General features: G+C 71.6%; 47 protein-coding genes and 2 pseudogenes (2 of these 49 only partly in view). 18 read left to right on the top strand and 31 right to left on the bottom strand.

Features of this window, described 5'->3' with window-relative positions:
- The 5 genes from ACH4XV_RS34575 to ACH4XV_RS34555 form a co-directional block, all read right to left on the bottom strand.
- Positions 1–775, bottom strand: partial view of a hydroxyacid dehydrogenase gene (locus tag ACH4XV_RS34575; protein WP_395796294.1) — the 5' portion only. The gene continues 206 nt to the left of window position 1, outside the view; the window shows 775 of its 981 coding nt (coding positions 1–775); its start codon is at positions 773–775; its stop codon lies beyond the left edge, outside the window.
- Positions 776–846: 71 nt separating this feature from the next.
- Entirely contained in the window at positions 847–1797 is a 951-nt protein-coding gene (locus ACH4XV_RS34570; protein ID WP_395796276.1) for a carbohydrate ABC transporter permease, read from the bottom strand.
- Complete coding sequence (locus ACH4XV_RS34565) at positions 1794–2699, bottom strand: carbohydrate ABC transporter permease (RefSeq protein ID WP_380042913.1); 906 nt, start codon at positions 2697–2699, stop codon at positions 1794–1796. Before ACH4XV_RS34565 ends, ACH4XV_RS34570 begins: the two co-directional genes overlap by 4 nt.
- Positions 2700–2830: 131 nt before the next feature.
- Positions 2831–4165 (bottom strand): ABC transporter substrate-binding protein, encoded by a 1335-nt coding sequence (locus ACH4XV_RS34560; RefSeq protein WP_395796275.1) that lies wholly within the window; start codon positions 4163–4165, stop codon positions 2831–2833.
- A gap of 119 nt (positions 4166–4284) precedes the next feature.
- Entirely contained in the window at positions 4285–5472 is a 1188-nt protein-coding gene (locus tag ACH4XV_RS34555) for a substrate-binding domain-containing protein (RefSeq protein WP_395796274.1), read from the bottom strand.
- Between the two features lie 249 nt (positions 5473–5721).
- On the opposite strand from ACH4XV_RS34555, the gene ACH4XV_RS34550 reads away from it, so the two are divergent.
- Entirely contained in the window at positions 5722–7656 is a 1935-nt protein-coding gene (locus ACH4XV_RS34550) for a DUF2264 domain-containing protein (protein ID WP_395796273.1), read from the top strand.
- A 13-nt stretch (positions 7657–7669) separates the two neighbouring features.
- Here the strand turns inward: ACH4XV_RS34550 and ACH4XV_RS34545 are convergent, their stop codons facing one another.
- From ACH4XV_RS34545 to ACH4XV_RS34535, 3 genes are all read right to left on the bottom strand, one after another.
- Complete coding sequence (locus ACH4XV_RS34545) at positions 7670–8338, bottom strand: class I SAM-dependent methyltransferase (RefSeq protein WP_395796272.1); 669 nt, start codon at positions 8336–8338, stop codon at positions 7670–7672.
- A 267-nt stretch (positions 8339–8605) separates the two neighbouring features.
- Positions 8606–9196, bottom strand: a complete 591-nt coding sequence (locus ACH4XV_RS34540; protein ID WP_395796271.1) for a lytic polysaccharide monooxygenase — start codon at positions 9194–9196, stop codon at positions 8606–8608.
- Positions 9197–9423: 227 nt separating this feature from the next.
- Complete coding sequence (locus tag ACH4XV_RS34535) at positions 9424–10152, bottom strand: FadR/GntR family transcriptional regulator (RefSeq protein WP_395796270.1); 729 nt, start codon at positions 10150–10152, stop codon at positions 9424–9426.
- Between the two features lie 152 nt (positions 10153–10304).
- Here ACH4XV_RS34535 and ACH4XV_RS34530 point away from each other — a divergent pair, with 152 nt between their 5' ends.
- The 4 genes from ACH4XV_RS34530 (at position 10305) to argS (ending at position 14792) form a co-directional block, all read left to right on the top strand.
- Positions 10305–10859 (top strand): gluconokinase, encoded by a 555-nt coding sequence (locus ACH4XV_RS34530; RefSeq protein WP_395796269.1) that lies wholly within the window; start codon positions 10305–10307, stop codon positions 10857–10859.
- Complete coding sequence (locus ACH4XV_RS34525; protein WP_380034895.1) at positions 10856–12253, top strand: gluconate:H+ symporter; 1398 nt, start codon at positions 10856–10858, stop codon at positions 12251–12253. The genes ACH4XV_RS34530 and ACH4XV_RS34525 overlap by 4 nt, the downstream gene beginning before the upstream one ends.
- Before the next feature lie 142 nt (positions 12254–12395).
- Positions 12396–13004 carry a TetR family transcriptional regulator C-terminal domain-containing protein gene (locus tag ACH4XV_RS34520; protein ID WP_395796268.1) on the top strand — a complete coding sequence of 203 codons (609 nt, stop codon included), beginning with the start codon at positions 12396–12398 and terminating at the stop codon, positions 13002–13004.
- Between the two features lie 63 nt (positions 13005–13067).
- Positions 13068–14792, top strand: a complete 1725-nt coding sequence (gene argS / locus ACH4XV_RS34515) for an arginine--tRNA ligase (protein ID WP_395796267.1) — start codon at positions 13068–13070, stop codon at positions 14790–14792.
- A gap of 119 nt (positions 14793–14911) precedes the next feature.
- On the opposite strand, the gene ACH4XV_RS34510 is transcribed toward argS, so the two are convergent.
- Both ACH4XV_RS34510 and ACH4XV_RS34505 read right to left on the bottom strand, forming a co-directional pair.
- On the bottom strand, positions 14912–15730 hold the full coding sequence (locus tag ACH4XV_RS34510; RefSeq protein WP_395796266.1) for a hypothetical protein: 819 nt from the start codon (positions 15728–15730) through the stop codon (positions 14912–14914).
- A 4-nt stretch (positions 15731–15734) separates the two neighbouring features.
- Positions 15735–16397, bottom strand: a complete 663-nt coding sequence (locus tag ACH4XV_RS34505; protein WP_395796265.1) for a papain-like cysteine protease family protein — start codon at positions 16395–16397, stop codon at positions 15735–15737.
- Positions 16398–16635: 238 nt separating this feature from the next.
- Here ACH4XV_RS34505 and ACH4XV_RS34500 point away from each other — a divergent pair, with 238 nt between their 5' ends.
- The gene (locus tag ACH4XV_RS34500; RefSeq protein ID WP_395796264.1) at positions 16636–17571 is read left to right on the top strand and encodes a hypothetical protein; all 936 of its coding nucleotides are present in this window, start codon (positions 16636–16638) and stop codon (positions 17569–17571) included.
- 102 nt (positions 17572–17673) lie between these two features.
- A complete protein-coding gene (locus tag ACH4XV_RS34495) occupies positions 17674–18615 on the top strand; it encodes a ribose-phosphate diphosphokinase (protein ID WP_395796263.1) in 942 nt (313 codons plus the stop codon).
- An 18-nt stretch (positions 18616–18633) separates the two neighbouring features.
- Here the strand turns inward: ACH4XV_RS34495 and ACH4XV_RS34490 are convergent, their stop codons facing one another.
- The 3 genes from ACH4XV_RS34490 to ACH4XV_RS34480 form a co-directional block, all read right to left on the bottom strand.
- Positions 18634–19578 (bottom strand): DUF6114 domain-containing protein, encoded by a 945-nt coding sequence (locus tag ACH4XV_RS34490; protein ID WP_395796262.1) that lies wholly within the window; start codon positions 19576–19578, stop codon positions 18634–18636.
- A gap of 60 nt (positions 19579–19638) precedes the next feature.
- Positions 19639–20295, bottom strand: a complete 657-nt coding sequence (locus ACH4XV_RS34485; protein ID WP_395796261.1) for a DUF6230 family protein — start codon at positions 20293–20295, stop codon at positions 19639–19641.
- Between the two features lie 223 nt (positions 20296–20518).
- Positions 20519–22009: an MFS transporter gene (locus ACH4XV_RS34480; protein WP_395796260.1), complete on the bottom strand. Its 1491-nt coding sequence runs from the start codon at positions 22007–22009 to the stop codon at positions 20519–20521.
- Between the two features lie 232 nt (positions 22010–22241).
- On the opposite strand from ACH4XV_RS34480, the gene ACH4XV_RS34475 reads away from it, so the two are divergent.
- Entirely contained in the window at positions 22242–22565 is a 324-nt protein-coding gene (locus ACH4XV_RS34475) for an ArsR/SmtB family transcription factor (RefSeq protein WP_380007287.1), read from the top strand.
- Positions 22566–22676: 111 nt separating this feature from the next.
- Positions 22677–22877, top strand: coding sequence for a hypothetical protein (locus ACH4XV_RS34470; protein WP_380007291.1), 201 nt, complete (start codon positions 22677–22679; stop codon positions 22875–22877).
- Between the two features lie 99 nt (positions 22878–22976).
- On the opposite strand, the pseudogene ACH4XV_RS34465 reads toward ACH4XV_RS34470, so the two are convergent.
- Positions 22977–23144, bottom strand: a pseudogene (locus ACH4XV_RS34465) (F420-dependent oxidoreductase); the annotation flags it as partial.
- 31 nt (positions 23145–23175) lie between these two features.
- The gene (locus ACH4XV_RS34460; protein ID WP_395796259.1) at positions 23176–24891 is read right to left on the bottom strand and encodes an amidohydrolase; all 1716 of its coding nucleotides are present in this window, start codon (positions 24889–24891) and stop codon (positions 23176–23178) included.
- A gap of 97 nt (positions 24892–24988) precedes the next feature.
- Here ACH4XV_RS34460 and ACH4XV_RS34455 point away from each other — a divergent pair, with 97 nt between their 5' ends.
- Complete coding sequence (locus tag ACH4XV_RS34455; protein ID WP_395796258.1) at positions 24989–25681, top strand: type 1 glutamine amidotransferase; 693 nt, start codon at positions 24989–24991, stop codon at positions 25679–25681.
- A gap of 115 nt (positions 25682–25796) precedes the next feature.
- Here ACH4XV_RS34455 and ACH4XV_RS34450 read toward each other — a convergent pair whose 3' ends face one another.
- The 11 genes and pseudogenes from ACH4XV_RS34450 to ACH4XV_RS34400 all read right to left on the bottom strand — a co-directional run.
- Complete coding sequence (locus ACH4XV_RS34450; protein WP_395796257.1) at positions 25797–32234, bottom strand: DUF5979 domain-containing protein; 6438 nt, start codon at positions 32232–32234, stop codon at positions 25797–25799.
- Positions 32235–32463: 229 nt separating this feature from the next.
- A complete protein-coding gene (locus ACH4XV_RS34445) occupies positions 32464–33765 on the bottom strand; it encodes an MFS transporter (protein ID WP_395796256.1) in 1302 nt (433 codons plus the stop codon).
- 9 nt (positions 33766–33774) lie between these two features.
- A complete protein-coding gene (locus tag ACH4XV_RS34440; protein ID WP_395796255.1) occupies positions 33775–34341 on the bottom strand; it encodes a GNAT family N-acetyltransferase in 567 nt (188 codons plus the stop codon).
- Positions 34342–35526 (bottom strand): type III PLP-dependent enzyme, encoded by a 1185-nt coding sequence (locus tag ACH4XV_RS34435; RefSeq protein ID WP_395796254.1) that lies wholly within the window; start codon positions 35524–35526, stop codon positions 34342–34344.
- 19 nt (positions 35527–35545) lie between these two features.
- Positions 35546–36859, bottom strand: a complete 1314-nt coding sequence (locus ACH4XV_RS34430; RefSeq protein ID WP_395796253.1) for a DUF6271 family protein — start codon at positions 36857–36859, stop codon at positions 35546–35548.
- On the bottom strand, positions 36841–37914 hold the full coding sequence (locus tag ACH4XV_RS34425) for a phytanoyl-CoA dioxygenase family protein (protein ID WP_395796252.1): 1074 nt from the start codon (positions 37912–37914) through the stop codon (positions 36841–36843). The genes ACH4XV_RS34430 and ACH4XV_RS34425 overlap by 19 nt, the downstream gene beginning before the upstream one ends.
- A gap of 904 nt (positions 37915–38818) precedes the next feature.
- On the bottom strand, positions 38819–40000 hold the full coding sequence (locus ACH4XV_RS34420) for an NAD(P)/FAD-dependent oxidoreductase (RefSeq protein WP_395796251.1): 1182 nt from the start codon (positions 39998–40000) through the stop codon (positions 38819–38821).
- Positions 40001–40003: 3 nt separating this feature from the next.
- The gene (locus ACH4XV_RS34415; protein WP_395796250.1) at positions 40004–40192 is read right to left on the bottom strand and encodes a ferredoxin; all 189 of its coding nucleotides are present in this window, start codon (positions 40190–40192) and stop codon (positions 40004–40006) included.
- A gap of 58 nt (positions 40193–40250) precedes the next feature.
- Positions 40251–41102 carry a fumarylacetoacetate hydrolase family protein gene (locus ACH4XV_RS34410; RefSeq protein WP_395796249.1) on the bottom strand — a complete coding sequence of 284 codons (852 nt, stop codon included), beginning with the start codon at positions 41100–41102 and terminating at the stop codon, positions 40251–40253.
- Positions 41099–42055, bottom strand: coding sequence for a catechol 1,2-dioxygenase (locus ACH4XV_RS34405; RefSeq protein WP_395796248.1), 957 nt, complete (start codon positions 42053–42055; stop codon positions 41099–41101). The genes ACH4XV_RS34410 and ACH4XV_RS34405 overlap by 4 nt, the downstream gene beginning before the upstream one ends.
- Positions 42051–43518: pseudogene (locus ACH4XV_RS34400) on the bottom strand (aldehyde dehydrogenase); the annotation flags it as partial. The pseudogene ACH4XV_RS34400 and the gene ACH4XV_RS34405, both read right to left, overlap by 5 nt.
- Positions 43519–43692: 174 nt before the next feature.
- Here ACH4XV_RS34400 and ACH4XV_RS34395 point away from each other — a divergent pair.
- Both ACH4XV_RS34395 and ACH4XV_RS34390 read left to right on the top strand, forming a co-directional pair.
- Positions 43693–45210, top strand: coding sequence for an aldehyde dehydrogenase (locus tag ACH4XV_RS34395; RefSeq protein WP_395796293.1), 1518 nt, complete (start codon positions 43693–43695; stop codon positions 45208–45210).
- Positions 45211–45322: 112 nt separating this feature from the next.
- The gene (locus tag ACH4XV_RS34390) at positions 45323–46012 is read left to right on the top strand and encodes a gamma-glutamyl-gamma-aminobutyrate hydrolase family protein (protein ID WP_395796247.1); all 690 of its coding nucleotides are present in this window, start codon (positions 45323–45325) and stop codon (positions 46010–46012) included.
- A 31-nt stretch (positions 46013–46043) separates the two neighbouring features.
- Here the strand turns inward: ACH4XV_RS34390 and ACH4XV_RS34385 are convergent, their stop codons facing one another.
- A complete protein-coding gene (locus ACH4XV_RS34385) occupies positions 46044–46424 on the bottom strand; it encodes a DUF4259 domain-containing protein (RefSeq protein WP_395796246.1) in 381 nt (126 codons plus the stop codon).
- Positions 46425–46495: 71 nt separating this feature from the next.
- On the bottom strand, positions 46496–47068 hold the full coding sequence (locus ACH4XV_RS34380; protein WP_395796245.1) for a MarR family winged helix-turn-helix transcriptional regulator: 573 nt from the start codon (positions 47066–47068) through the stop codon (positions 46496–46498).
- Between the two features lie 197 nt (positions 47069–47265).
- On the opposite strand from ACH4XV_RS34380, the gene ACH4XV_RS34375 reads away from it, so the two are divergent.
- The gene (locus ACH4XV_RS34375; RefSeq protein ID WP_395796244.1) at positions 47266–48729 is read left to right on the top strand and encodes an APC family permease; all 1464 of its coding nucleotides are present in this window, start codon (positions 47266–47268) and stop codon (positions 48727–48729) included.
- Positions 48730–48792: 63 nt separating this feature from the next.
- Here the strand turns inward: ACH4XV_RS34375 and ACH4XV_RS34370 are convergent, their stop codons facing one another.
- Positions 48793–49617, bottom strand: coding sequence for an acetoacetate decarboxylase family protein (locus ACH4XV_RS34370; RefSeq protein WP_395796243.1), 825 nt, complete (start codon positions 49615–49617; stop codon positions 48793–48795).
- Between the two features lie 192 nt (positions 49618–49809).
- Between ACH4XV_RS34370 and ACH4XV_RS34365 the strand changes: the two genes are divergently transcribed.
- The 3 genes from ACH4XV_RS34365 (at position 49810) to ACH4XV_RS34355 (ending at position 53630) form a co-directional block, all read left to right on the top strand.
- Positions 49810–51168, top strand: a complete 1359-nt coding sequence (locus ACH4XV_RS34365) for a glutamine synthetase family protein (protein WP_395796242.1) — start codon at positions 49810–49812, stop codon at positions 51166–51168.
- 48 nt (positions 51169–51216) lie between these two features.
- Positions 51217–52464 (top strand): cytochrome P450, encoded by a 1248-nt coding sequence (locus ACH4XV_RS34360; RefSeq protein ID WP_395796292.1) that lies wholly within the window; start codon positions 51217–51219, stop codon positions 52462–52464.
- A gap of 98 nt (positions 52465–52562) precedes the next feature.
- A complete protein-coding gene (locus ACH4XV_RS34355) occupies positions 52563–53630 on the top strand; it encodes a PI-PLC domain-containing protein (RefSeq protein ID WP_395796241.1) in 1068 nt (355 codons plus the stop codon).
- A gap of 267 nt (positions 53631–53897) precedes the next feature.
- Here the strand turns inward: ACH4XV_RS34355 and ACH4XV_RS34350 are convergent, their stop codons facing one another.
- Together ACH4XV_RS34350 and ACH4XV_RS34345 are read right to left on the bottom strand one after the other, a co-directional pair.
- On the bottom strand, positions 53898–54590 hold the full coding sequence (locus ACH4XV_RS34350; protein ID WP_395796240.1) for an HU family DNA-binding protein: 693 nt from the start codon (positions 54588–54590) through the stop codon (positions 53898–53900).
- 1372 nt (positions 54591–55962) lie between these two features.
- Positions 55963–56358, bottom strand: a complete 396-nt coding sequence (locus ACH4XV_RS34345) for an MmcQ/YjbR family DNA-binding protein (RefSeq protein ID WP_395796291.1) — start codon at positions 56356–56358, stop codon at positions 55963–55965.
- 209 nt (positions 56359–56567) lie between these two features.
- Between ACH4XV_RS34345 and ACH4XV_RS34340 the strand changes: the two genes are divergently transcribed.
- Both ACH4XV_RS34340 and ACH4XV_RS34335 read left to right on the top strand, forming a co-directional pair.
- Entirely contained in the window at positions 56568–57095 is a 528-nt protein-coding gene (locus ACH4XV_RS34340) for a gamma carbonic anhydrase family protein (RefSeq protein ID WP_395796239.1), read from the top strand.
- A 540-nt stretch (positions 57096–57635) separates the two neighbouring features.
- Positions 57636–57671: the 5' end (the start) of a globin domain-containing protein gene (locus ACH4XV_RS34335; protein WP_395796238.1), read on the top strand. The gene runs 1161 nt beyond the window's last position; the window shows 36 of its 1197 coding nt (coding positions 1–36); its start codon is at positions 57636–57638; the stop codon falls past the right edge of the window.

The following is a 57671-nucleotide window of genomic DNA, read 5'->3' as shown; positions in this document are numbered from 1 at the left end:
TGACCGCGTCCAGGCGGCCCGCCACCAGCTCTTCCGTAAGGGCTTCCTGGTCCACCAGCGAGCCTCGCGCGGTGTTGATCAACGTGGCGCCGTCCCGCATCAGGGCCAGCCGGCGGCGGTCCAACAGGTGGTGGGTGGACTCCAGTTCGGGGGCGTGCACGCTGACCACGTCGGAGCGGCACATCAGTTCGTCCAGGTCCACCCGTCGGGCGCCCAGTGCCTCGGCCTGATCGGTGGTCACGTACGGGTCGTGCAGCAGCAGTTCGAAGTCGAACGGGCGCAGCAGTTCGAGCACACGCCGGCCGATCCGGGACGCGCCGACGATCCCGATGGTGCGCCGGTAGTTGCCGAATCCCGGGAACCGGGCGTCCCAGTCGACCAGGCGCCGCTCCGCGCGGTAGGCGTCCCGGATCCGCAGCACCCGCTTGTTGGCGAACAGCACGGCGGCGACGGTGTATTCGGCCACCGGCAGCGCGTTGGCCGCCGCGCCGGAGGAGACGATCAGGCCGCGCGCCCAGGCCGCGTCGGTGAGGTGGTGCTTGACCGATCCGGCCGCGTGCACCACGGCGCGCAACCTCGGCGCACGGGCCAACGCCGCCTCGTCCAGGGGCGCGCTGCCCCAACAGGTGAACAGCACCTCGGCCTCGGCCAGCGCCGCGACCGCGTCGGGGGCGGCGAAGTCGGCCGCGATCAGGTCCAGGTCGACCTCGGCGAGCGCGGCCAGCCGGGTCCGGGCCTCGTCGTCCAGGATGCGGGCGGCCACGGCCGGGTCCATCGCGAGCAATACCCTCGGTCGCCGCCGCTCCGGGCCGCCGAGTCGGGTGGTGGTGTCAGTCGTACCGTCGGTCACTTGACGCTCCCCGCGGACAGCCCCGAACGCCAGTGGCGCTGGAGCGAGACGAAGGCGACGACCAGCGGGACGACGGCCATCAACGATCCGGTGATCACCAGCGGGTAGAACTCGGGCGACGCGTGCGCGTTGGTGTTCCACGAGTACAGGCCCAGGCTCACCGGGTAGAGCTTCTGGTCGGAGAGCATCACCAGGGGCAGGAAGAAGTTGTTCCAGATCGCGGTGAACTGGAACAGGAAGATGGTCACAAAGCCCGGCATCATCATCGGCAGGGCCACCGCGCGGAAGGTGCGGATCTCGCCGGCGCCGTCCATCCTGGCCGCTTCCAATACCTCTCCGGGGATGTATCCGGCGCTGAACACCCGCGCCAGGTAGACCCCGAAGGGGTTGACGATCACGGGGATGAACACCGCCCAGAAGGTGTTGACCAGGCCCACCTTGGAGGCGAGCAGGTACAGCGGCAGGGCCACCGCCGTGGTGGGCACGAGTACGCCCAGGAGCACGCCGCCGAACAGCTTCTCCTTCCCGGGGAAGTCGAACTTGTCGAACGCGTAGCCGGCCAGCACGCTCACGAACGAGCCCAGGGCGGCGCCGACGCCCGCGTACAGCAGGCTGTTGAGGTACCAGCGCCAGTAGATCCCGTCGCTCTCGTTGTTCACCGCCTTGACGTTCTCGGTGAAGTGGAATCCGTCGAAGGCGAAGCCGTCGCCGCCGAACAGGCCGCCCATGTCCTTGGTCGCGGCGATCAGCAACCAGGCCAGCGGCAGCAGCATGTAGAGGGTGGCCAGGACCAGCGCGCCGTTGACCGCGATCCTGGACATCAGCGCCTCGGTGGCGCGGCCCTTGGCGCGGGGGCGGCGGGCGGGTCGGCCGGTACCGGCGGGGGTCGGCGCGGGCGCGTCGGCCGCGGCGCCGCCCGAGCCCGGGTGCTGCACGGTGGTGCTCATGCGGTCCTCCGTCCGGACGACAGGCGGGTGACGCCGAACGACAGCGCCGCGGCGAACACGGCCAGCAGCACCGAGGCGGCGGCGGCCAGGCCGAAGTCGTTGGCACGGAAAGCGGCCGAGTAGGCGTACATGTTGGGCGTCCAGGAGCTGCCGACGGCCGGATTGGCGTCGCTGAGGATGGACGGCTCGGTGAACAGTTGCAGCGAGCCGATGATGGTGAACAACATCGTCATGGCGACGGCGGCGCGGATCATCGGGATCTTCACCGACACCGCGATGCGCACCGGTCCGGCCCCGTCGACGGTGGCCGCCTCGACCACCTCGCGCGGGATCGCCTGGAGCGCGGCGTAGAAGATGATCATGTTGTAGCCGATCCACTCCCACGTGGCGATGTTGACGATCGAGAACAGCGCGGTGTCCGAGGCCAGGAAGTCCCAGTGCAGACCGCCGGATTCGAGCAGGTCGATGATCGGGCTCAGGCCGGGGGTGTACAGGTAGACCCAGATCAGCGCGGCGATGATGCCGGGCACCGCGTGCGGCAGGAACAGCGCGAGTTGGAAGAACCTGCGGGCCCGGGCCAGCGCCGAGTCGAGCAGCAGCGCCAGCGCGAGTGCGGCGCCGACCATGATCGGGATGTACAGCAGGCAGTACAGGCCGATCGCGATGAAACCGTCGCGGAACTTGTCGTCGCCGAGCGCGTCGGCGTAGTTGCCGAGGCCGGTGAACACCCGTCTGGTGCCGCCGAAGCCCAGGCCCGAGGTCTTCTCGGTGAACAGGCTGAGCCAGATCGCGTACCCGATCGGCACGATCATGGTGGCGATGAACAGCACGTAGAAGGGGGTCAAGAACAGGGCGGCGGTGGTCTTCCGGCGCCGGCGGCCGGCGCGCAGGGATGTGTTCATGGAGTGGAGCTGCTTCCTGGTGGCGGTCCCCCGACGCGCGACGGCGCGGCGCGCGTCGGGGGCCTGCGGATCTCGGATCCGGAATCGTCGTCGCCGGGCGGGCCCGGCGCGAGGCGTCGACGGTCGGTCGGCTACTTGACCGAGATGCCGCGCTTCTTCAGCTCCTCGACGGTGGTCTTCTGGGCCTCCTCCAGGGCGCCCACGATGGTGCCGCCGCTGGAGAGCTTGCCGAACTGGTCCTTGAGGATGGTGTTCGTCTGCGTCATCGACGGACCCCACGTCCAGCCGGCGCCGACCTTGCCGGCCGCGTCGGTGAACAGCGGGTAGATGTCCTGCTTGCCGAAGTAGCCGGTGTCGAAGAACTGCGAGGCGGTGGGCACCAGTTCGGTGGCGGCCGGGTAGGCGCTGGAGGTGCCGGAGGCGATCCGCGCGGAGATGCCCTCCTTGGTGGTGGTCATCCACTCGATGAAGGTGAGCGCGGCCTTGCTCTTCTTGCTGTCCTTGCTCACCGCGAAGGTCGAGCCGCCGAGCATGGCGTTGGCCGGGGTGCCCCAGTCGGGCAGCGGCGCGACGGCCCACTTGCCGGCCAGGTCGGGCTGGCTGCTCTTGAGCACGCCCGCGCTCCACGAGGCGCCGACGATGCCGACGGTGCCGCCGCTCTTGAGGTCGGCGTTCCACTGCTGGCTGAACGAGGGCTGCACGCGCACCAGGTCGTCGGAGACCAGCTTGTTCCAGTACTCGCCGACCTTGCGCGACTTGGGGTCGGTGAGCGAGACCTTCCAGGACTCGCCCTCGGTGCCGAACCACGCGCCGCCGGCCTGCCAGGTCAGGCCCGCCATGGTGCTGGGGTCGTCGGGGTAGAAGGTGCCGATCCGGGCGTTCGGGTCGGCCTTCTTGACCTGCTCGGCGGCGGCCCGGTACTCGTCCCAGGTCTTGGGCACCGCGATGTTGTGGTCGGTGAAGAAGTCCTTGCGGTAATACAGCGCCATCGGCGCGGCGTCCAGCGGCACCGCCCAGGTCTTGCCGCCCAGTTCGGTCAGTTTGTTGACCGACGCGGGGAACTTCGACTTCAGCCCCGACACCTTCGAGGTGATGTCCTGCACCGCGCCCTGGCTGACGAAGTCGGGCAGTTGCGGGTACTCGATGGTCAGCACGTCGGGGGCGTTGCCCGCCTTGACCGCGTTGGACATCTTCGCGTAGCCGCCCGCGTTGCCGGACGGGATCTGCTCGTACTTGACCTGGATGTCGGGGTGCGACTTGTTGAACGCGTCCACCACTTCCTGGGTGCCCTTGGTCCAGGACCAGAAGCTCAGCTCCTGCTTCTGCCCCGGGGCGCCGCCCGCGGCTGGGCCGGCGCCCGTGTCCTTCTTCTTGTCGTCGTCGCCACCGCCGCAGGCCGTGACGAGGCTCAGGGCGGTGACTATGCCGACGAGAGCCGTGCCGAGTCGGATGGATGTGCGCTGCATGGATGCTCCTGGGTCGAACCTGCATCGAAGGCGATAGCGAGCATCATTCGTTCAGGAGCGAACAGCGTCAAGAGCAAATGAACAATCGATGAAAAACGAAACTCGCTATGATCGTTCGATCACGCAGGGGTTCGGTCGGTTTCGCTCGTTCGCGAGGGGGTGGTGGTCGGTGTCGGTTCGGCGGACGGGATCGCTCCGCTCTCCTCGGTCGGCGCGTCCGGGTCGGCCGGCTCGGTGGTCGCCCGCAGCCGCAGCCTCGGTACCAGCGAGATGTGTCGGGGCGCGCGCCCCTCGTCGCCGTCGGCGAGCCGCGCGGCCAGCAGTTCGACGGCGACCCGGCCGACCTCGTGCTTGGCCGGCGCGATCGCGCTCAGCGGCGGGTCGGCCAGCGCGGCCACCTCGTCGTCGTAGGCGATCAGCGCCAAGTCGCCGGGCACGTCGAGTCCCGCCGCGCGCAGTCGGGACACCAGGAGCAGTGCGTCCTGGTCGTTGTGCACCAGCGCGGCGGTGGCGGCGCCGGTACGGGCCGCCTCGATCACCCGCGTCACCGCCCGGTCGAAGCCGTCCGCGTCCTCGCCCGGATGCGGCGTCTCCACCCCGGCCGGATCCGGCGGGGTCAGCCCGAGCGCGGCCATCGCGGCGGTGTACCCGGCATGCACGGCGGGCGTGGTCGGGCTGCCCAACCGGGCCACGAGCAGGATGCGCCGGTGACCGAGCGTGCCCAGCCGGCGCACCGCCTGGGCGGCGCCGAGCGCGTGGTCGGAGGCCACCCGGTCCAGGTGTTCCAGCCCGGAGCCGATCTCGGCGCGGCGCTCCACCAGGACCACCGGCACCGGCAGATGCCCCATCCACGCGTCCTCGCCGCCCGGTCCCGGCGCGCGCGAGGGGGTCAGCAGCAGCCCGTCCACGCCGCCGCGCAGCAGCTGGTCGACCTGGTCGCGGTCCTCGGCGGGCAGATAACGCGAGATGCCCAGCACGAGCCGGCCGCCGATCGCCTCGACCGCGTCCCGGGCGCCGCGCACCACCTCCGGGAAGTAGTAGGTGGCGGACGGGACGAGCATGCCGATCGTCGGGCCGTCGTGGCCGTTCGCGGGAGGCCGGCCGGGGGTGGGCGCGGCGGGGCGCGCGTGCGGCAGGGTGGCGCCGCCGTGTACCCGCGCGAGCAGCCCGCTCGCCACCAGCGCGGTGACGTCGCGCCGCACGGTGACCAGGGAGACGCCCAGCTCCTCGGCGATCTCCACCACCTTGACGCTGCCCCGCTCGCGGGCCGTCCTGAGAATGAGTTCCTGCCGCTGTTCCGCCAACACCGTGGACGTCGTCCTTCCGAGTCGCGCACGCCTGCGCCCGGCGTGCCCCCCTGGCGTCCGGCTGCTGTCCGGCCGCCGCCTCAGCCTAGGGCATCGCCATTCGATTTTGATTGAAAAGGATCGTTCGATCAAACCGACTCTTGACCTGATCGATCGACCCCACCTAGCGTGTCGACGGCCGAACGGGTCGAACGGTCGATCGGTCGGCGCGAGCACGCCGACGGCCGAGCCGCCGAGTCGAGGAGATCCGTGAACACACCGCACCCCTTCGTGCTCCCGCCGGAGGACCGCACGCTTAGCCCGTACACCGGCTGGACGCGCGCGCACTGGGAAGCGGTGGCCGACGGCCTGCTCGCGGCGGTCCGCCCATACCGCTCCCCCGGCGGCGCGCTGATCACCCTGCCGGGTCGCACCAGCTGGTCGGGCGCACGCTCCGACGGCCTGGAGGGGTACGCCCGCACCTTCCTGCTCGCGGCGCTGCGCGCGGCCGGCGCCGCGGCCTCCGGTCGGCCCGTCCCGGCGGGGCTGCTCGAACCGTACGCAGACGGTCTGCGCGCGGGAACCGCCGCACCGGGCACTGCGGATCCGCAGTCCTGGCCGGCCGTGGTCGATCGCGGCCAGGCGATGGTGGAGGCCGCGTCGGTGGCGCTGGCCCTGCATCTGACGAGGGCGCACCTGTGGGACCGGCTGGACGAGCCCACCCGGGAGCGGGCCGCCGACTGGCTGGCGGGCGCCCTGCGGCACGAGCCGGTGGACAACAACTGGTGGCTCTTCCCGGTCGCGGTCGGCACCTTCCTGGAGGCGGTCGGCCGGTATCCCGAGCAGTCCCGCGCGGCGATCGAGCGCGGTCTGACCCGGATCGAGGACTGGTACGTCGGCGACGGCTGGTACACCGACGGCGCGGGCCGCTACTTCGACCACTACAACGGCTGGGCCCTGCACCTGTACCCGCTGCTGTGCGCGGTGGTGGCGGGCGAGCCGGTCGACGCGGTCCGGCGCGAGCGGCTGCGCACGTTCCTGACCGGCTACGGCCGCCTGTTCGACCGCGCCGGCGCGCCGCTGCACCAGGGGCGCTCGCTGACCTACCGGTTCGCCGCGGCGGCGCCGCTGTGGCTGGGCGCGCTGGTGGACGCCACGCCCTACTCCCCCGGTACCACGCGACGGCTGGCGAGCGGCGCGTTGCGGCACTTCCTCGATCGTGGCGCGGCGGGCCCGGACGGCCTGCTGTCCCTGGGCTGGTACGGCCCGGACCCGGCGACCGTGCAGTCCTATTCGGGCTCGGCGTCGCCGTACTGGGCGGCCAAGGGCTTCATCGGCCTGCTGCTGCCCGAGGACCACGAGGTGTGGACCGCGCCCGAGTGCGCGGGGCCGGCCGAGACGGCGAGCGCGGAGAGCGGATTCGGGCTGCCCGGGCCGGGTCTGCTCGTACACTCCGGCGGAGGCTCGGCACGGTTGCTCAACCACGGCGCCGACCACCAGCCGGCCGCGCCGAGCGACGAACTCGCCCCCGACGATCCGCTGTACGCCCGCCTGGCCTACTCCGCGGCGACCGGCCCCACCCGCGACGGCGACCTCGCCGACAACCACCTGGGCCTGGTCCTCGACGGCCGGGTCACCGAGCGCGGCCGGGTCGAGCCGCTGGGCGCCGGGTCGCACTGGGCGGCCTCGGCGCATGTGCCCACGCTCGACGGGAGGCCGGTACCGGGCACCCGGGTCGTATCGGTCGCCGTGGTGCGCGGTGCGTACGAGGTGCGCGTGCACCGGGTCCGGGCGCCGGCCGGCACGGCGGTGCGCGAGACGGGGTGGGCGCCGGCGGCGGCATCCGGCGCGGACCTGCGCTCCTCCGTGGACGGGCCGCGGGCGTGCGTGCATACCGACGCCGTACACGCCGGCCTCACCGGTCTGCTGGGCTGGGACCGGGCCACGATCCACCCGGCACCGCACGGGACGGCGTTCGGCGCGGCGGCCGAGGTGCCCGCGCTCGACGGCGTCGCGACGGCGGGCCCGCTGGTCACCGCGCTGTCCCTGACCTGGGCCGACGCCCCGCCCGGCCCGGCGCCGCGCGCGACGGAGCCGGGCACGGACGCCGGGTGGGGTGTGGACATCGCGTGGGGCGACGGCACCGTCGGCCGGGTGCGGGTATCCGCGTCGGGAGAGTGCTCGGTCGCCCACGAACCGGCCTGACGGCCGGGGAGGCTCAGGTCTTCGGCAGGCGGCGCACCATCAGCGTGTTGTCGATGCGCGTGACCGGCCGGCCCTCGGGGTCGTTCTGGATGCGCTCGTGCTCCTCGCTGCGCAGCACCTCCCACTCCCCGTCCGGGAGTTCGAGCGAGGCAAGCACCTCGTCGGGCGTGGGCAGCGCCATGTCGGGCGTCGGGTCGCTCTCCCACGGCGGCAGTCCGCAGTGCCCGACGACCAACAACACCCCGCCCGGGGCGACCGCCGCGACCGCCTTGCGCAGGATGCGATCGCGGTCGATGCCGGCGTGCGAGTGCAGGAAGTGCGCCGAGATCAGGTCGAAGTCGCCCTCGGGGAAGGTCTCGTCCAGGTTGTGCCACTGCCAGTCGACCAGGCCGGCGACCTGCGCCTCCTCGGCATGGATCGCGGCGCGCTCCAGGGCGATCCGGGAGACGTCGACGCCGGTCACCCGCCAGCCGCGCCGGGCCAGCCAGATCGCGTCGGCCCCCTCGCCGCAGCCCAGGTCCAGGGCGCGGCCGGGCGGCAGGTCGGCGGTCTCGCGGACCAGCGGGGCGTTGGGGTTGCCGCTCCAGATGCGCTCCTTCTCCGCGTAGCGCGCGTCCCACGATTCGGCGGGCGTGAGCGGGGCGGTCGACGGCTCGGCGGTCGGGGGCTTGTCGTCGGTCATCGCGGACGTCCTCCAGGGCGATGGCGGTGTGCCCGGTCGGCGGGACCGGGCGGGCGGCGCGTGGTCCGTCGCCCGTGCGCATGGTCCGCCGGAAGGGGGTCGCGTGACAAACCTTGTTGCCGAGTCGGCAAACGGGGCCTGCCGAAGGCAGGACATCACGAACGCGCGTGGGCCGGTGGGCCGCCGAATCGCGGCGACCCACCGGCACGTTCGCGATGCCGTGGCGTCCGAATCGCCCGGGCTATTCGGGCTGTTCGGGCCGCCGGATCAGAGCGTCACATCCGTGCACTGGTAGAAGGCGTTGCCGGTGTCCGCGACGTCCCAGACCGCGAGGACCACGGCCCGGCCGCTGCGCCCGCCGGGGATCGTGCCGGTGTGGGAGACGACGGAGCCCGGCTGTACGCCGTTGTAGGGGACGGTCAGGAAGGGGGTGCTCTCCAACTGGGCCCGGGTGATCTTCTGACTGGGGGACCAGCTCGCCTTGGTGATGAAGTAGCGGAACGACGTGGTGGCGTGCCGCGCGGTGAGCTTCCAGGTGAAGGTCTTGCTTGAGCCGGAGGTCAGCTGGGAGGTCGGCCACGCGCCGCCACGCGGGTCGTCCAGTTCGGCGAAGCGGCTGTTGCCGCCCGCACACAGGGTGCCGTCGGCGGGACCGCGGGTGGGGAAACCCTTGGGGCCCTCGACGCTCTGCGGTTCCCATTGGATCTCGCCGCAGTTGGTGACGGTGCCGTTGGCGCAGTAGGCGGCCCGGCTGGGCGGGCTGGTGACCCACCCGTGGCCGCTGGCGGTGCCGGCCAGGATCAGGGGAACCGAGACGGCCGGTACGGCCATCGCCGTCAGGATGGTCCTTGTACGCATGGAACTCTCCTTGGGGACGAGTGAATGCGAAGGACGTTCGAACGGTCCGGGTCCGCGTCGCACGCCTCATTTCACCGCGTGTTCACATCCGTATTACGTTCCTCAAGTTAAGAGGTCCAGACCAATCGGTCAATGGTTCGGATGCCGATGCGGGCAACGAAGTCCCTTTTGATACAAGGTGGTTGGTGATCTTCGAGGGGATATCGGGGGGTTGGTGATCCCCGATGTCATCCGCGCCCGGCCGGTTGCCCGGACTCCGGTGCCAGCACCTCGAGTTCGGCCATCGCCCCGACGGTGATCTCCCGGGTCAACCGCTCGGCGGCGACCGCGTCTCCCTCGCGGATCGCCTCGGCGACCCGCACGTGCAGGGTGACGGCCGGCGGGTCCGGGTCGGGGAACATCACGTGGTGGTGGGTGCGTCCGCTCAGCACCTCGGCGACCACGTCTCCCAGGCGGGCGAACATCTCGTTGCCGGACGCGGTGAGGATCTCCCGGTGGAAGGCGATGTCGTGCACGAGGTACGCCGCCAACTGCCGACCGCGCGAGGTGGAAACCATGCCGAGCGCGTGCCCGGTCAGCGCGGCGCACTGGGTCGGCGTGGCGAACCGGGCGGCCAGCGCGGCGGCGGCGGGCTCGATCGCCGAGCGCAGTTCGGTCAGCGACCGCAGTTGGCGCGGACGGTCGGCGCCGGCCAGGCGCCAGCGGATCACGTACGGGTCGAAGACGTTCCACTGCTCGGGCGGGCGCACGGTGACCCCCACCCGCCGGCGCGACTCGACCAGTTGCATGGATTCCAGCACCCGCACGGCCTCGCGGACCACGGTGCGGGAGACCTCGAAGCGCTCTTCCAGCTCGTCGGTGCGGAGCACCGTGCCGGGCGGGTAAGCGCCGGCCGCGATGGCGGGCCCGAGGGATTCCAACACCTTCATATGCAAGCCCCGGCCCTCGTTCTCCATGGCGTCACCCTACTGGGCGGGGCCTGCCGGTAGGTGAGATTATGTATGACTTAATTGCATCGGGGGCTTGATTAAGTACTACCTATAGGTTTGGGTATGGGACGGCGCCCGAGCACGAGCCGGGCCGGCCGGGCCGAGACAGCGAGGTTTCGATGAGCGCACCCCACGTCGTGGTCGTCATGGGTGTGTCCGGCACGGGCAAGTCCACCGTCGGCCGCCTCCTGGCCGCCGAACTGCGGGTGCCCTACGCCGACGCGGACGACTTCCACCCGCCCGCCAACATCGCCAAGATGTCGGCCGGGATCCCGCTGGACGACGTGGACCGCGCACCCTGGCTGGACGCCATCGGCGACTGGCTCGGCGCGCACGCCGACACCGGAGGCGTGGTCGGCTGCTCGGCCCTCAAGCGCGCCTACCGCGACCGGCTGCGCCGCGCCGCGCCCGACGCGATCACCGTCCACCTCGCCGGTGACCGCGCCCTGATCGCCGAGCGGCTGCACGAGCGCACCGGCCACTTCATGCCGGAGACGCTGCTCGACTCGCAGTTCGCCGACCTGCAACCCCTGGAGCCGGACGAAGCGGGTGCGTCCCTCGACATCACGCCCGGCCCGTCCACCCTCACCGCCCAGGCCGTCGCCGCGCTGCGCCGGCTGGAGACACCACGCAATCCGGACACGCACCGGAATCCGAATCAGGGAACCCCATGAGCACCATCGACCTGCCGGCACTGGCGGCGGCTCCGGCCGCGCCGATCACCTCGGCCGGACACGCCCAACTGGGCCTGGCCGTCCTCGTCGGCATCGGCGTCATCGTCCTGCTGATCGGCAGCCTCAAGCTGCACGCCTTCCTCGCCCTCACCATCGGCTCGCTCGTCCTCGGCGCGGTCGCCGCCGCGCCGATGGACAAGACGATCGCGAGCTTCACCTCCGGACTCGGCTCCACCGTCGCGGGCGTGGGCGTACTGATCGCGCTCGGCGCGATCCTGGGCAAACTCCTCGCCGACTCCGGCGGCGCCGACCAGATCGTGGACACCATCCTGGCCAAGGCGAGCGATCGCACCATGCCGTGGGCGATGGCGCTGATCGCGGGCATCATCGGCCTGCCGCTGTTCTTCGAGGTCGGCGTGGTCCTGCTGATCCCGGTGGTGCTGCTCGTGGCCAAGCGCGGCAACCACTCGCTGATGCGGGTCGGCATCCCCGCCCTGGCCGGGCTGTCCGTCATGCACGGCCTGGTCCCGCCGCACCCCGGGCCACTGGCCGCGATCGACGCGATCCACGCCGACCTGGGCGTGGTGCTCGCACTCGGCGTGGTGGTCGCCATCCCGACGCTGGCCATCGCCGGTCCGCTGTTCGGCCGCTACGCCGCCCGCTGGGTGGACATCGCACCGCCGGAGCAGCTCACCCCGGAGCGGCCCTCGGAGGAGTTGGAGCGCCGGCCCAGCTTCGCCGTCACCGTGTCCACCGTGCTGCTGCCCGTCGTACTGATGCTCGGCAAGGCCCTGGTCGACATCGTCGTGGACGATCCCGCCGACCGGGTCCAGCGGGTCGCCGACGTGGTCGGCTCACCGCTGATCGCGCTGCTGTCCGCGGTGCTGGTGGCGATGTTCACCCTCGGCCGGGCGGCGGGCTTTCGCCGCGACCGGCTCGCGAGCACCGTCGAGAAGGCGCTGCTGCCGATCGCCGGGATCCTGCTCATCGTGGGCGCGGGCGGCGGCTTCAAGCAGACCCTGGTCGACGTGGGCGTGGGCCGGATGATCCTGGACATCTCCGAGGACTGGTCCATCTCGCCGCTGCTGTTGGCCTGGCTGATCGCGGTCGCCATCCGCCTGGCCACCGGATCCGCGACGGTGGCCACCATCTCGGCGGCCGGCCTGGTGGCACCGCTGGCGGCGGACATGAGCACCACGCACACCGCCCTGCTCGTGCTGGCCGTGGGCGCCGGGTCGCTGTTCTTCAGCCACCTCAACGACGCCGGGTTCTGGTTGGTCAAGGAGTACTTCGGGATGAACGTCGGTCAGACGATCAAGACCTGGTCCCTGATGGAGACGATCATCTCGGTGGTCGCGGGCGGCTTCGTGCTGTTGTTGTCGCTGGTGTTGTAGCCCGACGAAGGTCGTGGCGCGGCCCGACGATGGTCGTGTCGTGGCTCACCAAAGGTCTGGACCAATCGTCGAGTCGACGGACGCCGCCCGCGCCCCGGCGCCGGTCCACCAAAATCGCCCGGTCAGGCCGTAGGCTGCCGGTATGTCGGGTCCCCGGGATGCAGCTCGTGACGAGGACCGGGTGCGCGCCGCCGCCTTTCGACTGGTGGTCGCGGGCGGCGGCGCGGCGGTCGCGCCCGAACGGGTCGCCGCCGCGCTCGAACCGCCCGTGGCCGACCTCGGCCTCGTCGACGCCGACGACGTCCTGCTCGCCGCCGTGCACTGGTCGCACCGGCGCATCGCCCGGCGCTTCTTCGACCTCACCGCCGGCCGCTTCGGCCTGGCCGCGCTGCGCGAGGGCCTGACCGACCTGCTCCCGCTCGACGCGGACCGGGTCGACGAAACCGTCCTGGAACTGGCCGTGTGGCACCGGGCCCGGGTCAGCGCCAAGGTCGCCGAGAACAACCGGCGCGAACGCGAGGACCTGCGCGTGATCGTACGCGGCGTGCTGGCCGACGCCCGAGACGACGGCGAGCTCGTCGACGGCGTCGACGTGGACGCCGTCGCCGCCTGCCTGCTCGCGCTGATCGACGGATTGAGCGTGCACGTCCTGCTCTACCCCGATCACATGCCGGCCGAGACCGCGGCCCGCGCCCTCACCGCCGAACTGGACCGCATCACCCGGCCGGCCCCGCCCACCGACGATCGCTGAGCGGCCGGGCAGGCGCCGGAAATCCAGGTGAGCGAAGCACGCGGGGTCGGCTAACTTCCGGACATGGTCAATCCGGAGAAGCTGCTCATCGAGCGGCTGGCCCCGGCGTTCGCACAGGTCGCGGGTACGCCCGTCGATCCGTCGATACGCCGCGGCCGGCACGCGGACTTCCAGTGCGACGGGGCCCTGGGCCTGGGTCGACGACTGGGCCGCGACGCGCGTGAGGTCGCGGCCGACGTACTCCGACAGGCCCGACTCGACGACCTGTGCCCGACGGCCCGCGTCGCCGGACCCGGCTTCATCGAACTCGACCTCGACCCCGCCCGGCTCGGCACACTGCTCGCGCACATCGCCGCCGATCCCCGGCTCGGCGTGCCGCGCACCGGTCACCCCGAGACCGTCCTGGTCGACTACTCCGGCCCCAACACCGCCAAGGAGATGCACGTCGGCCACCTGCGCTCGACGATCATCGGCGACGCGGCCGTGCGGATCCTGGAGTGGCAGGGCCACACCGTGCTGCGGCGCAACCATCTCGGCGACTGGGGCACCCCGTTCGGCATGCTCATCGAGCACCTGCTCGACGTCGGCGAGGCCGAGGCCGCACACGAATTGTCCGTCGGCGACCTGACCGGCTTCTACCAGGCCGCCCGCCGCGCGTTCGACACCGACGAGGCGTTCCGGGAGCGCTCGCGCCGGCGGGTGGTCGCGCTCCAGGCGGGCGATCCGACCACGCTGCGTCTGTGGCACGTGCTGGTCGCCGGGTCCAAGGCGTACTTCACCACCGTCTACACCCGCCTGGGTGTGCGGCTCACCGAGGACGACTTCCTCGGCGAGAGCCACTACAACGACCGACTCCCGTCCGTGCTCGACGAGTTGGCCGAGGCCGGGCTGCTGCGCGAGAGCGAGGGCGCGCAGTGCGTCTTCCCCGACGGCTTCACCAACCGCGAGGGCGAGCCGCTGCCGCTGATCGTGCGCAAGAGCGACGGCGGCTTCAACTACGCCGCCACCGACCTGGCCGCCGTGCGCCGGCGTGTGCGCGAGGAGGGCGCGACTCGGCTGCTGTACGTCATCGGCGCGCCGCAGCGCGAGCATCTGGAGATGGTCTTCGCGACCGCCCGGTCCATGGGCTGGCTGACCGCGCCCACCCGGGTCGAACACGTGGACTTCGGCTACGTGTTGGGCGATGACGGCCGGATCCTGCGGACCCGGGCGGGCGCGTCGATCAAGCTGGTGGACCTGCTCGACGAGGCGGTGGCCCGGGCGCGGGCGGCGATCGCCGGGAAGAACCCGGACCTGGACGCGGAGACCCGGGCTCAGGTGGCCCGCGCGGTGGGCATCGGCGCGGTCAAGTACGGCGACCTGTCGGCGGATCGGCGCAAGGACTACCGTTTCGACTACGACCGGATGCTCGCCTTCGACGGCAACACCGCGCCGTATCTCCAGTACGCCCGGGTCCGGAGCCTGTCGATCCTGCGCCGAGCTGGCGTCGAGACGCCGGACCCGAGTGTCGTGCCGATCGTGCGCGAGCCGGCCGAACGGGAGTTGGCCCTGCGCCTGCTCGCGCTGCCCGAGGTGATCGAGGATGTGGGCGCGTCACTGGACTTCCACCGGCTCACGCAGTACCTGTTCGCCCTGGCCACCGCGTTCACCACGTTCTTCGAAAGGTGTCCGGTACTGCGCGCGGAGCCCGGGATCCGCGACTCCCGGCTGACCCTGTGCGACCTCACCGCCCGCGCCCTGGCGCTCGGCCTGGACCTGCTCGGCATCGAGGCGCCCGACCGCATGTAGTGCGCGCAGCGCGAAAGGGCCTTCCCGGCAAGGGAGTCGGCGGGGGTGGAGACCCGACTCCCCGACACCGGGAAGGCCCTGCTCACGCTGCCGGCAACCGCACCGGCGTCAACCCGGGTTCAGGAGCGGCGGCGCCGCACGCGCACCACGACCCCGCCCAGACCCGCCACACCGAGCAACCCGGCCGCGGCGAACGCGGTGGGCGCCACGCCGAACGGGTCGTCGCCGCTACCGGACCGCGCCGCACCCGGGTCGGTGGGCCCGAAGCCGCCCGCCAACCCCTTCGCGTCGTAGCCGGAACCGGGCAACTTGTCGGCGTACGCCCGGTGCACCCGCCGCTGGTAGGCCGCGACGGTGGTCCCGCCCGCGCCGATCGCGTGCTCGGCGTCGGCGTTGAGCGGCGACACCCGGTCGCCGGACTGTACGTACCAGGCATTGATCTGCGGCTCACGGAAGACCACCCCGCCGGGCGCCAACCGCGCCCCGGTGGCGACGTAGCGGGCCTCGTCGTCACCCTCGGCGATGTTGACCACCTGCGGGCCCTGCGCGGTGTCGGCCGTCCAGACCGACGCCCGGCGGCCGTCCGCGGCGACCGCCGTGCCGGCCAGGAACTCCCGCCGGGCGATCGGTACCGCCGCCGCGCCCGGTCGGGCCGCGACGAACTCCGGGGACAACATGTACACGGCGACCACGTCGCCGTCGATCCTGGGCGTCGCGTCGGGCGTCGCGAGCGCGCCGTCCCGGGCGAAGAACCTGGCCAGCGTGTCCAACGTCCCCGGCGCGGCGACCACGTCCCGGGCCGCGCTCACGCTCGCCGCGTCCGGCGCCGGCGGCGCGGGAACGGATGCGGCGTGCGCGGCCTGGGGAGTGAGCGTCACGGTGAGCGCCGCGGCCAGGGTGCCGGCCGCGAACAGACGCTTGATGGGGCCTGTGGTCATGGCGTCACGCTCCGATCCGGTAGAGCGAGTGGGTCCAGGAGAACTGGTTGTTGTTCACGTACCAGTTGTGCGACGCCCAGTTGTAGCGGGTGCTCGACGGCCACGGGTCGCCCCAGTAGACCCAGCTCTGCGCGGTGTCGTAGCCGTAGATCACGTGCATGTGCCCGCCGCCGGACGACCATTGGATCCGGGTCTCGATCGGCCGGTTGGCGTTGATCTCGGTCTGTACGGTGCTGTACTGGAGCCAACCGTTCACATAGGAGCCGGAGTTGATCCCGGCCCAGTCCAGCGCGTTCTGCACGTTGCCCAGGTTGGCCTGGGAGTTGGGGCACTCGGAGTTCTGGGATCGGCCGAATGCCGCGTTGCAGAACTGGTTCTGGCTGTAGCCGCGGCCGTACCAGGTCGCGATCGTGTTGCCGGCTCCCGCCCAGCACCAGTTGCTCTTCTGCTGGGCCTGCATGGTGATGTTCAGCCGCTTGGCGCCGAGCGCGACCGGCGCCGCGACGTCGGTCGCGACGGAGGCGGAAGCGGAGCCGGCGGTGGAGGCGGCGGCGGAAGCCGCCGACGGCACCGTGAACAGCGCGGAGAGCAGGGCGACCACGGCGAGGGTCGCCGCGGCACCGCGCCGACCGGACGCGGGGCCCGTGCGTGGGGACGTTCGAGTCATGGCGTTCCTTCCGTAACGGAGGGACGGGGGGGTGGAACGTGGCGCGCGTCCGGACGCTGCAAGGTGGAGCATCGGGTGTTGTCGTGCTGTCTTTCAAGACGCTTCAATGCGGGGTGAAGCGGTGGTGTGAACGTCTCGACCGGCGTGTGAACGACGTACGACCGGTCGACCGGGACACCTCGGCCGGGACCGCCGGCCCCGACCGGACGGCCGTGAACGTTCACAAGGGAGGCGAGCGATGTCGCGGACCGATACCCGACCCGATCCGGTCGAGGCGGAACTGGCGAGGGCGTTGCGCGCGGGCCCGTTCCATCTGGCGTTGCGCGCGGCACTGGCCGCGCGCGGCCTCGCCCTGCACCGCGTGCAACACCGGCTGGCCCAGCGCGGCGTACACGTCGGGGTGACCAGTCTCAGCTACTGGCAACAGGGCGCCCGGCGCCCGCAGCGCGCCGAATCGTTGCGCGCCGTACGGGCGTTGGAGGAAGTCCTGGAGTTGCCGCCGCGTGCGCTGACCCGGCTGCTCGAACCGCCGACCGGCGAGCGCACCGCGTCCCGGCCGTATCGCGCGGTGGTCGAGGAGTCCGGCTCGCTGGGGCGGTTGCTCACCGATCTGGAGTCCCCGGCCGACGGCGGACTGCACACCGTCTGCCAGTTGGAGCGGGTGCGGGTCGGCCCGGCGCGCGAACTCCAGGGCCGCGCCTCGCAACACGTGGTGCGCGCGCACCGCGACGGGGTGGACCGCTATCTCGCCATCCACGTCGGCGACCCGGGCTGCGCGCCCGAGCGGGTACGGGTGCGGGCGAACGAGAACTGCCGGGTGGGCCGGGTGCGGTGGAGCGCCGATTCGGCTGTCCTGGTCGCGGAGTTGTTGTTCGACGCGCGGCTGCGGGCGGGTGACACCTACGTGTTCGGCTACGGCTTCGAGGACGGCACTGGCGGACCGAGCAAGGAGTACGTCCGCGGATTCACCTTCCCCTGCGGGCAGTACGTGCTCCAGGTGCGCTTCGACCCGGCCGCACTGCCGGTGCACTGCCGCCGCTTCACGCAGAGCACGGCGACCGCACCGCGCGCCGGCCGACGCGACCTGACCCTGAACGGCCGCCACTGCATCGTCCACCTGGCCGAACAGGACGTCGGCCCGGGTCTGCTCGGGATCGGCTGGGACTGGACCTGAGCGGCGGCCCGGCGTACGCCTCGGGGCGGATTCGGCGCCTCGGCCGCAGGCCCATAGCATGTGGCGGGCATGCCGGAGCACTTCACGCAGAAGGAGCACCACGTGCGAGAGATCGCCGTGTTCAGTGGTAGCGCACACCCCGAGTTGGCCGCCCAGGTCTGCGCGCAGCTGGGTGTCCCGCTCAGCCCCACCCGGGTGAACAGATTCGCGAACGACTGCCTCGAGGTGCAGCTTCAGGCCAACTGCCGTGAGCACGACGTCTTCCTGATCCAGCCGCTGGTCGCCCCCGTGCAGGAGAACCTGGTCGAGCTGCTGCTGATGTGCGACGCCGCGCGCGGCGCCTCGGCGGGTCGGATCACCGTGGTCATGCCGCACTACGCGTACGCACGTTCGGACAAGAAGGACGCGCCGCGCATCTCGATCGGCGGCCGGTTGGTCGCCGATCTCATGGTCGCATCGGGGGCGAGCCGGGTGCTGGCGATGACCCTGCACTCGCCGCAGGTGCACGGGTTCTTCTCGGTCCCGGTCGACCACCTGCACGCGCTGCGCGAGTTGGCCGCCCACTTCCGCCGGTACGACCTGTCCAACACCACCGTGGTCTCCCCCGACCTGGGCAACGCCAAGGAGGCCGCGGCCTTCGCCCGGATGCTCGGCGCCCAGGTCGCCGCCGGGGCCAAACAACGGTTCGCCGACGACCGGGTGGCGATCAGCTCGGTGATCGGCGAGATCACCGGCCGTGACGTGATCGTCCTGGACGACGAGATCGCCAAGGGCAGCACCGTCCTGGAACTCCTGGAGCGGTTGCGCGAGTTGGGCGCCCGCTCGATCCGCGTCGCGTGTACCCACGGGCTGTTCGCGGCGGGCGCGCTCAAGCGCCTGTCCGATCAGTCCGACGTGCTCGAAATCGTCTGTACGAACACCGTCCCGATCCCCGCGGAGGAACACACGGACAAGCTCCGGGTGCTGTCCATCGCCCCCGCCCTGGCCGAGGCGGTACGCCGCATCCACAACGGGGAGAGCGTCAGCGCGCTGTTCGACATGTGACGGTGGCGCCGAACCCGCTCAGGTGAGCTTCAGGTCCGTGGTGATCCGGTCGGTGCGGACCAGCGCCTGTTCGGCGCGGACGTCGGTCATGAACACGAACGGCGGGATGATCGGCGGCAGCGGCAGGCCGTCGGCCGCGAAGTCGAGGCACAGCAGGCCCTCGATGCAGCCGTGCAGCCTGGTCAGGTAGATCCGCACGTGCCCGTCCAGGTCGAGCCGCGTGGTGTCGATGCGCATCCCCGGTCCGGCGCCGTCCCGGGTGGACAGGCGATAGTCGCGCAGGCGGGCCGAGTCCATGGTCAACACCAGTACGCGCAGCGGCCCGCGCGCGGTGTCGAGGGTGGTCACCCCGGCCAGGGCGAAGCCGACCGGGGCAAAGAAGCTCGCGGTGATCGCCGGGGGTGCGGCGCCGACGACGATGCGCTCGGCCGGCGGCGCGGCGGTGATGGCGGTGGCGGTGGTCCGGCCACCGCCGTGCACCACCGCTCCGGCCCGGTTCTCGCCCGGTCCGAGGATGGACGCGACGACCAGCAGGGGCGACAACACGGCCATCGTCACCGTCTCGCCGCCGGCGGACACCCGGTTCGGCCGCCACGCGACGCCCATCGCGCTGCCGAGCACGCCGAGCAGCATGCCGAGCAGGAAGCCGCCGAGGTTGGCCGCCACGAACGACGAGATCGAGACGATCATCGCGAAGATCCCGACGAAGTGCCGGTGTCGGGCCGCGAACCACATGAACAGCCCGGCGACGATCAGGATCACCCCGATCGCCAGGCTCGCGATGCCGGCGATCCCCAGGCTGATCATCACCGGAAGCGGGGACAGCGGGACGGCCAGGATCTCCAGGCCGCCCGCGATCAGATACACCCCGCTCCAGAACGGCCGAGTGCGCCGCCATCGGCGCACCACCCGCCGCTCGGCCCGAAACGGCAGGTACCGGTCCAACCTCGATCTGGGCTCCATGTCGTTCCGTCCTCCGGAGGTGACGTGCGAGCGCGAGCGGCAGCGGCGGTGGGATCGGAATCAGAAGCAGCCTGCGCCGTCGAGGCTCACCCCGACGCGCAGGCCCCGGAGGTTGAACGTGCCGCCGGTGGCCGACCACGCGTGCGAACGCACGCCGGCCACCGAGACGTCGCCCGCCTGGAGGCCGAACGTGCCGCGCTCGCCCTGCGCACCGGGCACCTTGTCCAGGGTGGACGCGTCGCGGCCGATCTCCACGGTGCCGAACTGCGCGTCGCCGACCAGGTCTTCGGCGCTGATGATCAGGTTCTTCGCGGTCACCGCCCCCGCGTCGCCGCCGGCGGTGAGCTTGAACGTGATCGTCCCCAGCGGGGTTTTGACCTTGGCCGACTGGCAGATGTCGCTCAGCGTCGCGTCGCCGACGGCGAGCATCGAGACCGGGTGTCCCCTGCCGTCGAGTGAGGTGTTGGTGCTCACGTAGGACGACAGGCCGGCGCTGCTCAGCTTGCCCGAACTCACCTGGAAGCTGGTCCCGGACACCGCGAACGAGGCGGCGAGGGCGCCCTGTGCCATGGCCAGCGTGAGGACGCCGACCACGCCGAAACCCACCGCGCCGAGCGCCGCCGCGCGCCGCCAACTCGTGCCGCCCTCGTCGGCCTCCGCCGACGGGCCGCCCGTACCGAGGTCGCGTTCCGATGCCGAGCCGTTTCGTGCGGACACTGTGTTCCCCTCTCGTGGGACCGGGCCGTTCACGAGTCGCCGAGACACCACGCACGCACGCGAGTGGGCCGGGACGCGTCGCGGGACATCGGGGCGGGGCAGCGGGGCGGGGCCGGATTTCGGTGCCGCGGGGCGATGCCGTGGGACGCGGAGCGGAGCTGCCTTCGACGCTGTGCGTATATTCCGTGCCGGGCCCGAGAGTAGGCGCTGTTTTGAATAAAAGTCAACGGACTTTCGGGAACTTTCCGGCGTCCTCCTCAAGCGCCGAACGGGCTGTGATGTGGGACCGGGTGGTGGAGTGGCGGCGTAGGGCCAGGGTGGCCAGGATGCCGATGGCCATCCCCCCGGCGGTGAGCAGGACGACCACGAACTCACCGTCTGCGGTGGCCGTTCGCAGCGCGGCGCCGGACTTGCCGTCGGTGCCGATGTCGGCGATGGCGGTGAACACCGCGAGGCCGATGGCGTTGCCGAGGTTGAGGGTGGTGGAGGCGATGCCGTTGGCGACGCCCTGCTCGGCGGGAGCGGTACCGGTGGCCGCGGCGATCCACATGGCGGTCCAGACGATGCCCTGCCCGATGCCGGAGACCACGAGTCCGGGTACGAGCAGGCCATAGCCGGCACCCTCGTCGAAGCCGACGGCGAGTACGGCGGTACCGATGGCGCCGATCACGAAGCCGATGATCAGCGTTCGGCGATTGCCGAACCGGGTGGCCAGGCGCTCGCCGAGTTGGGTGCCGGCGGCGATGGCGACCGAGGGGATCAGGAAGGCGAGTCCGCTCTCCAGCGCGCTGTAGCCGTGCACGCTCTGCAGCAGCACGGTGAGGAAGTAGGGCAGCACGCCGAAGGTGGCCATGTAGATGAACGTGATGCCCATCCCGACGGTGAGGCTGCGATTGCGGAACAACCGGAACGGCATCAGCGGGTCTCGCGTGCGCGCCTCGACGGCGGCGAACGCCACGAGCAGCAGTACGGCCAGGACGAACGCGCCGACGACCCACGGGCTGCCCCAGCCCAGTTCGGGACCCTCGACCAGGGCGGCGACCAGGAGGGTGGACCCGCCGGTGACGCCGAGCGCGCCGGGCAGGTCGAACGGGCGGCGGATACCCCGGGCCGGGTCGCGGGGGATGACGAACAGCGCGGCGAGCGCGGCCAGTCCGGCGAGCGGAACGTTGACGAAGAACACCGCGGGCCAGCCGAAGTTCTCGGTCAGCACACCGCCGAGCAGGGCGCCGATGGTCAGCCCGCTCGCGCCCGCGCCACCCCACACCGCGAGAGCTCGATTGCGCTTCGGGCCCTCCTCGAACAGGGTGTTGATCAGCGACAGGGTGGCCGGCAGCAGCAGTGCGCCGCCGATGCCCTGGATCGCGCGCGCCACGATGATCGTGCCGGAGTCGGGCGCGAGGCCGCCCGCCAGCGAGGACAGCGCGTAGACGAGCAGGGCCGTCACGAAGGTCCGGCGTCGGCCGAGCAGGTCCGCGGCGCGCCCGCCGACCAGCAGGAAGCCGCCGGCGAAGACGACATACGCGCTGACCACCAACTGCTGGGTCTGTCCGGGGAAGCCGAGGTCGTCGCCGATCTCGGGCAACGCGACGAACACGATGTTGAGGTCGAGGGCGTAGATCAGCTGCGCGAGGGCCAACAGGGCCAACGTCCAGCCGAGGTGTCGCCCACCGGCGGCGGCCCTCGGCGGTGTCGGCGCGGAGAGAGTGGACATGCGGATACGCCCCTTCGTGGGTTGGGCGGGTCGGGTCGCGGGGTGGTTCCGGCATTCGACGGGCGGGGTCGCCCGGCCGAAGCCAACCGTACGAATGATTGCGTACAGTCGGACTGTTCGGCAAGGCCCCGGCTCGCGAGAACCGCCGCCACGGGACCAGGCGGGACCACATCGGCGCAGGTCATCCGGCTTGTCCGCAGGGATTGTTCGAATGTCGCGGTACAGTGGGAAGATGAGCTACCGTCACCCCGACCGTGATCAGATCCGGATCGAGAGCGTCCTGTCGGCACTCGGCAACCCGCTGCGACTCGGCGCGGTGCGGGTGCTCGACGCGGGCGGGGAACACAACTGCGGCAGCGTGCTCGCCGTGCTGGGCGTGACCGCGAAGTCGACGATGACGCACCACTGGCGCGTATTGCGGGACAGCGGCGTGATCACCCAGGAGCCCTCCGGTCGGGAGAACCTGCTCTCGCTGCGCCGGGCCGACCTCGACGCCCGCTACCCGGGCCTGCTCGACGCGATCCTGAGCGGCGCCCGCACCGACGCCGACGAGTAGGCCCCGGCTCCCTCGCCCGGGGCCACCGCGAACGGCGCAACGCGTGGTGTCCGATGTGCGTCGGTCGGGTACTACCACCGGTCTCCGGTATCACGGCGAGAGAAGTGTGCGATGGAGATCGGTACGAAGGTCAGGGCGATCACGGCACTCGGCGGCGGACTTCGCCAGGAAGTGCCCGCGGACGCCGAGGGCTGGGTGGTGGCCAACCGGTTCGGCGGCGAGATCGAGGTCGCCTTCACCCTCCCGGGTCTGCTCGGCGGCACCCGTACGGTCAACGTCCCCGTGGACCCGATCCACGTGGCACCGGTCTGAGCGGCGTCAGGGCACCCCGAGGCGCCGGGATCAGGCGGGGTCGCGCACCGCCCGGCGCGCACGCGGGGCTCACATCGTCGCGACGCGTCGGACGATGTCGCCGAGCACGATGTGTTCGCTGACCATGACGCCGTCGAACCCGGCGTCCTCCGCCTCGACCGCCATGCGGACCAGGGCGGGCAGGTCGCGGGAGTCGGTCAGGGTCCAGTTCTCGCTGAGCACGAGGATCGTGCGGGGCGCGGGCATGGCGGTCCTTACGTCGGGCATGGGGCATTCGGGCAAGGTGCGTCGGGACGGGTCAGGCCGAGTACACGATCCGGCCGTCGAACACGGTGAGCGCAACCGGCAGTTCGGCGATCTCGTGCGGGGTCGCCGTGGTGAGGTCGCCGGCCAGGACGCAGATGTCGGCGACCTTGCCGACCTCCAGGGAGCCCTTCCAGTCCTCGGCGAAGTCCTGGCGCGCGGCGTTGATCGTGTATGCGCGCACCGCCGTGGCCAGGTCCACACACTGTTCGGGGCCGCTGGGTTTGCCGGTCGCCTTCGACTCGCGCAGCATCATCGCGGACACCCCTCGGCGCCAATCGGGGTGGGTGATCGGCGCGTCGGAACTCGCGGTGACCGCGATGCCGGCCTGCACCGCGCTGCGCACCGGCCACTGGTAGGCGGAGCGTTCGGGGCCGACCACGCCGTCCATCAGGTCGGCGATCGTCCATTTGATCGCCGGGTTCATGTTCACCCCCCAGCCGTGCTCGGCGAGGGTGCGCAGGCTGCGCGGGGTGCAGAAGTCGCCGTGGATGACGTAGTGCCGCTCGTCCTCGCGCGGGTGCGCGGCGGCGGCCTCCGTGAACGCCTCGACGAGGGCGTCGATCGCCTGATCGCCGGTGACGTGCACGCCGATCTGGTGGCCCGCCGCGTGGGCGTGGCGCACGATGGTGCGCAGTTCGTCCACGCGCAGCGCGTCGGTGGAGCCGTGCATGCACAGGCAGCCGTTGCCGCCGCCGACGTACTCCTCGTGCATCCACGCGGTCCGGCTCGGCGGTATCCCGTCCGCGAAGACCTTGACCCCGAGCACCCGCAGGAGCCGGGGGTCCACGTCGCCGATGCCCTCGGGAAGCGGTGCGGCAAGGCGTTCGGGCAGCACGTCGGCGGCCTCGCCCATGGCCAGCGGCAGCAGCAGCACGCTGACCCGTGCGTCGAGTTCGCCGCTGCGCGCCAGGTCGGCGTAGACCGCCAGGGTCTCTGCGCCGGCCGCGCCGAGGAAGAGCGAGCCGCCGCCGGGGCCCAGGCCCGGCTCGGTGAAACCGGTGATGCCCTCGGCGTGACAGATGGCCACCGCCGCGCGGATCGCCCGTTCCCGATCGGCCCGGGTCATCGGCGGTACGGCCGCGTTGACCAGGTTCTGCGCGCCCTCGCGGAGCAGGCCGGTGGGTTCGCCGTCGGGATCGAGTTCGATGATGCCGCCGGGCGGGGCGACGGTGTGCCGGTCGATGCCCGCCAGTTCGAGGGCGCGGCTGTTGAGCCAGGCGGTGTGTCCGGTGAACTCGTAGAGCAGGACCGGGCGATCGTGCACCACGGCGTCCAGGTCCCGGCGATGCGGCGTACGCGGGCCGGAGCCGCCGGCCGCCGGCGGCCCGCACTCGGCGAGGTAGCCGACGTCCCAGCCGTTCCCGATCACCCAGGCGTTCGGTGGCAGGGTCGCCGCGTGTCGGGCGACGGCGGCGGTGATGTCGGCGATCGAGCCGACGGCGGGATGGGACACGTCGACCGCGAGCGGCGGGCGGGTGGCGCCGAACGCGCACGCGTGCAGATGCGAGTCGTCGATGCCGGGCAGCGCACTGCGGCCGGCCAGGTCGATCACCGTCGTGTCCGGGCCGATCAGCGGCCGGATCTCGGCGTCCGAACCGACCGCGACGATCCGGCCGGCCCGGACGGCGAGCGCCTCGGCGATGGTGAACGCGGCATCCACGGTGAGTACCCGACCATTGATCATGACGAGATCGGCGCCGACCGACATGGAGGTCTCCTAACCCGATATTATTTGAGGCCAAACGATATGGATCGAACCCGGCCGCCACAAGACCTCGGGCCGGATCGACGGAAGGAGAGCTCCGGTGCGTGCCCTGATCATTCGCCACGACCACCCCTCACACGCCGGATTCGTCGGCGTGCGACTGGCCGAACGCGGCTTCGAGTCGCACGACGTGACCGTCGTCCCCGACGAACGTTTCCACTCCCCCGACGTCCGGTTCGCCTTCCCGAGCCCGACCGACTTCGACGTGATCGTGGTGCTCGGCGCGCCGTGGTCGGTCTACGACACGGCGACGATAGGCACCTGGGTGGGCGACGAACTCGATCTGCTGCGCGAGGCGGTCGCGGCGGACGTCCCGGTCCTGGGTATCTGCTTCGGCGCCCAGGCGCTGAGCGCGGCACTCGGCGGCACGGTCGAGCCGGCCCCGAAGTACGAACTCGGGTGGCACCGGATCGAGACCGACGATGCGAACCTGATCGCCGCCGGACCCTGGTACCAGTGGCACTTCGACCGCTTCACCGTGCCGCCGGGCGGCCGGGAGATCGCCCGCTCGACGGTCGGGCCCCAGGCGTACGTCGTCGGCCGCTCGATGGGCGTGCAGTTCCATCCGGAGGTCACCCCGGACATCGCGGCCGCGTGGTTGGCCCACGGCGGTACCGACCAGGCCGCCGAACTCGGCCTGGATGTCGAGGATTTGCGGCGGAGCGAGGCGGGTGCGCGGGAGCGGGCCGCCGCGCTGGTGGACGCGTTCCTGACGGAGGTCGCCAAGCTCTGAGCAACGGGCGTCCCGAACGCCTCTCGGCGAACACCCGGGGTCGGGTGCTCGCCGAGAGGCGTCCTCGGGCGTGGGCCCGCGTCCCGGAGACCTGCTCGGGACGCGGGCCGGTGGCCTACTGCTGCTTGCGGCGCCTCCGCGCCCCGGCGCGGATCAGCACGAAGCCGATTCCGGTGAGGGCTGCGGCCAGCGCCGCGAGCAGGACCGGGGACAGGCCGACGCCGGTGCCCGGGAGCGGCTTGGGCGTGGGCGCGGGCGGGGACGGCAACAGCGCGGGCGGTGTCGACGGCCCGGTCGGCCGGGTGGGCTTGATGGGCTTCGTCGGCTCGGGCGACTCCGTCGGCGGTACGACCGGCGTCGTGGGCGGACCGGTGGTCGGCGGACCCGTGCTCGGCGGACACGTGGTCGGCGGCTGCGTCGTGGGCGGCGCGGTCGTCGGCGGCACCGTCGTGGGCGGCACCGTGGTCGGCGGCACGGTTGTGGGCGGCACCGTCGTAGGCGGCGCAGTGGTCGGCGGCACAGTCGTCGGAGGCACCGTCGTAGGCGGAGCAGTAGTAGGCGGCACCGTCGTAGGCGGCACCTCCCGGTGGCTGTTCGTCACCGTCACCGCCGCCTGGCTCCCTACCTGCACCACCCCCGGCGGCGTGCTCGGATCGGTGTCCACGATCGTCACGTCGGTGTTCGGCGGCCGGTTCACCTCGTCGACCGTGCAGCGCGCACCGGCCGGCACCGTGATGGTCCGGCTCTGGTCGGCGGTCAGCGTGAACCGCGCATCGCCGGCGGGCAGCACGATCGGCAGTTCGCCTCCGTCCGAGTCACGCGCGACGCACTCGACGGTGATCGTGTACCGACCGTCGCCACCCGTGCCCGCCACCCGCTTGGTGACCATGAGCTGCGCGGCGTCGAAGGTGTTGACGGCGGTGATCGTCACCGGCTTGTCGCTGCCGATCGTCACCGCCTTGTCCGGGGTGTCGTGATCCACGACCACCGACGTCGCCCCGCCGGTGCGCGATTCGGTCGCCCGGCAGCGGGTCCCGGTGGGCAGCGGGTAGCCGAGGTCAACCTCACGTTGTCCCGCGCCGTCGAAGGTGTACGGGCGCCGGTCGACCAGGGTCTGTACCCGCCCGTCACCGGTGTCCAGGACACAGGTCAGGAGCAGCGTGTACTCCCGGCCGGCGGCGAACCCGGCGCCGGGGCCGGTCACCTGCTTGGCCAGGCGCAACTTCCCGGTGGAGAAGGTGTTGACCGCGTCGATCACCACGTTCGGCGCGTCCTTGGTGACGATCACCGCGTCGGCGTGGTTGCCGTGGTCGATGGTCACCTCGGCGGCGCCCCCGGTCGCCGTCTCCTCGGCCCAGCAGCGGGCGCCGATCGGCAGGTCGGGGATGTGCAGGCTCGCGCCGGCCTTCAGTTCGTAGCGTTTGCGGATCACGAAGGCCACGGCCGGCGATCCGCCGTCGCCCTCCGCCTCCCGGATGCAGGTGACCCGGAAGCCGAAGACCGCGTCGCGGACGTACGGCGCGTCGGCCGGCGCGCCGGCGACCCGCTTGTTCAGCGTCAGCGATCCGGTGGAGAAGGTGTTGGTGAAGTCCACCACGACGGTGTCGGCCTGGTCCTTGCCGGGCCGGATGGTGATCGGGCCGGCCGGCGGCGGTGCCTGGTCGGCGCCGGCCGGGTCCGCCTCGGTGACGACGCACTCGGCGCCGGCCGGGAGGTCGTCGAGCGATCCGGTCAGGTCCGGTGCCTTGAGCGCGAGGGTACGGATCACCGCGTCGGCTTTGCCGTTGAACGAGCAGGCCACGTGGAAGCGGAAGGTGCGGTCGGCGAACGTGCTCCCGGGGCCCTCGATCCGCTTGACCACGCGCAGCGAGCCGGTCGGGAAGTCGTTGGCGACGGTCAGGCTCGCGGTCCTGCCCGGAACCGAGTCGACCACCGCCGTGTCGGACGCTGCGCCGACCGAGTCGCCGGCCGTGACGGTCACGCCGCCGGCTCCGCCGCCCACCGGCTCGGTCGCGGTGCACCGCGCGCCGGTGGGCAGTTCGTCGAGCGTCTGCAAACCGGCGCCCGCGAAGACCAGGTCCTTGGGGAAGCCGGTCAACGGCTGCCCGGCCAGGGTGCAGTCGACCCGGACGGTGAACGGTCCGGAGCCGACCTCGCCGGCGGCGGCGCCGGTGACGGTCTTGGCGACGCGCAGGCTCGCCTTCTTGTACTCGTTGGTGATCACCAGGTGTTGGCCCTCCTCGTCGGGCCGGGCCGGGGTGATCACCGCCTGTAGCGCGTTGGCCTCACCGAGGTCGACGCTGTGCGCGCCGGCCGAATCGGTCTCCCACACCCGGCAGTTCGCGCCGGCGGGCACGCCGACCAGGGCCATCGGGGTGTACGGGGTGATCTCCCACGTGCCCTCGCGCACCACCTGTGGCGTGCCGCCGGCGGGGGTGACGGTGCACTGGTAGGCGACCGTGTACGGGCCGGGCGGCAGGCCCTCGGGCAGGCCGACCACGGCCTTGTCCACCCGCAGGTTGCCGAAGCGCATCCCGATGCCGACCTTCGGCGGTTCGGTGACCGGGAGTTCCTCGGCGGCGCCGTTGCGCACCACGGTCTCCGAGTGGGCGAACGAGTTCCAGGCGATCGCGGGGTCGCCGGGCTCCCGCAGGTCCGTCGGCGCGGACATCGGCAGCCGGACCAGGATCTCGCCGCCGGGGGCGAGCAGCGGGTCGAACGCGACGCCCATCTCCACGCCGGTGGCGTCCGGGGTGAGGGTGGGCTGCCAGTTGCCCGGGGCGCAGGGGCGGCTCGGGGTCGCGATGGTGGTACCGCACGGGCTCGCGACGGTGGAGTAGCGGGTGGTCAGCGCGCCCGGCCCGACCAGTTCGGGGGCTCCGGTCAGCAGCGGGCGCGGGACCCATTCGGTGCCGCGCTGCTGGTTGCCGAGCAGTACGCCGGTGTCGCCCCGGTAGGGGAAGACGTCGAGGAGGCGGACCTCGCGGCCCGGCTCGGTGCCGGTGTTCACCGCGCGGATCAGGTATTCGAAGCGTTGTCCGGGCAGGACGAGCGCGGTGCACGGGTACTGCGTGTAGGTGACGCCGGCGCGCTTGAACAGCGGGCAGGCGGGCGAGTCGAGCGGGACGTAGGTGTGGGTGACCGAGTTGTACAGGCCGAGCGTCGGGTCGCCGGTCACCCACTTGGATGCCTCGAACGCGGTGCCGGGCAGGGTGGTGACCTCGGCGCGGGAGGTGCAGTAGGTGCCCCGGCCGAAGTTGGCCAGGTCGTCCACGGCGGTACCCTCGCGGGCCGAGCCCGGTGCGCAGTCCAGGTCGGGACGCCGGTCGGAGCCGGCGCCGGCGATGTTCTGGATCACCGAGTCGCCGGGCACGCCGGGCGCGAGCCGGACCTGGAAGGTGATCTTCAGCTCGGCGCCCGGCAGCAGGTCGGTGCCGGTGAAGCGCCAGATCACCTTGGTGATGCGTCCGGTGCCGTCGCGCTGCGGTTCGTACGTGGGCACCGGCGGCGGGGTGGTGCCGGGGCCGGTCGCGGTGACCCGGAAGGGCATGCCGCCGGGGCCGGCGAAGGATTCGTCGAAGCGCAGCAGGTCGGGGATCGGGTCGGCGACCACCGGATCGGGCACCACGCCGGTGCCGGTGTTGCGCACGGTGATGGTGAACGGGGCGGTCTCCCCGGGTCCGATCCGCGAGTCGGGGGTCTTGGTGACCGCGAGTTGCGCGGTGCCCTCCTGGAGGGTGAGCGTCGCGGTGCTGTCGCCGAACGGGAAGAGCGCGGCGGGTTGTTGCAGCCGGCTCTCGCCCGCCGCCGAGGCGGTGTCCGCGAGCGTGTCCGGTACAGGGGTGCCGGGCGCGGAGCGCAGCGCGGAGCGGGCGGCCACCTTCAGGCAGACCGTGGCCTGCGGACAGGGCCCGTCGGCGGGGTAGTTGGACCGGGGCACGAGGTCGTAGTCGCCCCGGGACGAGGTGAAGGTGAAGCGCAGGCCGCGCACGTCGGCGGCGGCGACCCCGCCGGGCAGGCCGGGGGTGTTGCTGCCGGTCGTGGTACCGGTGATCCAGGTCGCGCCGGGCTCGGCGCAGGCGGTGGTACAGGCGTCCACCCGGACCTGGTCGGCACCGGGCGGGAAGCTCACCCCGGCGATCCACAGCAGGTCGGCGGCGTCGAAGAAGTCGGCGTCGTTGTCGGTGACCACGAGTTGCTTCAGGTTGATGTTGCCGGTGTTCTCGGCCCGGATCCGCAGGTCCACCTCCTGGGTCGGCACTCCGGGCAGGGGCCGCGCGACGGTGGAGGGGGCCAGGCTCTTCTGCACCGAGCCGCCGGTTCTGGCGGGGGCGGTCGTGGTGTTCTCACTGGTGCAGGCGGGGCCGCCGATGGGGGTGCCGGCGGAGCCGATCTGCATGCAGTTGTGGATCTGCGCTCCGTCCGGGACGCTGTCGCGGCGTTCCACGGTGACGTTCAGGATGATTCGGCCGCGCGAGGGCAGGTCGCCCTCGACGCGGGCGCGCACCCCCCGGGCCCGGGCGAGCAGGGCGGCGTCGCTCTCGACGTAGGGCACCCACGCCGAGGCGGCGGGATCGTACACCTCCAGCACGATCGGCAGGCCGTACGGGTAGCGGTAGGCGACGCTCAGCGAGGTCAGCCGGGCGATGTCGAAGACGGTGCCGGTCGCGGTGGGGTCCGGCGGGTCGGTGATCGAGGGCCGGTCCATCGCGCCGTTGCCCTCGTTGGCCAGGTCCAGGGTGAACGTCACCGGGGTGCCGGGCGGCAGTTCGGCTTGGTCGACGCTCTTGCTCTGCCGGATGTCGGTCCGGGGCGATTCGAGCGGCAGCGCCGTACAGGCCGTGGACGAACCCGCGCCGGAGCCGTCCACGGGGTTGGTCGCGCCGGCGTCGGCGCAGTTCGCCACGCCGTCGCGGGCGTCGGATTCGTCGACCCGGGCGTTGAGCGTGCCGTGCAGGGCCAGGCCGCCGGTCGCGTTGGGCACGATGGTGCCGTGTCCGGCGGCGTCCGTGCCGGTGTAGGTGATCGAGACCCGACTCGGCGGACTGCCGTTCGGGCAGCCGGTGTTCGGCAATACCTGCTGGTCCGGCGGCCGGGTCAGCGCGACCGGGCTCGGGGTGCTGCCGTCGCGGCAGGTGACGGTGAGCGTCGCGGCGACCGCACCGCGCGGGAACTCGACCCGGAGCTTGGTGACGTCGACCTTGTCGAACTCGCTCACGGCGGAGCCGGACGGCTCGGTGATGGTCAGCGACGCGACCGGGAAGGAGGCGGTGTTGCCGGCGCCGACGACCATGGTCACCGGTGCGCGGGTGCCGAGCACGGCGGCGCCGTCGGCGACGAAGTCGCCGTTGGTGTCGGAGAAGAACTCCTTGGTCGCGGTGACCGTGGCGATGTTCGGCAGGATGTCGAAGTCGGCGCAGGCCGGGGCGCCGGTCACACTGCCCGCGATCGGGTCCTGGGCGGTGGTGCCGGCGCAGTTGTGGATCGTCGTGCGGGTGGCCGGAGCCGGCGGGTCACCGGTCGAGCGGACCGTGTCCCGCAGGGCGAGCCGCATCGGCACCTGGCCGCCGGTGGGGTCGTAGGGCAGCGCGGAGCCGGACCCGTTGGTGAACTCCAGGCGCACACCGGTGACCCTGCCCGGCTCGACACCGGGGGGCAGCGGTACATCGGGGCCGGCGGTGAGCGGTCCGGCGACGTACTCGGCGTCGGTACACGGGGTACCGATCGGCTTCGTGCAGACCAGGACCCGCACCCGGTCGGCGCCGGCCGGGAAGCGGTCCACGGGGCCGACCCCGACCAGGTCGAAATTGTCGAAGCCGGCGGGGGTGGTGTCCTCGACGGTGAGTCGGGTGACCTGGGCGGAGGTGGACGACGCGTTGCGCACGCCGAGGGTGATGGTGCTCTGCGCGTGCGACTGGGCCACGGCGGAGCCGTCGGCCCAGCGTTTGGTGGTGATCGGGCGAACCTCGCGCGGGATGTGCACGGTGACGTCCGCGCTTGCCTCGGCCAGGTCGGCGTTGTCCGCCTTGATCGTGGCGGTGTTGGTGATTCGCGTGCCGTCCTCGAACGTGGTCTCCCTGGGCACCCGCAGGCCGATGGCGAGGTTGCGACTGGCACCGGCGGGCAGGCCGGTGCTGCCGGCCGGCGCGGGCGGGCTGGGCAGCGGCTCGGCGAAAGTGATCACCAGCCGGCGGGTGGCCGGGTCGTAGCTCACGGTCCGGGTGTCGGTGGTCATCGGCAGCGAGGTGACGTCGAACCCGGCCGGGAGCACGTCCTCGACCACCGCGCCGACACAGGAGGTGGTCAACGACGAGCAACCGGCCGTCAGTTCGTAGGAGAAGACCGCGCCGGGCTCCAGGGGCATGGTTGCCCCGGTCACCTTCTTCTGGATGCCCACGACGGCGTCGGCCGCGGCGGCCTTGCGGGCCGCGGGCCGCGTACGCCCGTCGTCGGCGGCCGACGCGCCGTCCCACGAGGGGAGCGCGAACAGGCCGGCGACCATGGCCGTGACCAGGATGAGGCAGGCGACGCTCAGCCTCGGGTGTACGCGCATGCGTTTCCTCGCGGGGTTACGGCACTCCATGGGATCAGGCGGTCACATTATGTGACAGATGATCATCATTTGTGCGCATTGATCACCGCGGCGGGTCGCGCGTCGGGCGTCGTCGATCGCCCGGCCGTGCGCGCAGACGAGGAAGCCCCGTCGCCCGCCTTCTCGTAAGCGGGTGACGGGGCTTCCGTCCGTGTCGTGGCTCGTCGGCCACGGACCGGGCTCCCGCGGGTTACGCGGACGCGTCGGTGAGTGGGGTGCGGTCGGCGGGGGCGGGAGTCGGGGCGGGGACGGAGGCGGGTTCGGCGTCGTTCGGGTCGGCGTCGGTGTTGGTATCGACGTCGGTATCGGCGTCGGTCACGCTCGGCCAGTGGATCTGCGTCGCGCATACGGAGACCAGGAGGGCCGAGACGGCGACCGCGCCCATCCCCCACACGAGGCTGCTGCCGCTCGCGATGAAACCGATCAGGGCCGGCCCGGCCAGCAGGCCGGTGGTACCCATCGCGGCGACCAGGGCCAGTGCGTCCGAACCCGCGCGCGCCGCCGCGACGTACACACACGGCGTGACGGCGGCCACGCCCAGGCCGACGCACGCGAAGCCGATCAGCGCCGGCACCACGCCACCGACCAGGAGCGCGACCGCCAACCCGGCACCGGCCAGCACACTTCCGGCCCGGACGATCCGCCCGTCGCCCCAGCGGGTGCGCCACCCGTCGGCGAAGACCCGGGCGAGCACCATCATCACCGAGACCACGGCGATGCCCAGCGGGGCCACCTCGGCCGACGCGTGCACGACGTCCTTCATGTACAGCGCCGACCAGTCGTTCATCGCGCCCTCGGTCACCGTGCCGAAGGCCATCGCGCAGCCCATCCAGATGGTGATCCGCGACGGCATGCTCAATCGGCGCCGGCCCGCGGGCGCCGGTTCGTCGGCAGCCGGCTCCGGTGTGGCCTTCGGCGCGGCCTCGTCCTCGGTCAGCAGCCCGGGCCGGGCGTAGCCGATCAGCAGCGCCAGCAGTACGGCGGCCACCGCGAAGTGCGCGGCCAACGTGGAGGTGAGGGCGTTCATCCCCGAGGCGAGCAGCGCGGCGCACAACGACCCGCCGCTGAACGTGGCGTGCAGCTTGGCCATCGCCGTGCGCTGGTACCGCACCTCGAGCGCGGCGCCCTGCGCGTTCATCGCGACGTTCAGACAGCCCACCGCCACCCCGTCGAGGCAGATGATCAGCAGCGCCACGGGGTAGTTCGGCGCCACCGCCAGGGCAAGCAACAGGACACCCAGGGCGAGCGCGGACAGCAGCGCGAGCAGGCGCGAGCCCAGACGCCGGGTCAGGATCGCGACGAGCGGGAACGAGGCCGCCGCGCCGGCTCCGCAGGCCATCAGCAGCAGACCGACCTCGGCCTCGCCCAGGTCGAGCTTGCTCTTGATCGCGGGCAACCGTGACGCCCACGTGGCGTACTGGAGTCCGAGAAAACAGAACAGTGCTGCGATCGCCGCCTGTGCCCGGCGGAAATCATCGCGAACGCGAAACATGTGATCGGCCTACTTCGTCATCCGAGGGTGATCCGCGCGACGGATCGTCGATGGTCCGCGCCGGTCCGGGCGGGGGTCCGCGGCGACCGGCATGGACATGTACACCGCGTCCGGGCCGTAGCTCGCGCGGAGAGCGATCTCGCGCAGGGCGTGGAACCCCCGCGCCGACCAGAACCCCTCGCTGCCGCCGACGGAGACGAGCGAGATGCGCTGGTATCGCTTGGCGCGCGCCGCTGTGGTCACCCGGCGCAGCAGTTCGCCCGCCAAGCCGTCGCCGCGGTACGCCTCGCCGACCACCAGGTCGTGCAGGTGCAGGTTGCGCGAGTGGAAGACCACCTCCTCCTCGCGGTCCAGGTCCGGGTATTGCCCAATCGGGTAGGGCAACGACAGGACGTACCCCGCCACTTGCCGACCGACCTCCAGTACGAAGCAGGTGGCCGGCGAGGAACGGGCCCGCGAGCGCAGCGCGGCCCGTCCCTCCGACAGTGCGGCGTCGGCATAGGTACCGGCTTCCAGTGCGACGATGTCGTCCCAGTCGCCTTCGGTGATGTGCCGAATGCGCACGTCGTGGTCCATCTACACCAGACCTTCCACGGATACGTCGACGCAGGTGTACGGCAGCGGGGCGAACCCGTTGAAGCCCTGTGTGGTGTAACTGGTGGCGTAGGCGCCGCTGGAGAGGATCCACACCGGATCCCCCGAGGCGACCGCCCTGGGCACCTGCACGAGGTCGCCGTCCGACCCGAAGGCGTCGTCGCTGTCGCAGGTGGGCCCGGCGACCACGGCGGGCACGTACTCGGCGCCGCCGTGCGTGGGGAACACCAGGCGGTACTGGAGTTCGTCCATCTCGTACAGGCCGTTGAACTTGCCGCAACTCAGGTACAGCCAGTTGCGGCGTTGTCCGTCGGGCTGTTCGCGCGTGGTCAGGCGGGACACCCGGGCCCGGATCGCGCCGTTGTCGGCGACGAAGTAGCGCCCCGGCTCCATCAGGAAGTCGAGCGGCACGGCGGACACCCGGCGCAGCCGCCGGATGCCCTCGCGGATGACCTCGAAGATCTTGTCCAGCGGGGGTTCCAGCGGTTGGCCGTGTCGGTCGAGGTAGCCCAGCGCCGGGAGTCCGCCGCCGAGGTTGACGTGGTCGGGGTGGATCCCTCGCCGGTTCAGTGCCGCGAGGGTGTCCGCGATCCGGTCGAACGCCTCCTGCCAGCCCTCGGTGGTCATCTGTTGCGAGCCGACGTGGACGGACAGCCCGGCGGGGATCAGACCCTCGGCGCGGGCCCGTTCCAGGATCCGCAGGGCGTCGGCGCCGGAGCAGCCGAACTTGCGGCTGAGCCCCCACAGCGCGCCCTCCCCGCTGGTGGCGAGGCGGCAGAAGACCCGGGAGCCGGGGGCGTGCGCGGCGATCGCGGCGACGTCCTCGATGCTGTCCGTGGCGAAGTCGCGGATGCCGAGCCGGTACGCGTCGGCGATGTTGCGGTCGGACTTGATGGTGTTGCCGTAGTGGATGCGGTCCACGGGTACGCCGGTCTCGATCGCCTGCGCGATCTCCTGCGGGCTGGCCGCGTCGAAACCCGCTCCCTGGCGGGCGAGGCAGCCGAGCACCTCGTCCACGGGGCAGGCCTTCATCGCGAATCGTACGGCGATGTCGGGGAGTTCGCGGATCAGCGTGTCGTAGCGTTCTTCGATGCCCGCGAGATCGAAGACGATCAGGTCGTCGTCGGCGGTGGCCAGGGCGGCGCGCATGTGTGCGTTTACGTGCATGATGTCGGTCCGGGTCCCACTATCCGTGCGGTTCGTGGAGGCTTGTGGTCCGGCTCGCCCGGACCAGCGAATCCCATGTCTCGATCAGCAGCGCGAAGTCCTCGATGTCCTCCTGGACCTCGTCGAGCAGGCGTGGGCCGCGGGTGGCGAGCGTGTCGGCGAACCCGGCGTAGCGCCCGCCCAGTCGCCGGTAGGAGTGGTCGAGGCTGCGCAGTCGGTCGATGTTGTCCGTGCGGTCCGACCGGGTGCTCTCACGGGCGAGTTCGGCGATCACCGAGGGGCGTACGTGGCGTTCGTCGTCCAGGAGTGTGCCGCCGGCCGCCGCCATGCGGTCGTAGATGAACTCGAAGTAGAGCATCGAGAGAAAGAACTTGGTCAACCGGGTCTGGTAGGCCGCGAATCCGGGGTCGGTGCGGCGTTCGGCGGTGTAGAAGTTCACGATGTTGCGGTTGTGCAGGACTCCGGGCAGCCCGGCGTCGTGGATCAGGTGCAGGAGGAAGTAGTCGCTGCCGATGGTGTCGGTGGCCGGCGGCAGCGGAACCCGCTCGTACACCGCGTGGTCGAACGCGACGTTGCACATGTCCACCCGCATCGGGTCGACGACGGTCAGGAGCGAGTGGTCCGCGACGAACGGCGCGGTGCCGGCGCCTGTGAACGACTCGTCGACCAGTTCCCGCTTGCGCTCGGTGGACCATGCGGGCGGGGCCCACAGGCCGACCACGTCGTAGTACACCTCGGGGTCGAGGCTGCGGATCTCACCGATGTCGACCGAGAGTTCGCCGATGAACGAGCTGCCGACCAGAACCACGGGGTCGGCGGCGAGGGCCGGGTCGAGGGTGGTCTCCGACACACCGGCGCTCGCCTCGCGCGCCGGTCGGCCGAGCGACATCAGCTCGTGGTGGATCGGGAAGACGGGTGCGCCGTCGAGCATTTGGTAGGTGCTGTCCGAGTCCCGGCGGTGCATCGATCGGCAGCCGAGGGCGGCGGCGATCAGGAACGCGCGGTTCGTGCAGGCGCCGTAGGAGACCCGGTCCGGGAGCATCAGGTCGAGCAGCAGGTCCGGCTTGGTGACGTCGGCGCGGGCGAGGACCGCACGGAGGAAGGCGCGCTGTTCGCTCTCGTCGAGGTGGTGCACGACCACGTGCGGTGTCGCCGGCAGGGCGGCGACGGCCTGCCGGTGTTCGCTCAACGTCGCCGGGTCGGAGGAGTCGAGGATCAGCAGGTGCACCTCGACGTCGAAGTGCCCTGCCGCATGGGCGGCCTCGGCGGCGATCGCCGAAATCGTCGCGGCGCAGGCCCTGTTGGTGGGTAGGGTCAGGCAGATTGCGTGCATTGCGCTTCTCCGGTCGATGGTGCGGGTGTGTGCCCGCTCCAGGATTCGAGGCCCAGGAGCTTCCTGCCGAGGTCGTTCAGCGTCGCCGTCTCGTACCTGAGGGATTCGTGCTTGCGGGCGTCGCCGACCAGCGTCTTGTTCCAGTCCGGGGTGCGCAGGTGCCGCCAGGAGTCGACTCGGGATTCGGTCAGTTCCCGGTTGCTTTCGAGCGCGGGCATCATGGACAGGTACTGGACCGCGCGCACGCCACGCTCGGAGCTGTTGCGGGCCACGCCGTGGGCGAGCAGTCCGTTCCAGATCAGCAGGTCGCCGGCCGCCAACTGCGGTCGCACCACCGGGTATTCGGCGCGGTCTGCGTCCGGCCGGATCGGGTCGCGGTCCTCGGGTTGTCCGGACTTCCAGTGCTCGAACCGGCGGAACAGCTCCGGCGAACACTGGAAACCGCCGTGGTCCGGGCGGGTGTCGTCGAGCGCGATGATGCCCTGGACCCGCTGCGGGGGTGTCGCGAGGGTGGTGTCGACGTCCCAGTGCAGCTCGATGTCGAAGCCCTTGTCCGTGGGCGCGATGTGCGCGCGGTCACGGTCACGGATGTTGGGCGGGTTCAGGTTGAGCCGGTCCAGTGTCACCCACAGCTCTTCGCAGTCCCACACGTCGACGAAGGCGTCGTAGACGCGGGCGGACTGGCGGCTGTCCCAGATGAGTTGGTGGTGGTATGCCTCGACGAAGCCGTAGATGTGCAGCTCCTGATCCAGCGCGGAGCGGAACTGCCGGTCGTCCGAGTACCAGCTCTCGGGGTCGTCGGGGTCGAGCCCCTGGAAGTCCCAGGCGAATTCGAGCAGTCGCGCGGCGGCCTCGGCCGGGATGGCCTCCTTCACGACGACGTACCCGTAGGTCTGCCAGAAGTCGAAGTCGGCTTCGGAGAGCACCCGCAGGGGTCGGGTCTTCTTCAGGTCGCGCAGCGGAGTCGGGGCCAGGTAGGTCTCGCCGATCGAACTGAAGTAGGGGATCTCGGACGCGGCTCGGTACGGGTATGGGTCGGATTCGGGCGTCGGCATACGATCCCTCCAAGGCTCGAACGATCTGGTCGGTATGGGGGCGTGGGGCATCGCGGTTCGTGCCGGCCTACCGGCGCGTCGGCGCGATCGCCCCGCCCCGGCCGTCGCCGTCCGGGATCGACCGGGCGAGTCGAGGCACGGGCGGCGGTCGGCCGTTCCCGGGCACGGTGAAGTCGTGGACGGGAAAGGGCGGTTCGCACGTCATCGGACGGGCGCGGCTGCGCGCGCTCGCCCGGCCCGCGGGTCGCCTCGATCCGGCCGAGGGCAGGACACATCACAACCTCGCCTGCCTACGCCTGCCGCGAGGTCCTGCCGGTCGCGGAACGTGTGTCGGGTGAGGCCGCCGATGTGGTGCCGTGTGCGGTGCTCGGGAGTTCGGCTGTGGGAGTCAGCCGTGAAAATCGGCCGAGGGAGGTCGGCCGGGGGGTTCGGCGGTACAAGGGGGGTGGTCCGGGGAGGCCGTGATCCCCGACGAAGCCTCGATCGGGATTCCTACCTCCTCGTATCCGGCGCCGCACATCGATCGCGGACACCCAAAGCGAACGCGAGATGCCTCACCGACCGGCCGCGCTACCACGCTGCGGCCATGCCGGGACACACACCTCTCCAATCCCCGTACCTCTAGGTTGGTCTAGACCAACTTTCAGTGTCAACCCCCACGATGATCCTTTTTGCAACGGCGCGTTCCCGCATGATCACGCAGGCGAAGGAGTGGGGTTCGGCGACCGTCCGGCCGTTCGGGTGCCGTTTGCCGCCGATTGCCCGGGAGTTCGCTCGCGCGCCGGAGGGGTGGACCTCGAGCCCTGCGACGCGAGCGCCGACGAGTAGGCCGTCCTCATCGGCGTGACCGGGGGCAGGCGTCGCCGGCGCCGGGCCCGGCCCGTCGCGTCGCGTCGCGTCGCGGTCAGTCGAGGTGGTGGCGGTACTTGGTGGACAAGGGGTGGGATCCGGGGGTCAGGGCCACCACGCCCACCAGGGTGTCGTCGCGGTGGTAGCCGACCGCGCAGGCCGTGGTCCACGTGCCTTCGAGGAGGCGGATGTCGGCGGCGCCGAGGGCGGGGGCGCCGTAGGACTGGAGGCGGTCCCCGTACTGGTCGGACCAGAAGGCGGGCAGCGGGGCAAAAGGGGCGTCGGGGACGGCGGTGTCGGACAGATGGGCGGTCAGGGTGCGGGCCGCGTGCCTGGCCGTGTCCGTGGGGATGCTCCAATGCTCGACGCGGCGCGGGACGTCGTCGTAGCGCGGGTTCGCGAAGCGGGCCACGTCGCCGACGGCCACCACGTCGGGGCGGGATTCGACCCGCAGGGCGGCGTCGCAGCGCACGCCGTCGGTGAGGTCGAGGCCGTTGCCGGCCAGCCATTCGGTGTTCGGGATCGCGCCGATCGCCTCGATCACCACGTCGGCCGGGAGCGTGCGGCCGTCGTCCAGGACGACCCCGGCGACGTGCCCCTCCCCCGTCAACCGGTCCACCGTGCGGCCGAGTTCGAAGCGCACCCCACGATCCGTGTGCCGCCGGCGCACGGCCGCGCCGAGTTCGGCGCCGAGCGGGCGGTACATCGGCTCCGCATCCCGCGCCACCACCGTCACCTCCGCACCCAACAGGCGCGCCGTGGCCGCGACTTCGCAGCCGATGAAGCCCGCGCCCACGACCACCACCCGGCGTCCGGGACCGAGCGCGTCGCGCAGCCCGCGTGCGTCGTCGAGGGTGCGCACCACGTGTCGCCCCACCGTCGGCCCCGGACAACCCAGCCGGCGCGCACGCAGCCCGGTGGCCACCACCAGCCCCGCGTACGACAACGACGATCCGCCCGCCAGCCGGACCCGACGCGCGTCCAGATCGACCCCGGTCACCGCCTCGCCCAGCCGCCAGTCGACGTCCGCGCAACTCGCGCGCGGCCGAAAGGCGACCGCCGCGTGCGTCACGTCGCCGGCGAGTACGTCCTTGGACAACGGCGGGCGGTTGTACGGCATGTGCGGCTCGTCGCCGACGACGGTGATGCCGCCGGTCCAGCCGGCCGCGCGCAGTTGTTCGGCGGCCCGCAGACCACCCATGGACGCGCCGACGACCACCACCCGACGCCCGGTCATCGCTCAGTCCTCGATCGTGATGGCCTGCAACGGGCAGACGTCGGCGGCGTCCTCGACCACGTCGCGCAGCGTGTCGTCCGGTTCGGCGACGAACTCGAGGCGGCCGGCGTCGTTGATCCGGAACACCTCGGGCGCGGAGAACACGCACTGCCCGTGGTCCCGACACCGGTCCATGTCGACGATGACCTTCACGGTCGTGGTCCCTTCCGATCGAATGAGGTGGTGGGCCGAGCGGATGGCGGGCGGCGACTCACCGCCTGGGCGCACGGATTCCGCGCAGCTCCCAGTCACCGCCGAGGGCGGTGGAGCGCACTTCTTCGGACTCGGTGGGCTGCGCGCCGCAGTCGGTACGAATGGGGGTCGGACCGGTGACGATGTGGTTGGTCAGTCGGCCCAGGCCCTCCGCCTCCACCTCGACCACATCGCCCGGCTGTACGGGACGCGAGCCGGCCGGGGTGCCGGACAGGAGCACGTCGCCGGGGTGGAGCGTGATCGTGCGGGCGATGTCGGCGACGAGGTAGTGCATGTCCCACTCCATCTCGTCGGTGGAACCCTCCTGCACCACCGCGCCGTTGACGTAGGTCCGCAGCGCCTTGCCGCGGAAGTCCCAGCCCTCGACCAGGCCGGGGCCGAGCGGGCACAGCGTGTCGGAACCCTTGACCCGCAACATCGAGCCGGCGTCGGTGTCCCGGAAGTCGTGCAGGCCGTAGTCGTTGGCGAGGGTGTAGCCGCGGATGTACGCGCCCGCGTCGGCGGGGGCGATGTTGCGGCAGGTACGGCCGATCACGATCGCGATCTCGCCCTCGTAGTTGAGGTATTTGCACCCGGTCGGGCGAACCACCGCACCGCCGTGCGCGTTCAGCGACGAGGTCGGCTTGTGGAAGTAGGTCGGCGCGGGCGGCAGCGAGGTGCCGAACTCCTCGACCCGGCTGCGGTGGTTGAGGTGCACCGCGACGATCTTGCCCGGTGCGATCGGCGGCAGGTGGTGCGCGTCGGCGGCCTTGATCCGGCGGCCGTCGGCGGCGACCAGTTCGGCCCCTTCGCGGACGACCTCGACGACGGCGCCGTCGAGCAGGATGCGGCGGTACTCGGTGGTGGTCATTCGACTCGTCCTCGGGAGGTGTGGGGGTCGGCGACCCGGGATGTGCGGTCGGCAACCTGTGAGGTGTGTGCGTGGGGCGCCGTCCAGCCGCCCGCCGGCCGGTCGAACCAGACGTGTGCCTGCCCGGTGCCGGTGGCGTTCTCGTAGTCGCCGACCAGCCGCCCCGGCGCGGTGCAGCGCTCCTCGCCGAGCGCGCCGAGCATCATCAGGTAGTGCCCGAAGCGGGCCTCGGGCTTGTACCGCAGGAAGTCCGGCATGCCCGCGAGCACGCTCGCGTGGTCCCCGCGCTCCATCCAGGCGATGCGCTGCTCGTCGGCGGCGCGCGCCTGCGGGGTGCGCACGTGGACCGGATCCGATGCTTCATGGTCGCGCAGTTCGCGCAGGCTCCAGAACGTGTGCGAGAACGCGCCGGACGCGATCAGGAGCACCCTGCGGTCGGTGGCCGCGATGCCGTCGGCGAGTGCCCGGCCGAGCCGCAGGTTGTCCTCGACGTCGGCGGTCTGGCAACAACCGATGCCCAGCCAGCGTTTGCCGGGCACGCCCAGGTGGTGCCACAGGTTGACGGTGGCGTAGTGGATCGGCAGGAACGGATCCTCGATCGGGGTGATCCAGGTGCCGTGCTTGGCCGCGAACCCGGCGGTGGCGTGCGCCAGTTCCGGGTCGCCGGGGAAGGCGTAGGGGATCTGCCGCATGCCGCGGGGTAGTTCCTCCGAGGTGTACAGCCCGGCGCGGTGCGCCTGGGCGGCGATGACGAACTCGACGGTGGTCGCCCAGTGCGAGTCGAAGACCACGACGGTGTCGTAGTCGAGCCGTTCGAACACCTCGGCGCGCAGCCGGGCCAGGGCCGGGACCAGGCTGATCTCCCGTCCCTCGTTCAGCTCGTGCCGCACATCCGGGGGCAGCATGATGGTGGGCGAGTGGGCCAGGATGCCCGCGCCGACGATCTCTCCCATGGTCAGTGCCATCCGTTCGGCGAGGTCACGGTGTTCTTGACGTCGCAGTAGAAGTCGAAACTCCAGGTGCCGCCTTCGCGGCCGACGCCCGACTGCCGCGCGCCGCCGAAGGGCGCCCGCAGGTCGCGGACGAAGAAGCAGTTGACCCACACCGTGCCCGCGACGAGCCGCGCGCCGACCCGCCGAGCCCGCTCCCGACTTCCCGTCACCAACGTTGCGGCCAGCCCGAATCGGGTGTCGTTGGCGAGGGTGATCGCCTCGTCCTCGGTGGTGAAGGTCTGGAGGGTCAGCACCGGGCCGAACACCTCCTCCTGGACGATCTCGGCGTCTTGGGCGACGTCGGTGAGCAGCGTGGGGCGGTAGTACAGCCCGCCCAGCCCGGTGTCGGGGCCGCCACCGAGCAGGGCCTTGGCGCCGGCGTCGAGCGCGCGGCGGACGAAGCCGTCGACCCGGGCGAGGTGCTCCGGGTGGATGTTGGGTCCCATGTCGGTGGCCGGATCGCGCGGGTCGCCCTGGACCAGGGTGCGGGCCTTCGCCAGGAACCGCGCGGTGAACTCCTCGGCGACGGCGGCGTCGACGAGCAGTCGGGTGGCCGCCAGGCAGACCTGGCCGGCGTTGTCGTACTGTTCGACGGCCAGCTCCACGGCCAGGTCAAGGTCGGCGTCGGCAAAGACCAACATCGGGGATTTGCCGCCGAGTTCGAGGCTGACCGGGATGAGGTTGGCGGCTGCGGCGGCGCCGATGTGCCGGGCGGTGGGCACCGAGCCGGTGAAGCTGATCCGGCGCACGTCCGGGTGTGCGGTCAGCGCGGCGCCGACCTCCTCGCCGTAGCCCTGGACCACGTTGAACACGCCCGCCGGCAGGCCCGCCTCGGCGGTGATGTCGGCGAGCAGCGAAGCGGTCAGCGGGGTCCACTCGGCGGCCTTGAGCACGACGGTGTTGCCGGCCGCGAGCGCCGGGGCGACCTTCCAGGTGGCCAGCATCAGCGGCGCGTTCCACGGGGTGATCAGCACACACGGCCCGGCCGGATCCCACGAGACCCGGTTCTCGTGGCCCCGGGTGTCGAAGTCGTCGTGCCCGAGCGAGTCGGTCAGCCAGTCGGCGAAGAAGCGGAAGTTGTGCGCGACCCGCGGCATCACCCCGCGCAGGTGCGAGCGAAGCAACGCGCCGTTGTCCGTGGTCTCCACGATCGCCAACTCGGCGAGTCGGGCCTCGACGCCGTCGGCGACGGCGTGCAGCAGTCGGGCCCGCTGGGCGGGCGGTGTGGCAGCCCACCCGGGGAAGGCGGCGCGGGCGGCGGCCACGGCCGCGTCGGCCTCGGCGCGCCCACCCCGGGCGATCTCACCGAGCACGGCACCGTCGATCGGCGAGACGTCGGTGAAGGTGTCCGCGGACCCGACCCGCTCGCCACCGATCCAGTGCCGGGTGTCGACGGTGACGCCCGCGACGGTGACCTCGGTCATGGATACCCCTCCAAGTCGTTTGACCCCAAACAATTTAGCCGGCGTCGAACACGACGGTCAAGCCCTCTCCCCGGAAGGCCGTTCCGCTGTATCGTTTGCCCCCAAACAATCACCACGAAGGCCCGGCCTTCCGGTCGCCTCGCGCGGCCGACCGCCCCGACGAAAGCGGACACCATGACGGAGCACCCCAACCCGAACGACCCGAACGACCCGCCCCACCACCCCACGCATGACGACTGGCTGCGACGCGCCGACCGGCTCCGTCCCGTGACGGCCCATCACATCGACGGTGAGGACCACCCCGGCGGCGACACCTTCACCGTGATCGCCCCGCGCGACGGCACGCCCCTCGCCGAAGCCGCCCGCGCCGGGCAGCACGAGGTCGACCTCGCCGTCGGCGCCGCCCGCCGCGCCTTCGACGCCGGCCCCTGGCCCCGACTGGCCCCGGCCGATCGCGGCCGGGCGCTGATCCGGCTCGCCGACGCCGTCGAGGCCCACCGCGCCGAACTCGCGCTGACCGTCTCGCTGGAGATGGGCAAGCCGATCACCGAGGCGTACGACATCGAACTGCGCGCGGTGGCAGCCACGTTCCGCTGGTACGGCGAAGTCGCCGACAAGCTGGTCGACGAGGCACCACAGACCCCCGCCGACGCCCTGGCCCTGGTCACCCGCGAACCGGTGGGCGTGGTCGCGGCGGTCGTCCCGTGGAACTTCCCGCTCACGATGGCCGCCTGGAAGGTCGCCCCGGCACTGGCGGCCGGCTGCACCGTCGTCCTCAAGCCCGCCGAACAATCACCGCTGTCCGCCCTGCGGTTGGGCCGCCTCGCCAGCGAAGCCGGCCTGCCGCCGGGGGTGTTCAACGTGATCGCCGGCGAGGGCCCGACCACCGGCCGCGCCCTCGGCCTGCACCCGGACGTCGACGTGCTCGCGTTCACCGGCTCCACCGCCGTCGGCCGGCACTTCCTGCGCTACGCCGCCGACTCCAACCTCAAGCGGGTCTGGCTCGAACTGGGCGGGAAATCCCCGCACATCGTGCTGCCCGACGCCGACATACCGGCCGCCGCGGCAAGCGCCGCATGGGGCATCTTCTTCAACCAGGGCGAGATGTGCACCGCGCCGTCCCGGCTGCTCGTGCACTCCTCGATCGCCGACGAGGTGGTGGACGCGGTGGTCGACCGGGCCCGCGCGCTGCGCGTCGGCGACCCGCTCGATCCGGCCACCACGATGGGCGCGCTGGTGACCGCCGAGCACCTGGCCCGGGTCGGGGACCACATCGCCCGCGCCGACGCCGCCGGCGCCCGGCTGCGCACCGGCGGGGCCCGGCTCGATCGCCCGGGCCACTACCTGGAGCCGACCGTGTTCGACCGGGTCACCCCCGACATGGCGCTCGCCCGCGAGGAGGTCTTCGGCCCGGTGCTGGCGGTGCTCACGTTCGACACCGAGGACGAGGCGATCCGCCTCGCCAACGCGACCGAGTACGGCCTCGCGGCCGGCGTGTGGACCACCGACCTCTCCGCCGCGCACCGCCTGTCCCGAGCGATCCGCGCCGGCACGGTCTGGGTCAACTGCTACGAGGAGGGCGGCCTCAACGTCCCGTTCGGCGGCGTCAAACAATCGGGCCACGGCCGGGACAAGTCGCTGCACGCGCTCGACAAGTACACCGACCTCAAGACGACCTGGATCAGCCTGTGACGCCGCCGGCCGGCGACTCACCCGACCCGCACGGCGGTTGGTCCCGAGCGGCCGGTCCGCCGGCCCCGACCCCACAGCGCGCCACCGTCCCGCCGCACCTCCGGAGACCCCCGTGCCCCGCCCCCTGATAGCCCTCCCCTGCCGGTTCGCGGCCACCACGTCCGCGCTGCGCTACGCCGCCGAGGTCACCGCCCGCGCCCTCGCCGAGGCGGTGTACCGGGCGGGCGGTGAGCCGTTCATGATGCACCCGGCCGAACCCGCCGGCGCCGCCGGCCGGTTGGCCCGCGTCGATGGCCTACTGCTGCCCGGCGGCGGCGATTTGGCGCCCAGCACCTACGGCGCGGACACCGCGCACGCCGAGGTGTACGACGTCGACGCCGACCAGGACGCCTTCGACCTCGCCGCCGCCCGCCACGCGCTGGCCGTCGGCCTGCCCACCCTCGCCGTGTGTCGCGGCCTCCAGGTGGTCAACGTGGCGCTCGGCGGCACGCTGTCCCAGGACATGCCCGTCCACCACCGCCACGTCGTGCACCCGGTGACGCTGACCCCCGACTCGACCACCGCCCGCGCCGCCGGCACCAAGGACCTGGACGTCTCCTGCTACCACCACCAGGCGATCGACCGCCCGGCCCCCGGCCTCCGGATCACCGGCACCGCCACCGACGGCATCGTCGAGGCGGTCGAACTCGTCGACCCCGCAGGCTGGTTTGTCGCGATCCAGTGGCACCCCGAGGACACCGCCGCCACCGACCCGACCCAACAGGCCCTGTTCGACGCACTGATCGAGGCGGCCACGAGGTAACCACCCGCGGCACGACACGGCACGCAGCGTGCTATCGGGCGGCCACCTCGGCGCACGCCCGCACCATACGGTCGAACGTGGCGATCTGGATCTCCCGGCGCTCCTTCTTCCACTCCTCCGACGGCCCCAGACCGTCGATGGTGCGTTCCCAAACGCCCATGAAGGTCTCCTTCCAGCCCTCGACCACCTCGGCGGCGGGCATGCTGTCCGCGACATAGCCGGCGTCGTACAGCGCGCACACCAGTTCCAGGTTGCACGGGATCGCCACACCCCAGTACTCGTCCGGCTCCAGCTGTACCGGATCGTCCGCCGCCATCACCTCGGCGACCTCGTCGACGAGCCGATCCACGATCATCGTCAAGTGCTCATGGGCGGGATCGCTGTCGAAGTTGCCACTGCCCCACGTACCCACGTTTCCTCCTCGTCCGGACCACCCGCTCGATGCGGCGCACCGAGCGAAGCAGACCCGTCCGACATCCGCCCCTATCCCTTCGGCCGTCGCCCCCCGCGCCTCGGCTTCGGTTCGCCGCCGGCCAGGAGTTCCTGGCGGCGTTCCTCTCCCTTGGCCTCCAGCTGCGCCACGATGCGGCGCAGGCCGTCGGCCAGGGTGAGGCATTCGTCCGGGGTCAGGTCGTCGGCGACGAAGGCCTCCTCGGCGTTGAAGGCGGGGAAGACCCGGGCCATCAGCTCCTCGCCGGCGGGGGTCAACGAGAGCAGCACGAGCCGGCCGTCGGTGGCGTGCGCAGTGCGGTTGAGCAGCCCGCGCGTCTCCAGGGTGCGGGCGACGCCGGTGAGCGTGCCCTTGGAAATGCCCGCCTCCTCGGCGACGTGCCGGGTCTCGCTCTCACCCCAGATCCACACCTCCCACAACACCGTGAACGCGGTCCAGGTGAGTTCGGCGTCGCGCAGCACCGAGTTCTCCAGGTGCTGGCGCACCGCGGCGGCGGCCCGGTAGATGTTCGACACCGCGGCCATCTGCTCGCGCCGCAGCGGGATGTCGCCCAGCCGGGCCTGAACGGCCTTCTCCGTCTCGGTGATGGACCGCTTGCCGACCAACGTGCCCCGCCTTATCTAGTCGTGCGCGTATCCGGCCCCGGCCCGATACGCCCTGTGCACCTTGAAATCTAGCCCTTGTGAGGACCTGTTTGCATCCGTACGATCGGCGGCACTCGCAGATCGTACGGACCCAAACGAATGGCTTCCCGCCCGTTCCCACCGGTCCCCACCCGTCCCCATCCTCGGAGGCGCCGGACATGGCAGTCAGAGAAGCGTCGACGAACAACTCCTCCGCCCCCGACCCGACCGTCTCCTCGCGCGGTTCGCTCGGCGTCGCGCACATCGTCTTCTTCGTGGTGGCGGCCTCCGCCCCCCTCACCGTCGCCGCCGGCGGCATCCCGCAGAGCCTCGCGGTCACCGAGACGTCCGGCATCCCGGCGGCCTACCTCGTCCTGGCCGCCCTGCTCGCCGTCTTCAGCGTCGGCTACGCGGCGATGAGCCGGCGGATCACCGGCGCGGGCGCGTTCTACGCCTACGTGGCCCAGGGCCTGGGCCGGGTCGCCGGCCTCGGCGCCGCGTTCGTCGCGCTGATCTCGTACAACGCCATGCAGATCGGCATCTACGGCCTGTTCGGCTTCACCACGGCCGACTTCCTGGACGCCAAGTTCGGGTGGCACGTCGACTGGTGGGTGATCGTCCTGGTCGGCATCACGATCGTCGGCACCCTCGGCTACCTGCGGATCGACCTGAACGCGCGGGTGCTGGCCGCGCTGCTGATCGCCGAGACGATCACCGTACTGGTCTTCGACATCGGCGCGTTCGGCCACGCTCCCGAGGGCGTGTCGCTGCACCCCTTCTCCTGGGACGCGCTGACCACCGGCTCGATGGGCGCGGCCTTCTGCTTCGTGATGGCCTCCTTCACCGGCTTCGAGTCGGCCGCGATCTACGGCGAGGAGTGCCGGGATCCCCGGCGCACCGTGGCCCGCTCGACCTACATCTCGGTCGGCGTGATCGGCGTGCTGTACGCGATCACCGCCTGGGCGCTGATCAGCGGCGCGGGTACCGACAAGGCGGTCGCGGCGGCGGGCGAGCACGGACCGAACCTGATCTTCGTGCTCGGCGGCGACCAGATCGGCTCGGGTTTCGCCGACGTGGCCCAGGTGTTCCTGATCACCAGCCTGTTCGCCGCGCTGCTGTCCTTCCACAACGCGGTCGCCCGCTACTTCTTCGCGCTCGGACGCGAGGGAGTGCTGCCGACCCCGCTGGGCCGCACCCATCCGCGCAACGACTCCCCACACCTGGGTTCGGCCACCCAGACCGTGCTCGCCGCGGCCGTGGTGATCGTGTTCGCCGTGCTCGACCGCGACCCGATGGCGACCCTGTTCAACTGGTTCACCAACCTGGGCGCGCTCGGCGTGATGTTGCTCCTGGTGCTGACCTCGCTCGCGGTGATCGCCTTCTTCCTGCGACACGGCGCCGACGGCGAGAACGCGTGGAGCCGCTGGGTGGCGCCCGCCGTCGCCGCGGTACTGCTCGCGGTGGTGTTCGTCGCCGCCCTGGACAACTTCGGCGTACTCCTGGGCGTCGACTCGGGCTCCGCGCTGCGCTGGGTGCTGCCCGCGCTGGTGCTCGGCGCGGGGGCGGTGGGTGCGCTGTTCGCGCTGTACCTGCGCGCGGCCCGACCGCACGTGTACGCGGGCATCGGGCGGGGGCGCGGCTGACCGCGGATACGCGAAGGGCCCTGCCGGTCGGCAGGGCCCTTCGCGCGTGTACTCCCGCCGGGCCTACGCCACGCCCGACACCCCCGACGCGCCGCTCGCCAGCAGCGTGCCGCCGTTCCACACCACGCCGACCTGGCGGTAGTAGGCGCCGATCGGCTCGATCGGCTCCAGCCGGGCCAGTTCCTCCGTGGGCGCCTCGAACAGGGTCAACTCCGCGTCGCCGGCCCACGCCTGCCCGCCCTCGGCGGACTCGGCGCCGGTGACCACCAGTTCGTCCAGGGCCAGTCCCCCGCCCGGTTCGATCGACGGCAACCAGCGGTGGTGCGCCATCGGATGCCCGTTGACGAAGCCGTTGGTCGGCGCGGGCTCGCGCAGCGTCACCACCACCTCGGCGAGGCGCCGGTCGGCGGCGGCGAGGGTGGCACCGAACCTCGCGCCCGCCTCGATCCGGGGCGCCGGGCCGTACGGGTGCGGCCGGGTCTGGTGGATCGAGCCCAGCTTCTTCGGATAGCCCTGATGCAGTCCGCGCGCGATGGCGAAGTCCTTGTCCACCCAGATGTACACGCAGCGCGAGTAGGTCACCCCCGCGTAGCGGCAGCGCACGACCACGAAGCACTCCTTGTACTGCGCGCGCACCGGGTCGAGCAGTTCGCCCCGTCCGGCCGAACAGGACTGCCAGTCGGCCCAGATCAGCGCGACCGCGCCGGGGTCGTCGTCGGCGAGTTCGAGTTGTGGGGGCAGCAGTTCGGCCACCCGGGCGGGGTCGGTGCGGTACTCGACGGTGAGCAGGTCGCCGGAGTAGTGCCAAGGGGGTGCGGGGATCATCGACGACCGGCCCGTGCCGGTCTTGGGGTGGAAGAAACCGTGTACGCCGCGTACGCCGGTCATGGCGCCTCCCTCTGCGAGCCCGAAGCCGAGCAGTGCATCGTTTGGGTCCGTACGATATGCCTCCCACTCCGCGTTGTCACGTGCGTAAAAGGCTTGTCCAACCCCTTGTGCGACACCTGGGACCTCCATATGGTTTGGGCTCAAACGAATCGGCTCGTGCCGCCGCCGTCCATCCCGTGCGAGGAGAATCCGGTGAATCCATCCGAGTCGGACCGGGTCCACGACATCGTCGCCGAGCTGCGGGCGCGCGGGATCGACGTGGTCCGGGTCGCCTACCCGGACCTGATCGGCACCGATCGTGGTCGCGACGTGCTGGTGGACCACCTGCCCTCTGTGCACGCCCACGGACTGGCCTTCTGTCGCGCGGTCTTCCACACCACACCCCGGGGCGAGACCGTCGCCGTCGCCGGCGGCATGGACGCGGGGTTGCCGGACATCTGCGTGTACCCGGACCTGGACACCCTGGTCGACATTCCGTGGGAGCCGGGCGTGGCGTGGTGTCTGGGCGACACCATGGACCCGGCGACCGGGCGACCCGCCGCCGAGGCACCGCGCTCGGTACTGCGCGACGTGCTGCGTCGCATGGCCGACGAGACCGGGCTGCGGCCGGTGGTCGGGCCCGAGTTGGAATACTTCCTGTGCGAGCCGGACCCGGACCTCCGGGGCGGGTGGCGGCGGTACGGCGACGCGCCGGGCAACGTCTACGTCGCGGGCCGGCGCGGCGACCCGGACGGCCACCTGCTGCGCACCCTGCGCCACCTCGGCAGGCTGGGCATCGGCGCCACCACCGGCAACCACGAGTACTGCTCGGGCCAGTTCGAGATCAACCTGCACCACTCGGACGCGCTCGACGCCGCCGACCGGGCCTTCCGCTTCAAGGCATCGGTCAAGGAACTGGCCCGCCTGGAAGGCCGGTTGGCCACCTTCATGGCCAAACCCTTCGCGGACGAGGGTGGTTCCGGGTTCCATCTGCACCTGAGCTGCGTGGACCCGGACGGGACCAACGCGTTCGACGACCCCGACGGGGCGCACGGCCTGTCCACCGTCGCGCACCACGCCATCGCCGGCGTACTCGCGCACGCCCCCGGGCTGGCCGCGCTGCTGAACCCGACGGTCAACTCGTACAAACGTTTCGGGCCGGACACGCTCGCGCCGTGGCTGATCGACTGGGGCCTGGACAACCGCAGCGCGATGGTGCGGATACCGCCCGAGCGCGGCGCCGGCGCGCGCCTGGAGATCCGCCTCGGCGACGCGAGCGCGAACCCGTACCTGGCCGTCGCCGGGCTGCTCGCCGCGGTGCATCTGGGCCTGCGCGACAAGGCGATGCCGCCGCCCCCGCTGGAGGGGTACGGCTACGACACCGCCAAGGCGCCGGTCCTGCCCGCGACGCTGACCGAGGCGCTGGACGCCTTCGCGGCCGACGACGCGCTCACCGCGCTGCTCGGCGCGGAGTTCACCGACGCCTTCCTCACCTACAAGCGCGACGAGGTCGCCCGCTTCCACCGGCACGTCACCGACTGGGAGTTCACCGAGTACGCCCACCACCTCTGAGGAGCCCGCGTGCGCACCCCCACCACCGCCTCGGCGACACCCGAGCCGATGCCGCTCGACGAGATCGACCTCACGGACAACGACCGTTTCCTCGACGGCGAGACGCCGTGGCGCATGTTCCACACGCTGCGCCGCGAGGATCCCGTGCACTGGCAGCCCGAACCGGCGCCGAACAGCGGCTTCTGGGCGGTGACCCGGCACGCCGACATCGTCGCGGTCGACCGCGACCCGCAGACCTTCACCTCCACACGCTTCACCAACCTGGAGGAGGTCGACGACTCGCAGATCGCCATCCGCCGCTCGCTCCTGGAGACCGACGGCCTGCGCCACGGCGCGCTGCGCAGGCTGCTGCAAAAGCAGTTCACGCCGCGCGCGATCGCCGACTACGGCACGTTCCTGCGCGGGCTGACCGCCCGCACCCTCGACAACGCACTGGCCAAGGGCACGTTCGACTTCGTGCACGAGGTCTCCGCCGACTTCCCGATCAACGTGCTGGCCAAGATGCTGGACGTGCCGGGCGAGGACACCGGGAAACTGATCGACTGGGGCAACCGCATCATCGGCAACACCGACCCGGACTACGCGGACGTACTCCTGGAGAGCGCGGAGAGCGAGCGGTATCGCGACCTGCCCTTCCGCAGCCCGGCCTCGCTCGAAGTCTTCGCCTACGGACGCGAGTTGGCCGAACGACGCCGGGGCGGCGAGGGCACCGACCTGGTCAGCCGGCTGGTCAACCGGGCCCCCTCCGACGGTGTGCCGCTGTCACGGCACGACTTCGACAACTACTTCCTGCTTCTGGTCGTGGCCGGCAACGAGACCACCCGACACGCGATCTCGCACTCGATGCTGGCCCTGCTGGACAACCCGACCCAGCTGGAGCTGCTGCGCGACAACCTCGCGCTGATGCCGGACGCCGTCGAGGAGTTCCTGCGCTGGGCCTCGCCCGTCTACCACTTCCGCCGCACCGCGACCCGGGACGTCGAGATCGGCGGCAGGCGCATCCGCGAGGGCGACAAGGTGGTGATGTGGTTCGCCTCCGGCAATCGGGACGAGGCGGTGTTCGAGAACCCGTACGACTTCGACGTCACCCGACGCGGCGTCGACCACGTCACCTTCGGCAAAGGCGGCCCGCATTTCTGCCTCGGCAACGCTTTGGCCCGCCTGGAGATGCGGATCATGTTCGAGGAACTGCTCCCCCGAATCGCCGACATCCGCCTGGCCGGCGAGATCCGCCGGGTGCGTTCGAACTTCGTCAACGGCATCAAGGAACTCCCGGTGACGGTGACATTGGCCTGAACACCGTCATGCGTGAAGCCGGATCGCCCGAAAGGGGTCGCGGGCCGGTCGGTTCGTGGGGGTCACATCGTGAGGGATTCCGGGTACGTTCCCGGGCCATGGACTCTTCCGGCGGCGTCTCGGCCGCCTCTCTCGGATCCCGCGAACACCGCGGCGCGCGCGGCGGGTCGCGTTCAACCGGCCGGCCCGGACTCGGGCTGCTCGTCGTGGTGTTCGCCCTCCTGGCCGCCCTCCTCCCCTCGGCCGCCTCCGCCGTCGGCTCCGCGGCACCCCTCACCGCCGCGGAGCAACGCTGGGGCAACGCCCGGCTGGATCAGGTCGGTTCGCTGACCACGCACAACTCGTTCACCAACTACGAGGACTCCAGATGGTCCTCGGTCAACCAATCCGAGTCGGTGCGCAACCAGTTGGCCGGCGGTGTACGCGGATTGATGCTCGACACACACTGGTACGAGCACAGCACCGCGCTGTGCGTGATCAGCTTCGGCAGCGACTGCTACCCGAGCGACGTCTACCTGTGCCACGGCGACTGCAAGGCGTTCGCGGGAGTGACGTACGCACTGCCCCGGCAGAGCTTCGCGGGCACGATGCAGACCGTCGTGGACTTCCTGACCGCGAATCCGCTGGAGGTGGTGTCCGTCTTCCTGGAGGACTACGTCGACACCGAGCAACTGCGCGGCTCGCTCGGCCGGGTGCGCGGCCTGTCGGATCTGCTGTTCCGCCCGGATACCGCCGGGGTACGCGACAACGGCTGGCCGAGGGTGGCGGACCTGGTCGGCGCGAACAAGCGGCTGTTGATGTTCTCCGACCGGTCGGACAAGACGAGCCTGGGGGTGATGTACGACAAGGCGTGGACCGTGCAGAACTACTGGAGCCTGGGCGACCTGGGCAACGACCTCGCCTGTACGAGCCGCTGGTCGGACGTGCCGTTGGACCGGACCGAACCGGGCTTTCGCCGGTTGTTCGTGATGAGCCACTTCCGCAACGTGCCGACGGTGGGCACCGCGGCCCTGGACAACGGGACCAAGCTCAGAAATCGAATCGCACAGCAGTGCGAACAGGCGGCGGGCCGCGCCCCGAACTTCGTCGCGGTCGACTTCCATCGACTGTCGGACGGGAGCGGCCATACCCCGGCGTCGATCGTGGCCGAGCTGAACGGGCGGTAGAGCCGGCGCCGGCGCCCGTCGCGGCGGTGCGTGCGCCGCGGACGGGCTCGGGGCAAAATCGGCCGGGCGAGCCCGTGGTGTCCGGTCGAGCGTGGTCGACCAGCACGGTGTGCCGCGACGGGTGGTCGACGAGATGGTGCTTCGGCGGGTCGCCCCGCCGGAGCGTGTGCGTATCGGGAGATGGGCCGCCGTGCCGCGCCGGCGCGGCGAGCCCGGTCGGACCGCCCCGTGTGGGCGGTCCGACCATCACATCCGACCGGGTGGTCCTCAGGCGCGGTTGGCGCTGCGAGCGCCGGTCGCGCGCTTGGCGGCGGTCCCCTTGCGACCGGAAGCGCCGCGCGTCGGCGGCTTGGCGGCCTTCTTGGCGGTGGTCTTCGCCGGGGTCGCCTTGGCCGTGGTCTTCTTGGCGGTCGTCTTCTTGGCGGTCACCTTCTTGGCGGTGGTCTTCTTCGCCGCGGTGGTCTTGGCCGCCGCGGTCGCCCGGGTGGTGGCCTTCTTCGCGGTGGTCTTGCGCGCGGCGGCCGGCGCGGCGGCGCGCGTGGTGGCCTTCTTGGCCGTCTTCTTGGCGGTGGCCTTCTTCGCGGTGGTCTTCTTGGCCGCGGCCTTCTTGCCCGCGACGGTGGTGCCGCCGGACACGGTGCCCGGGGACGCCTTCTTGATCGCGGTCTCGCCCTTGGTCAGCTTCTTGGTACCGCCGGTGAGGTCCTTGAAGCCCTGGCCCGGGCGGAAGCGCGGCACCGACGTCTTCTTGACCCGAACCCGTTCGCCCGTCTGGGGGTTACGGGCGTAACGAGCGGCCCGGTCGACCTTCTCGAACGACCCGAAGCCGGTGACCGAGACCCGGTCACCCGCGACGACCGAACGAATGATGGTGTCCAAAACCGCGTCGACCGCTTCCTCGGCCGCAGCCCGGCCGCCGAGCTTGTCGGCGATGGCTTCGACGAGTTGTGCCTTGTTCATGAGACGCCTTTCGTGGTGCGGGGGTACCGATCGCTTTCGACCGGCCGGACCATCCGACCGATCGGGTCGAACGCCGTTGCGCCAGTACCCATTTCCATGACTGTAACTCTCCGTCACACGGGGGGCATTTCGAACTGCGGTAACGACGCGCTCGAAACACCCCCTTGGATCAACGACGGGGACCCCGCACGGAGATCGGTCCGACACCGACCAAATCCGCGTATCCGGTCGCGACGTTCGCCGGCGGAGGACCGTTTTCCCCTTGTGGGACAAGGCCCGAGGCGGCACGAGGGCCCTCGGATCCGGCGCGGGAAACACCCCTTCGGCCCCCTGTCGAGGGTCCGGTAATCGGGAAATACGCGCCGACACGCGGCCGGTCGAGACCGATTTCCCACCCCGGCGCGCCAACACCCGTCGGCGCACGGGACGGAACCGGGCTCCCCAACACGAGGCGTCGGCCGGGCCGGAGGCGTGCTCGCGGGTCGAACTCGGGACATCGGGCGGCCCCACGACGGGAGGGATACCGGTGGCGGAAATGCCGCGAGCGCACGCCGATCCGGGGCTCACGACGGCGGGCGTACGGCCGGGGGCACCATGCGTCGGCCGTGAAAGGGTCCACGCGCGGGACAGAGTCGCTCAAAGCGCCCCGGTCGACCCCTGGGACGGGCGGTGGACTCCAGGCCCGTGGAGGGCGATTCAGGGCGCTCCAGGGCGAACCGGATCCCGAAACAGGCGGATCCCGGGGAAGGAAGGCACATCCGGGCCGGCTTCCCGACTCCCTGCGCCGAATCGGGCCGATCGCCCCCGGAACCCACCACGAAACATGACGGATCGGGGCGCCCCGGGCGCCCCGATCACGGCGGGGCGAGTCCATGAACCCGCAGCTCACACCACACTCCGACCGGCCGACGGCTCCCGGAGACTCACCCTCAGTCACCCTCGCACCCGTTCCGTATTGCTTGGCCGCGCCCCTTCCGGAATTCCGACTTCGGCATGCCGAATAGCGGTTGGTGCACCCGAGAAAGCGAACGAATGAGCGAGAAATCGAACGGGGCCGAGCCAATCCGCGCCCCCGCCCGGGGCGCGGCAGGCGGGCGGACCCGGCCGACGACCTCCACCACCCACCCGACGGTCCCGGGAAATCGCCCACGGCCCCACGGCCCGAACCCACACCCTCCCGATACGTGCGGCCACCGCCGACCGGGCGGGCCACTCCGGGGACGACGACCGCGAGCCGCCTCGTCCCGGAACTCGTCGCAGCGGTCATCCTGTTGCGCGAACCGCCTCGGAACCCGCTGGCGAACGACGCCGGTTGGCGGCCACCCCGTCCGGCCGCAGGGCCGGCCGGGAGGACCGGAAGGTGTCGGCGCCGTTATCCGTCCTCGCGATTGCGTTCCCGCTGCCCCGGCCAGTCGAGCCTGAGCCGTTGCAGTCGCGGCAGGGAGGCGACCACCAGATCGTAGGAGTCCTCGATGAGATCCCGCACCATCGCCTCCGGCAACGAGCCGTCCAGGGTCACGGTGTTCCAATGCCGCTTGTTGAGGTGGTAGCCGGGCACGATCGCGGGGTGATCGTTGCGCAGCCGAACCGCCAGGTCCGGATCGCACTTCAGGCTCACCCGCAGCGGCGGCGTGTCGGTCAGCGTGGACAGGGCGAAGATCTTCCCACCGACCTTGAAGGTCGACACATCCGGGTTCCGTCCGAACGGAAACTCCTCGACGGCGCCGTTGAACCCGAGGCACACCCCCCGAAGCCGCCCCGCACCCATCCCCGGCAACCGCCGCGCATCAGCCATCCCGCCAGTATGCCCAGGCATCGGGCGCAGAACCCGACGACATCGCGGCGCGCGACCTTTGCGCCGCGGAATCCGGCCGAGACAGGCCCCCTGGGGCGTGGCACTGCCGGTCGGGGGCCGCGAAGCCGCGGCTACAGTGCCAGGGTCGCGGATCGGGTGGGTCCGCGTGTCGAAGGAGGGTCATGTCCAACCCGCTGATCGCCGCCGTGGGCGGACGCGTTCCGCAGGTCGATCCCGCCGCGTTCGTCGCGGTGAACGCGACCGTGGTCGGCGCCGTCACCCTCGCCGCCGGGTCGAGCGTCTGGTACGGCGCGGTGTTGCGCGGCGACGCCGAGTCGATCGCCGTGGGCCCCGAAACCAATATCCAGGACAACTGCACCGTGCACAGCGACCCCGATTTCCCCACGGTGATCGGCGCGCGGGTGTCCGTGGGCCACAACGCGGTACTGCACGGCTGCACGATCGAGGACGACGTCCTGGTCGGGATGAACTCCACCGTCCTCAACGGCGCGCACATCGGCGCCGGCGCCCTGATCGCCGCCGGCGCGGTGGTCCCGCAGGGCATGCGGGTGCCGCCGGGCGTGTTGGTCGCCGGTGTACCGGGCCGGATCCGGCGCGAACTCACCGAGGAGGAGCGCGCCGGCATCAAGGCCAACGGCGTCGGTTACCGGTTCCTGGCGCAGGCTCACGGCGAGATCACCCCGCTCTGACCCCACCCGCACCGCCGACGGACCGCGCCCTCGCGTCGACCCGGGGCGCGGTCCGTGCGCTTATGCGGACTTTTCGGGCGCGCGGCGAGGCTTCGCCGAGCCGATTCCCGGGCGTCGCGCCCCCGCCCACAACCGTCGGGGGCGGCCACTCGCGCGATGCGTCCGCGACGCGCGTAGACACGATTCGGCGCGTGCCGCCCACCTCCGCGACGACGCACTCGGCCGTCCCGGGCTCCGGCCGGGCGGTTCCCGGCACCCTCGCACGCCGCTCTCCGCCGGCCGGAATTGCACTCTCACCTGGGGGTTTACCACTCCCATACGTGTGCGTACGGCTGCGGAGAGTGTGGGTGGATTACCGGTCAACCGGCGCATAACAGACTTCTATCCCTCCAGAACCGGAACCGGGCCTTCGGCTTGACGCCGGGCCAATGATCCGATGATCGTGTTCCGGCCGCCGGTGTTCCGCGATGGACTCGCGAAGGACTCGCGACGGAACCGGCCGAGCAACCCTCTTGTGGAAGGGCTACCGATGGGCCGATTTTGGAATCCAACGACGCAGACCACATCCGACATAAC

This window comes from Embleya sp. NPDC020630 (genome assembly GCF_044334985.1).
GTDB lineage: Bacteria > Actinomycetota > Actinomycetes > Streptomycetales > Streptomycetaceae > Embleya.
Note: the sequence above shows the minus strand (reverse complement) of the source record. Positions and strands in the feature narration are given on the sequence as shown.

Bases quoted from the DNA above. Each gene is read 5' to 3' on its own strand.
- ACH4XV_RS34520 (WP_395796268.1), top strand. From the start codon at position 12,396: ATGTCGGGTCCCCGGGATGCAGCTCGTGACGAGGACCGGGTGCGCGCC.
- ACH4XV_RS34450 (WP_395796257.1), bottom strand. From the start codon at position 32,234: ATGCGCGTACACCCGAGGCTGAGCGTCGCCTGCCTCATCCTGGTCACG.
- ACH4XV_RS34540 (WP_395796271.1), bottom strand. From the start codon at position 9,196: ATGCGTACAAGGACCATCCTGACGGCGATGGCCGTACCGGCCGTCTCG.
- ACH4XV_RS34500 (WP_395796264.1), top strand. From the start codon at position 16,636: ATGTCGCGGACCGATACCCGACCCGATCCGGTCGAGGCGGAACTGGCG.
- ACH4XV_RS34505 (WP_395796265.1), bottom strand. From the start codon at position 16,397: ATGACTCGAACGTCCCCACGCACGGGCCCCGCGTCCGGTCGGCGCGGT.
- ACH4XV_RS34345 (WP_395796291.1), bottom strand. From the start codon at position 56,358: ATGGGTGCGGGGCGGCTTCGGGGGGTGTGCCTCGGGTTCAACGGCGCC.
- ACH4XV_RS34435 (WP_395796254.1), bottom strand. From the start codon at position 35,526: ATGCACGTAAACGCACACATGCGCGCCGCCCTGGCCACCGCCGACGAC.
- ACH4XV_RS34530 (WP_395796269.1), top strand. From the start codon at position 10,305: ATGAGCGCACCCCACGTCGTGGTCGTCATGGGTGTGTCCGGCACGGGC.
- ACH4XV_RS34340 (WP_395796239.1), top strand. From the start codon at position 56,568: ATGTCCAACCCGCTGATCGCCGCCGTGGGCGGACGCGTTCCGCAGGTC.
- ACH4XV_RS34470 (WP_380007291.1), top strand. From the start codon at position 22,677: ATGGAGATCGGTACGAAGGTCAGGGCGATCACGGCACTCGGCGGCGGA.
- ACH4XV_RS34460 (WP_395796259.1), bottom strand. From the start codon at position 24,891: ATGTCGGTCGGCGCCGATCTCGTCATGATCAATGGTCGGGTACTCACC.
- ACH4XV_RS34395 (WP_395796293.1), top strand. From the start codon at position 43,693: ATGACGGAGCACCCCAACCCGAACGACCCGAACGACCCGCCCCACCAC.
- ACH4XV_RS34545 (WP_395796272.1), bottom strand. From the start codon at position 8,338: ATGACCGACGACAAGCCCCCGACCGCCGAGCCGTCGACCGCCCCGCTC.
- ACH4XV_RS34370 (WP_395796243.1), bottom strand. From the start codon at position 49,617: ATGACCGGCGTACGCGGCGTACACGGTTTCTTCCACCCCAAGACCGGC.
- ACH4XV_RS34350 (WP_395796240.1), bottom strand. From the start codon at position 54,590: ATGAACAAGGCACAACTCGTCGAAGCCATCGCCGACAAGCTCGGCGGC.
- ACH4XV_RS34565 (WP_380042913.1), bottom strand. From the start codon at position 2,699: ATGAACACATCCCTGCGCGCCGGCCGCCGGCGCCGGAAGACCACCGCC.
- ACH4XV_RS34560 (WP_395796275.1), bottom strand. From the start codon at position 4,165: ATGCAGCGCACATCCATCCGACTCGGCACGGCTCTCGTCGGCATAGTC.
- ACH4XV_RS34355 (WP_395796241.1), top strand. From the start codon at position 52,563: ATGGACTCTTCCGGCGGCGTCTCGGCCGCCTCTCTCGGATCCCGCGAA.
- ACH4XV_RS34525 (WP_380034895.1), top strand. From the start codon at position 10,856: ATGAGCACCATCGACCTGCCGGCACTGGCGGCGGCTCCGGCCGCGCCG.
- ACH4XV_RS34360 (WP_395796292.1), top strand. From the start codon at position 51,217: ATGCCGCTCGACGAGATCGACCTCACGGACAACGACCGTTTCCTCGAC.
- ACH4XV_RS34420 (WP_395796251.1), bottom strand. From the start codon at position 40,000: ATGACCGGGCGTCGGGTGGTGGTCGTCGGCGCGTCCATGGGTGGTCTG.
- ACH4XV_RS34480 (WP_395796260.1), bottom strand. From the start codon at position 22,009: ATGTCCACTCTCTCCGCGCCGACACCGCCGAGGGCCGCCGCCGGTGGG.
- ACH4XV_RS34440 (WP_395796255.1), bottom strand. From the start codon at position 34,341: ATGGACCACGACGTGCGCATTCGGCACATCACCGAAGGCGACTGGGAC.
- ACH4XV_RS34535 (WP_395796270.1), bottom strand. From the start codon at position 10,152: ATGGAGAACGAGGGCCGGGGCTTGCATATGAAGGTGTTGGAATCCCTC.
- ACH4XV_RS34490 (WP_395796262.1), bottom strand. From the start codon at position 19,578: ATGGAGCCCAGATCGAGGTTGGACCGGTACCTGCCGTTTCGGGCCGAG.
- ACH4XV_RS34375 (WP_395796244.1), top strand. From the start codon at position 47,266: ATGGCAGTCAGAGAAGCGTCGACGAACAACTCCTCCGCCCCCGACCCG.
- ACH4XV_RS34475 (WP_380007287.1), top strand. From the start codon at position 22,242: ATGAGCTACCGTCACCCCGACCGTGATCAGATCCGGATCGAGAGCGTC.
- ACH4XV_RS34425 (WP_395796252.1), bottom strand. From the start codon at position 37,914: ATGCCGACGCCCGAATCCGACCCATACCCGTACCGAGCCGCGTCCGAG.
- ACH4XV_RS34410 (WP_395796249.1), bottom strand. From the start codon at position 41,102: ATGACCACCACCGAGTACCGCCGCATCCTGCTCGACGGCGCCGTCGTC.
- ACH4XV_RS34405 (WP_395796248.1), bottom strand. From the start codon at position 42,055: ATGGGAGAGATCGTCGGCGCGGGCATCCTGGCCCACTCGCCCACCATC.
- ACH4XV_RS34445 (WP_395796256.1), bottom strand. From the start codon at position 33,765: ATGTTTCGCGTTCGCGATGATTTCCGCCGGGCACAGGCGGCGATCGCA.
- ACH4XV_RS34570 (WP_395796276.1), bottom strand. From the start codon at position 1,797: ATGAGCACCACCGTGCAGCACCCGGGCTCGGGCGGCGCCGCGGCCGAC.
- ACH4XV_RS34510 (WP_395796266.1), bottom strand. From the start codon at position 15,730: ATGACCACAGGCCCCATCAAGCGTCTGTTCGCGGCCGGCACCCTGGCC.
- argS (WP_395796267.1), top strand. From the start codon at position 13,068: ATGGTCAATCCGGAGAAGCTGCTCATCGAGCGGCTGGCCCCGGCGTTC.
- ACH4XV_RS34430 (WP_395796253.1), bottom strand. From the start codon at position 36,859: ATGCACGCAATCTGCCTGACCCTACCCACCAACAGGGCCTGCGCCGCG.